At 68.0% G+C, this 57671-nt stretch carries 35 protein-coding genes (1 of these 35 only partly in view); 18 read left to right on the top strand and 17 right to left on the bottom strand.

Features of this window, described 5'->3' with window-relative positions:
• The first annotated feature begins 118 nt into the window (after positions 1 to 118).
• Genes GC106_RS35555 through GC106_RS35540 form a run of 4 tightly spaced genes read left to right on the top strand, consistent with a single transcriptional unit; the run spans position 119 to position 4226 of the window.
• Complete coding sequence (locus tag GC106_RS35555) at positions 119 to 1663, top strand: anchored repeat ABC transporter, substrate-binding protein (protein ID WP_312873145.1); 1545 nt, start codon at positions 119 to 121, stop codon at positions 1661 to 1663.
• A 17-nt stretch (positions 1664 to 1680) separates the two neighbouring features.
• Positions 1681 to 2604 (top strand): choice-of-anchor M domain-containing protein, encoded by a 924-nt coding sequence (locus GC106_RS35550; protein ID WP_217281385.1) that lies wholly within the window; start codon positions 1681 to 1683, stop codon positions 2602 to 2604.
• Positions 2601 to 3344: an anchored repeat-type ABC transporter ATP-binding subunit gene (locus GC106_RS35545; protein ID WP_173139660.1), complete on the top strand. Its 744-nt coding sequence runs from the start codon at positions 2601 to 2603 to the stop codon at positions 3342 to 3344. The genes GC106_RS35550 and GC106_RS35545 overlap by 4 nt, the downstream gene beginning before the upstream one ends.
• A 3-nt stretch (positions 3345 to 3347) precedes the next feature.
• The gene (locus GC106_RS35540; protein ID WP_173139658.1) at positions 3348 to 4226 is read left to right on the top strand and encodes an anchored repeat-type ABC transporter permease subunit; all 879 of its coding nucleotides are present in this window, start codon (positions 3348 to 3350) and stop codon (positions 4224 to 4226) included.
• Between the two features lie 15 nt (positions 4227 to 4241).
• Here the strand turns inward: GC106_RS35540 and GC106_RS35535 are convergent, their stop codons facing one another.
• From GC106_RS35535 to GC106_RS35525, 3 genes are all read right to left on the bottom strand, one after another.
• A complete protein-coding gene (locus tag GC106_RS35535; RefSeq protein WP_173139657.1) occupies positions 4242 to 5906 on the bottom strand; it encodes a choice-of-anchor M domain-containing protein in 1665 nt (554 codons plus the stop codon).
• Positions 5903 to 7366, bottom strand: a complete 1464-nt coding sequence (locus GC106_RS35530) for a choice-of-anchor M domain-containing protein (protein ID WP_173139655.1) — start codon at positions 7364 to 7366, stop codon at positions 5903 to 5905. Before GC106_RS35530 ends, GC106_RS35535 begins: the two co-directional genes overlap by 4 nt.
• A gap of 168 nt (positions 7367 to 7534) precedes the next feature.
• Positions 7535 to 8266 carry a TetR/AcrR family transcriptional regulator gene (locus GC106_RS35525; RefSeq protein ID WP_217281384.1) on the bottom strand — a complete coding sequence of 244 codons (732 nt, stop codon included), beginning with the start codon at positions 8264 to 8266 and terminating at the stop codon, positions 7535 to 7537.
• An 82-nt stretch (positions 8267 to 8348) separates the two neighbouring features.
• On the opposite strand from GC106_RS35525, the gene GC106_RS35520 reads away from it, so the two are divergent.
• Positions 8349 to 10103 (top strand): ABC transporter ATP-binding protein, encoded by a 1755-nt coding sequence (locus tag GC106_RS35520; RefSeq protein WP_217281383.1) that lies wholly within the window; start codon positions 8349 to 8351, stop codon positions 10101 to 10103.
• The gene (locus GC106_RS35515; protein WP_173139651.1) at positions 10103 to 11869 is read left to right on the top strand and encodes an ABC transporter ATP-binding protein; all 1767 of its coding nucleotides are present in this window, start codon (positions 10103 to 10105) and stop codon (positions 11867 to 11869) included. The genes GC106_RS35520 and GC106_RS35515 overlap by 1 nt, the downstream gene beginning before the upstream one ends.
• A 188-nt stretch (positions 11870 to 12057) precedes the next feature.
• On the opposite strand, the gene GC106_RS35510 is transcribed toward GC106_RS35515, so the two are convergent.
• From GC106_RS35510 to GC106_RS49515, 4 genes are all read right to left on the bottom strand, one after another.
• Positions 12058 to 12492, bottom strand: coding sequence for a helix-turn-helix domain-containing protein (locus tag GC106_RS35510; protein WP_173139649.1), 435 nt, complete (start codon positions 12490 to 12492; stop codon positions 12058 to 12060).
• 128 nt (positions 12493 to 12620) lie between these two features.
• Positions 12621 to 17453 carry a LamG-like jellyroll fold domain-containing protein gene (locus GC106_RS35505; RefSeq protein ID WP_173139647.1) on the bottom strand — a complete coding sequence of 1611 codons (4833 nt, stop codon included), beginning with the start codon at positions 17451 to 17453 and terminating at the stop codon, positions 12621 to 12623.
• Between the two features lie 28 nt (positions 17454 to 17481).
• Positions 17482 to 23517, bottom strand: a complete 6036-nt coding sequence (locus tag GC106_RS49520; protein WP_173139645.1) for an RHS repeat domain-containing protein — start codon at positions 23515 to 23517, stop codon at positions 17482 to 17484.
• Between the two features lie 94 nt (positions 23518 to 23611).
• A complete protein-coding gene (locus GC106_RS49515) occupies positions 23612 to 29521 on the bottom strand; it encodes an RHS repeat domain-containing protein (protein ID WP_173139643.1) in 5910 nt (1969 codons plus the stop codon).
• Between the two features lie 407 nt (positions 29522 to 29928).
• On the opposite strand from GC106_RS49515, the gene GC106_RS35490 reads away from it, so the two are divergent.
• The 3 genes from GC106_RS35490 to GC106_RS35480 all read left to right on the top strand — a co-directional run bounded on the left by GC106_RS35490 (position 29929) and on the right by GC106_RS35480 (position 34416).
• Positions 29929 to 33369, top strand: a complete 3441-nt coding sequence (locus GC106_RS35490) for a hypothetical protein (RefSeq protein WP_173139641.1) — start codon at positions 29929 to 29931, stop codon at positions 33367 to 33369.
• Positions 33370 to 33375: 6 nt separating this feature from the next.
• Complete coding sequence (locus GC106_RS35485) at positions 33376 to 33822, top strand: hypothetical protein (RefSeq protein ID WP_173139639.1); 447 nt, start codon at positions 33376 to 33378, stop codon at positions 33820 to 33822.
• A 303-nt stretch (positions 33823 to 34125) separates the two neighbouring features.
• Positions 34126 to 34416 carry a hypothetical protein gene (locus GC106_RS35480; protein ID WP_173139637.1) on the top strand — a complete coding sequence of 97 codons (291 nt, stop codon included), beginning with the start codon at positions 34126 to 34128 and terminating at the stop codon, positions 34414 to 34416.
• A 199-nt stretch (positions 34417 to 34615) separates the two neighbouring features.
• On the opposite strand, the gene GC106_RS48310 is transcribed toward GC106_RS35480, so the two are convergent.
• On the bottom strand, positions 34616 to 35224 hold the full coding sequence (locus tag GC106_RS48310; RefSeq protein WP_246367522.1) for a hypothetical protein: 609 nt from the start codon (positions 35222 to 35224) through the stop codon (positions 34616 to 34618).
• 422 nt (positions 35225 to 35646) lie between these two features.
• On the opposite strand from GC106_RS48310, the gene GC106_RS35470 reads away from it, so the two are divergent.
• Together GC106_RS35470 and GC106_RS35465 are read left to right on the top strand one after the other, a co-directional pair.
• Positions 35647 to 36672: a pentapeptide repeat-containing protein gene (locus GC106_RS35470; protein WP_173139635.1), complete on the top strand. Its 1026-nt coding sequence runs from the start codon at positions 35647 to 35649 to the stop codon at positions 36670 to 36672.
• Between the two features lie 251 nt (positions 36673 to 36923).
• Positions 36924 to 38603 carry a hypothetical protein gene (locus GC106_RS35465; protein WP_173139634.1) on the top strand — a complete coding sequence of 560 codons (1680 nt, stop codon included), beginning with the start codon at positions 36924 to 36926 and terminating at the stop codon, positions 38601 to 38603.
• On the opposite strand, the gene GC106_RS35460 is transcribed toward GC106_RS35465, so the two are convergent.
• From GC106_RS35460 to GC106_RS35450, 3 genes are all read right to left on the bottom strand, one after another.
• A complete protein-coding gene (locus GC106_RS35460) occupies positions 38581 to 40614 on the bottom strand; it encodes a tetratricopeptide repeat protein (protein ID WP_173139632.1) in 2034 nt (677 codons plus the stop codon). The two genes, GC106_RS35465 and GC106_RS35460, sit on opposite strands and share 23 nt — an antisense overlap.
• Before the next feature lie 139 nt (positions 40615 to 40753).
• A complete protein-coding gene (locus GC106_RS35455; protein WP_173139630.1) occupies positions 40754 to 41386 on the bottom strand; it encodes an MFS transporter in 633 nt (210 codons plus the stop codon).
• Between the two features lie 152 nt (positions 41387 to 41538).
• Complete coding sequence (locus GC106_RS35450; protein WP_376777800.1) at positions 41539 to 42003, bottom strand: rhodanese-like domain-containing protein; 465 nt, start codon at positions 42001 to 42003, stop codon at positions 41539 to 41541.
• 373 nt (positions 42004 to 42376) lie between these two features.
• Between GC106_RS35450 and GC106_RS35445 the strand changes: the two genes are divergently transcribed.
• From GC106_RS35445 to GC106_RS35435, 3 genes are all read left to right on the top strand, one after another.
• A complete protein-coding gene (locus GC106_RS35445; RefSeq protein ID WP_173139628.1) occupies positions 42377 to 43438 on the top strand; it encodes a helix-turn-helix domain-containing protein in 1062 nt (353 codons plus the stop codon).
• Entirely contained in the window at positions 43371 to 43808 is a 438-nt protein-coding gene (locus GC106_RS35440) for an SgcJ/EcaC family oxidoreductase (protein ID WP_173139626.1), read from the top strand. The genes GC106_RS35445 and GC106_RS35440 overlap by 68 nt, the downstream gene beginning before the upstream one ends.
• A 176-nt stretch (positions 43809 to 43984) precedes the next feature.
• Positions 43985 to 44416: a DUF3500 domain-containing protein gene (locus GC106_RS35435; protein WP_173139700.1), complete on the top strand. Its 432-nt coding sequence runs from the start codon at positions 43985 to 43987 to the stop codon at positions 44414 to 44416.
• A 101-nt stretch (positions 44417 to 44517) separates the two neighbouring features.
• On the opposite strand, the gene GC106_RS35430 is transcribed toward GC106_RS35435, so the two are convergent.
• Positions 44518 to 44763, bottom strand: a complete 246-nt coding sequence (locus tag GC106_RS35430) for a hypothetical protein (protein ID WP_173139618.1) — start codon at positions 44761 to 44763, stop codon at positions 44518 to 44520.
• 334 nt (positions 44764 to 45097) lie between these two features.
• On the opposite strand from GC106_RS35430, the gene GC106_RS35425 reads away from it, so the two are divergent.
• Both GC106_RS35425 and GC106_RS35420 read left to right on the top strand, forming a co-directional pair.
• A complete protein-coding gene (locus tag GC106_RS35425; RefSeq protein WP_173139617.1) occupies positions 45098 to 46873 on the top strand; it encodes a serine/threonine-protein kinase in 1776 nt (591 codons plus the stop codon).
• A gap of 9 nt (positions 46874 to 46882) precedes the next feature.
• The gene (locus GC106_RS35420) at positions 46883 to 48310 is read left to right on the top strand and encodes a serine/threonine-protein kinase (RefSeq protein WP_173139615.1); all 1428 of its coding nucleotides are present in this window, start codon (positions 46883 to 46885) and stop codon (positions 48308 to 48310) included.
• Between the two features lie 98 nt (positions 48311 to 48408).
• On the opposite strand, the gene GC106_RS35415 is transcribed toward GC106_RS35420, so the two are convergent.
• Together GC106_RS35415 and gad are read right to left on the bottom strand one after the other, a co-directional pair.
• Positions 48409 to 49623: a cytochrome P450 gene (locus GC106_RS35415; protein WP_173139613.1), complete on the bottom strand. Its 1215-nt coding sequence runs from the start codon at positions 49621 to 49623 to the stop codon at positions 48409 to 48411.
• A 5-nt stretch (positions 49624 to 49628) separates the two neighbouring features.
• Positions 49629 to 51002, bottom strand: coding sequence for a glutamate decarboxylase (gad, locus tag GC106_RS35410; RefSeq protein WP_173139611.1), 1374 nt, complete (start codon positions 51000 to 51002; stop codon positions 49629 to 49631).
• 1022 nt (positions 51003 to 52024) lie between these two features.
• Here gad and GC106_RS35405 point away from each other — a divergent pair.
• Positions 52025 to 52960 (top strand): hypothetical protein, encoded by a 936-nt coding sequence (locus tag GC106_RS35405; protein ID WP_173139609.1) that lies wholly within the window; start codon positions 52025 to 52027, stop codon positions 52958 to 52960.
• A 299-nt stretch (positions 52961 to 53259) separates the two neighbouring features.
• The gene (locus tag GC106_RS35400) at positions 53260 to 55215 is read left to right on the top strand and encodes a hypothetical protein (protein ID WP_173139607.1); all 1956 of its coding nucleotides are present in this window, start codon (positions 53260 to 53262) and stop codon (positions 55213 to 55215) included.
• Between the two features lie 367 nt (positions 55216 to 55582).
• Here GC106_RS35400 and GC106_RS35395 read toward each other — a convergent pair whose 3' ends face one another.
• The 3 genes in view from GC106_RS35395 to GC106_RS35385 are tightly spaced (each overlapping or abutting the next) and all read right to left on the bottom strand, a layout consistent with a single transcriptional unit that may run on beyond the window.
• The gene (locus tag GC106_RS35395; RefSeq protein ID WP_217281382.1) at positions 55583 to 56434 is read right to left on the bottom strand and encodes an ABC transporter permease; all 852 of its coding nucleotides are present in this window, start codon (positions 56432 to 56434) and stop codon (positions 55583 to 55585) included.
• A complete protein-coding gene (locus GC106_RS35390) occupies positions 56401 to 57165 on the bottom strand; it encodes an ABC transporter permease (protein ID WP_173139605.1) in 765 nt (254 codons plus the stop codon). Before GC106_RS35390 ends, GC106_RS35395 begins: the two co-directional genes overlap by 34 nt.
• On the bottom strand, positions 57166 to 57671 hold the 3' portion of the coding sequence (locus GC106_RS35385) for an ABC transporter ATP-binding protein (RefSeq protein WP_217281381.1). Its footprint extends 472 nt past the window's final position; 506 of the gene's 978 nt are visible here — the last part of the coding sequence; its start codon lies beyond the right edge, outside the window; the stop codon is at positions 57166 to 57168.

Genomic DNA, 57671 nt, shown 5'->3' with positions numbered 1-57671 from the left:
GGCTTCGGCGCCTCGTTGTGGACTCCACCTCCCCTATCGCATATGGTAATCATTGTCGCTTACGCGACGGGAAGGTCCTCACTGGCAGATAGGCAGCGACATCTTGTGCCGTACTCGCGTGTCCCTGATCGGCGGCCTTGTCACGATCGCTGTGCTGGCCGGGTGCTCGGCGCCGCCGGTGCTGAGTGCGCGGGACGGGCGGGTCCAGGTGGTGACCACCACCGGTTTGCTGCGTGACCTGGTCCAGAACGTGGGCGGGGACCGGGTCAACGTCACGTCACTGGTGCCTGACGGCGGTGATCCGCATTCCTACGAGCCAAGTCTTCGTGACGTGCGGAACGTGGTGTACGCGGACGTGGCGTTCAGCAACTACGTGATGCTGGAAGAGCACAACATCATCAAGACGCTGGACGCCAACCTCGACGAGGACGCCCGGAACGTCTCGCTGGCCGAGGACGCGGTCAAGTACGCGGCCGAGATCATCCCGCTGGTCGAGGACGTCTCGCTGGACACGGTGTGGCTGGGCCTGCGAGCCCGTGGGGACGGCGCGAAGTACGGCGCGAACCGGGCGTCCGACGTCTTGCTCAGCGCCACCAAGGTCACCGGGCCCGGTGCTGTGTTCGGCTATCTGACCGGTTCGTTCGGCGACACTGACATCTACTTCAACTCAAGCGACGGTTTCGATGCGGGCAACGGTTTCCGTGACGACACCGCGACACTGCCGGCCGACGCGCACACGCACATGTCGTGGGTGTTCACGAAGCCCGGCATCTACAAGCTGACCCTGGCCGCCCGGTTACAGGTCGACCAGCAGGCCAAGCCGGTCCCGCTCGGGGAGGCCACCTTCACCGTCGCCGTCGGAGTCCCGCCGTCCGAATCCGGAGTGGACGGCGCCGTCGTGCTGGACCGCGGGCACGCCGACCTCACCGTGGACCTGGACCGGGACGAGGTGTACGCGCTCTACGACCCGCAAGGCGGCGGAGAGTCCAGCCAGATCGTGGTCCCGGCCGGGAAGGTTGTGATCGACGTGCCGAACACGGCGCTGGACGAGGTGCCCGCGGGCGGCCAGTACTCGTTCCTCGGCCGCGCCGGCGACCGGATCTACCAGTTGCCGCAGGCCGTGCTCGGCAAACACGTGCACGGTGAGATCGACCCGCACCTGTGGCAGAACGTCCGCAACGCGATGTCCTATGTGGAGGTCATCCGTGACGCGCTGATCGAGCGCGATCCCGAAGGCGCCCGGACCTACCGTCGCAATGCCACCGCCTACCTCGCCGAGCTGGACGCGCTCGACCGGTACGTGCGCGACCGCATCGCGGGAATCCCCGACGCGCGACGCTATCTGGTGACCACCCACGACGCGTTCGGCTACCTGGCCGACGCCTACGGCGTGAAGATCGCCGGTTTTGTCACCCCGAACCCGGCCACCGAGCCCTCGCTCGCCGACCGCCGCAAACTCACCGACACGATCCGCAACCTGCGTGTGCCCGCGGTGTTCCTCGAACCGAACCTCGCCGCCCGGTCCTCGACGCTCACTGAGGTCGCCGAGGAACAAGGTGTCCGGGTCTGCTCGATCTACGGCGACACCTTCGACGGCGACGTGACCACCTACGTCCAGATGATGCGGTTCAACGCCGACTCACTGCGCGAATGCCTTGGCTGACAGGGAAAGAGAGCCCGATGAGACCGTTCCGCCCCATGCTGCTGCTCGGCGCCGCCACGGCCATGTTGCTGGCGCCCGCCGCCGCGACGGCACAGCCCGGTTCGCCGCCGAGTGGCAGCCCGAGCCAGCGGATCGACAGTGGCCAGGCGGTCACGACCGACCAGAAGGCACTGACGACCGGCCACGTCGACATCGGCCCGAAGATGGTCGACGGCAAGTGGACGTTGATGGTCCACGACGACAGCACTGATCCGTCGGTGTGGCGGCACCTCGACCGGACCGTGTTCCGGATCTCCGACAAAGCAGTGCTCCCGGTGCCGGACAACCCCGCCTACTCCTTCATCGGCGCGCCGGGCAAAAGCGTCCACGTGGTGCCGCAGGTGCAGAACCCCGATGTCGTCTGGGTGGGCTGGAACACCCAGGACCCTGAGGTGATGGACACCATCGACGGTGGCGTCACCCTCACTCTGACCGGTGTCGACGGCCCGGGTGAGCTGTTCGTCTACCTGCAGGCGGGCAACTTCGGTGCCGCCGACGTGCTATGGGACTCCACAAAGGACACTCGGCAGGACATCTGGGTGGAGGTGAACACCCACACCCACGCCAACTGGGTCTTCACCGAGCCGGGCGTCTACCTCGTCCGGGCCGAGGTGAAGGCCGAACTCGTCGACGGCCGCACGGTCACCGACACCCAGACGCTGCGCTTCGCCATCGGCGACGCCACCAGCACCGACGCCGCGTTGGCCGCCGCTGCCGCGGCACCGCCCGCTCCGAGCGCCCAGGCGGCCGCGGAAACCCCGCCCGCGGAAGGAACAGGTTCCGGCTCGCCGCTCCTCGTCGCGGTGATCGGTGCGGCGGCACTGGCCCTGGCAGCCGGGATCGTCGTCGTGGTCATGCGCGGCCGATCGGCCAAGAAGCGCGCCCTGGGGACCGAGAAGTGAGCGCGCTGGAAGTCGAGAACCTGTCGGTCGAACTGGGCGGCCGGCTGGTGCTCACCGGCGTGAACCTCAGCGTGGACAAGGGTGAACTGGTCGGGCTGGTCGGCCCGAACGGCGCAGGCAAGACCACGCTGCTGCGGACGTTGATGGGTCTGCTGCGACCGCGTGACGGCCGGGTGCTCGTGGGCGACCAGCCGGTGCGGCCGGGCCGGGCGGAGCTCGGTTACGTGCCACAACGCCACGAATTCGCCTGGGACTTCCCCATTTCCGTGGAGAACGTCGTGATGACCGGCCGCACCGGCAAACTCGGCCTGGTGCGCCGCCCGGGCGTCGCGGACTGGGAAGCGGTGGCCGAGGCGCTCGACCTGGTCCGCATGACAGACCTGCGTACCCGCCCGGTCGGCCAGCTGTCCGGCGGCCAGCGCCAGCGGGTGCTGGTCGCACGGGCCCTGGCGCTGCGGCCTCCGGTGCTGCTGCTGGACGAGCCGTTCACCGGGCTCGACATGCCCACCCAAGAACTGCTGTCCGAGTTGTTCCTGTCCCTGGCCAGAGAAGCGCGGGCGGTCCTGATGACCACCCACGACCTGCCCGGCGCGTTCTACACCTGCGACCGGCTCGCCCTGCTCAACCGCAGAGTCGTCGCCGTCGGCGCTCCGGACCAGCTGCGCGACGAGCAGATCTGGATGGACACGTTCGGCATCCACGAGCACAGCCCTCTGCTGAAGATCCTGAAAGCGACCTGAACCGTGTCCGTCGTCGACTTCCTCACCGACCTGTTCAACCCCGAGCTGGCTTTCCTGCCCAAAGCACTGCTCATCGCCGTCATGTCGTCGATCGTGTGCGGCGTGGTCGGTTGCTACGTGGTGTTGCGCGGCATGGCCTTCATCGGCGACGCCGTCGCCCACGCCGTGTTCCCCGGGCTGGCCGTCGCGTTCGTCGTGTCCGGCAACCTGATCCTCGGCGGCACGCTCGCCGGTGTGGCGACCGCGATCCTCGTGGCCGTGTTCGCCCAGAACCGGCGCCTGCGGGAGGACTCCATCATCGGCGTCTTCTTCGTCGCCGCGTTCGCGCTCGGCATCGTGATCATCTCGCAGGCACCCGGCTACGCCGGGTCGCTGCAGCAGTTCCTCTTCGGTTCCATCACCGGGATTCCCGACGAGGACCTCTACGTCGTCGGCGGCACCGGCGTGCTCATCCTGGGTATCGCGTTCCTGCTGCACAAGGAGTTCCTCGCGATCACCCTCGACCGGGAGATGGCCAGGGCGATGGGACTGCGGGTGTTCTGGCTCGACATCGTGCTGTACGTGCTCGTCACCCTCGCCGTGGTCATCTCCGTGCAGACCATCGGCAACATCCTCGTGCTCGCGCTGCTGATCACGCCCGCCGCGACCGCCCGGCTGCTGACCGACCGGCTCGGCGTGATGATGGCCCTCGCCCCGGTCCTCGGCGGGATCTCCGCGCTCGTCGGGCTCTACATCTCCTGGTCATGGGACCTGCCCGTCGGTGGGACGATCGTGCTTGTCCTGACCGCCGTGTTCCTCGCCGCGTGGGTGTTCAGCCCCCGGCACGGGTTGCTCGCCAGGCGTCTGCGCCGAGTGGCCGACGCCCCGGTCAGTGCGCACTGACCGGGGCTCCCCGGCTCACGGTGATTTCTTTGTCCGGCGGCGGAACAGGATCAGCAAGGCCACGCCGCCGATGAGCAGCAGGGCACCCAGGGGAATCAGCAGACCGAGACCGCCCACGCCGGTGTAGGCCAACGGCTTGGTGCTGCCCTGCGGGGCGGGTGTCTCACCAGGATTCTTCGGTGCGGGCCCCGGCTGAGTGGTGGAGGTGTCAGTCGTACCGCCACCACCGGCGCATCGACCGCCCAACGCGGCCGACGCGTCGACGTCTCCGACAGCGAAGGTGTAGGTGTCGGTGTCGGTCTGTGTCTCGCCAGAGGCGAGGGTGGCGGTCACGGTGAAGGTCAGCCGGTAGACACCTTCCGCGGTGAACGCCCAGTTCGCGTGGGCGTGCGTGCCGAGAGCGATCGAACGGGTGTCGGGCAGCCCGTCAGCGGCGTTGAACACCGCTGTGGGGCTCAGGCCGGTGAGGAAGACGGCGACGTTGCCCGGACCGTCCACTGTGGTCAGTCGCCAGGTCACGTCTCCCTGGACCGTGGCGGCGCTGAGTTCCTCGGTGTTCCACCCGGCCCAGACGATGCCCGGGATCTGGGTCTGCGGGATCATCCACACCGGACTGCCCGCCGTGCCAAGGAAGGCGTAGGCCGGATCGTTCGGGATCGTGTTCTTCGACTTCGGCACCGCGTGCAACACCACCGTGTCGGGTTCCCGCCACACCACCTTGTCCGGACCGGCCGTGCCGTCCTTGACCTGAGTGGTGAGCCGGCCGGCCAGCACGCGGGGTGCGATCGCGTCGACGTGTCCGTCGTGGAGCACCACGCATCCATCGGCCGGCCGGCTCGTCGTGGTGGTGGAATTGCCGCCACTCGTCGTGCTCGTGGTGGTGGTCCTCGTCGTGGACGTCGTCGATGTCGTCGTGCTTGTAGTGGTGGTCGGGGTGGTCGTGGTCGTTGGTGGTTGAGCACCCGTACCGGGTTCGACCGTCGACGGGTCGACGTCACCGATGGCGAACGTGTAGGTCTCGGTGTCCGCCAACGGTTGGCCGTCGGCCGCGGTGGCGGTGACCGTGAAGGTCAGCCGGTAGACGCCTTCGGCGTCGAACGTCCAGTTGGCGTGGGCGTGGGTGCCGAGAACGAGGCCATAGGACTGCGGCAGTGCCAGATGGGTGTCGAACACCCTGGGCAGCGGTTCGCCGAAACTGCCGCCCTGGAAGATCGTCATGGCACCGGGCGGAGCGGAGTCGCGCTTGTCGCCGCTGATCGCGTCCAGCGTCCAGCGCACCGACCCCGGGTCCACCTGGGACGCGGTGAGCGACTCGGTGTTCCAGCCGGCCCACACGATGCCCTGGATCTCGTCCTGCGGGATGATCCACAGATCGTCACCGGGGTCGCCGAGGAAGGCGTAGTTCGGGTCGTCGGGCACCTGAATCCGTGATTCGGGCTTGACGTGGGTGACCACCGTCCCCGGCTCACGCCACACCGGGGATTCCGGCTGGCTGCCGTCCTTGTACTGAAGTTGCAGCCGGCCGTCGACGATGCGTGGGGCGACGGCGTCGACGTGGCCGTGGTCGACGACCGCGGTGTCCTGCGCCGCCACCGTGGGAAGCGTGACCGCGAAGGGCAGGACGAGGCCCGCGGCCAGCAGCCCGAGCACGGCGGCGGTCCGTGGCTTGAGGTTTCTCATCGATTCTCCGACTTCCGACGCTTGCGGCCAAGAACCAGCGCCGCGCCACCGAGACCGAGCAGCGCGACACCTCCGGCCGTCATCGGCAGCACGCCGTTGACGCCGGTGTGGGCCAGACGCTGATCACGGCTCCCGCCACCAGCACTTCCCCCACCGGCACCGGAGGCGCCGCCACCGTTCCCACCCCCGCCGTTCCCGCTCCCACCGGGACTGACGTTGTTCGGGTCCACGTCGCCGACGGCGAAGGTGTAGACCTCTGTGTCGGTGACCGTCTGGCCGCCGGTGAGCTTGACGGTGGTGTCGAAGGTGAGCCGGTAGACGCCTTGCTTGGCGAAGCCCCAGTTGGCATGCGCGTGCGTGCCCAGCGCGATCGAATGACTGTCGGGCAGGCCGTCGACGCTGTTGAAGACCGCCGTGCTGGCACCGAACGAGCCCGTGGTGAAGATGCCGAACGGACCCGGACCGTCCACTTTGGTCAGACGCCAGGTGACGGGACCGGCGACCTGGTCGGCGCGCAGTTCCTCAGTGGACCAGCCCGTCCACAGGATTCCGGCCTGTTGCTGCTGGGGCAGCAGGAAGATCTCGTCACCCGGCTTGCCGAGGAAGGCCAGCGCGGAGTCGCCCGGCAGCTTCGCCTTGGCTGTCGGCTTGACGTGGAACACCACGTCACGGGGTTCACGCCAGTGCACCCGGCCGCCGGTCTGCCCGACCGTGACGCCGTCCTTGACCTGGATCTGCACCCTGCCGTCCAGCAGCCGGGGAGCCACCGCGTCCACGTGCCCCTCGGCGAGCACGACCTTTCCCGGGGTGACCGGCGGCGGCTGGGCCGCGGCCAGCGGCGCGGGCAGCGCCTTGGCCTCCGGAGCCGAAGCCACCCGTGGCTGGCTTGCCGAATCCGGTTGCACCGCTGGCGGCGTACTCGGCGGTGAACTGGACGGCGGGGCATCGGCTTGAGGCGCCCGCACCTCGACGGTGTAACGCTCCTCAGTGGTCACCGGCTCACCGGTGAGCAAGTTCGCCTCCACAGCGAAGGTCACGGTGTAGCGGCCGGGTAAGGGAAACGTCCATGTTGTCGTGCCGTTTTCACCAACCGGCAACCGTAGCGGGTCCGCGCGGAACTCGGCAGGCCCTTCCGCGGCGCGCAACCGCAGGCTGACCGAGTCGCCGAAAACCCGGCCCGGTTCGATGCCGCCGGTGTCCCACCCGATCTCGACACCCGCACCGCTCACGTCCGTGGTGTAGACCAGCGACTCGGGATCGCGCGGCGTCCCGTTCCCATCCTCGGCGCCCAATCGCATCGTTTCCCCGGCCAGCGAGATCGCCGCGACGTCAACCCGCCCCGCGTCGAGAGAGTGCTCAGGCCGGACCGGCGCGGTGTCGTCGGCCGTCGCGACTGGCGCCGCGGTGACGATCCCGGCCGCCACCGCGACCGCCGCGGCCGTCCGTGTTGGGTTGGTCAAGAACAAGGTTTTCCCCTCATCACGCGAAACGGCGGCCGTCGACCCTCGATCGGCTGAGCCGGACTCGATCCGAGGCAACCTTAATCCTGATGGTTATCATTTCCAATAGCGGCCGTCACATTCAGTGATACGCATGAATGCACGCGGTTACCTCACGCGGAGGACCGCTCAGCCGATGGTCTGCGCGAGCCCGGCGATAGTGGTGTCCACGACGAAGCGGTAGTACGCCTCACGCTGACGCTCGGCACCCGCAGCGTCCTGCGCGAACGGCGAGATCAGCGACTGGGTCAGCAGAGTGACGCCGGGACTGTCCGCGCCGACCTGACGGAACTCGCGCATCATCGCGGCGTGATCACGTGGGCCGTCGCCCTCGTGCTCCATGCGCTCGTCGCCGATCGCGATCGTCATCAGGGCGTTGTTGAACAACGCCGCGTAGGCGAAGGCGGTGGATTCCCCGAACCCGCCCCGCCGCAGCGTCTCGATCCCGGCGTCGATCACCGGGATCACGGCCGGGAACACCGGCCCGTGCATGAGCAGCCACTTCGCGGTCCCCGGGTACCTCACGAGCGGCGGGCGCACCGAGTACAGCAGCTCGCGGAACCAGTCCTGCCACGGCAGATCCGGCGACGGCGGGGTGAGGTCCGCGAGGGCCCGTTCCACGACGTGCCTGCAGAGCAGATCCTTGCCACCGACGTGGTGGTAGATGGCGGCAGGCGCCACGGCGAGCGCGCGCGCCAGATCGCGGATCGACCAGCCGAACAGGTGACCCTCCCCGGTGAGCCGCTGCGCTGTCGACACGACCTGATCGGGAGTCAGCCCGACGTGAAAGGGAGCACCAGGCGTCGAGGACATCGCGGCCGATCCTTCCACAGCGCCGGACAGCCCGTCGCCTTCAGTCACTTACCCCTGCCATTAGAACACTGTTCAATGTATGGTGACGACAACCATTGTCAATAACAAGGCAGGCGGAGGGTGGCCTGGTATGGCACACGCTGACGACGCGCTGTTCGGCAGCGTGCGGGGGCGCATCAGGGTGATCGCGGCGTTGAGCCTGCTCGGCGCGGTGACCGCGGTAGTGCCGTTCATCGCGATCGTCGAGCTGGCCAGGACGTTATGGCCCGCGCTGGACGGAGGCGTGGTCGACACCGCGCGGGCGTGGACGATCGTCGTGGTGGCGGTCGCCGCGCTGGTCGTGAGTTTCGCCGCGGCGGCCACATCGGGCGTGGTCAGCCACCTCGCGGACGCCGACATGCAACTGGACGTGCGCAGGCGCATCGTCCGGCAACTGCGGGCGCTGCCGCTGGGCTGGTTCGGTGCCCGGTCGTCCGGCGCGGTGAAGAAGGCGGCGGAGAACGACGTCTCCGCGCTGCACCACCTCGTCGCGCACGCGATCCAGGAGGTGATCACCGCGGTCGCCATGCCGGCGCTGGCGCTGGCCTACCTGTTCACGGTGGAGTGGCGGATGGCGCTGGCGTGCCTGCTGCCACTGGTGCTCACCGTCGTGCTGTATTCGGTCATGATGCGCGGCGGGCAGGAGAAGTACGCCGAGTACGACGCCTCGGTGGTGCGCCTCAACGCGGCGACGATCGAGTACGTGCACGGCATCGCCGTGGTCAAGAGCTTCGGGCAGGCCGGCCGCGGGCATCGCCGGTACCGGGAGGAGACCAGCGGCTTCGTCCGCTTCTATGACGGCTGGATGCGGGAGACCTCGGTCGCGGCGGCCCTGATCGAGTTGGTCACCTCACCCGTGATCGTGCTGGTCTACCTGTGCGCGGTGGGCGCGTGGCTCACCGGCGCGGGGGCGGTCGCGCCGGTGGACGTGCTGCCCGCCCTCCTGCTCGGCGTGGGGCTGACCGGACCGGTGCTGCAACTGGGCTTCACCTCGCAGTTCCTGCGCAACGCCTCGCGGGCCCGCGCATCACTGCTCGAGTTCTTCCGCCAGCCCGCCATGCCGCAGCCGGCGGACCCGGTCGAGCCCGCGGCCTCGGACGTCGCGCTGGCCGACGTGTCGTTCAGCTATGACGGAAACCGTGCGGCCCTCAGCGAGATCACGGCGGCATGCGCCCCCGGCACAGTGACCGCGCTGGTCGGCCCGTCCGGCTCCGGCAAGTCCACCCTCGCCCGGCTGGTCCCCCGCTTCCACGACGTCACCGGGGGCGCGGTGCGGCTCGGCGGCGCCGACGTGCGGGACATCGCCGCCGACCGGCTCTACGCCGAGATCGGGTTCGTCTTCCAGGACGCCCACCTGTTACGCACCACCGTCCGGGACAACATCCGCCTCACCCGGCCCGGCGCGGACGACGACGCCGTGACCCGCGCCGCCCGGGCCGCGCAGATCCACGACCGGATTCTGCGGCTCCCCCGCGGCTACGACTCGGTGATCGGCCAGGACGCGCACCTGTCCGGTGGTGAGGCGCAGCGGCTCACGATCGCCAGGGCACTGCTGACCGACGCGCCGATCCTGGTGCTGGACGAGGCCACCGCTTTCGCCGACCCGGACTCCGAAGCCGCGATCCAGACCGCGCTGTCGGCACTGGCGGCCGACCGGCTGCTGCTGGTGATCGCGCACCGGCTGCACACCATCACCGGCGCCGGCCAGATCCTTGTGCTCGCCGAGGGACGGATCGCCGAACGCGGCACCCACGCCGAACTGGCGGCCGCGGGCGGGCTCTACCAGTCGATGTGGGAGCGCTACGAGAAAGCCCGCGCCGCGACGACCCCGGGAGTGGTTTCCTGATGATCCGCAAGCTTCTCGCACTGGCGAACGACCAGGGACGCCGCAGGCTGCGCATGCTGATCGCCACGATCGTGGTCACGGCGGTCCTTCAGGGCTGCGCCTTCGTCGCGCTGGTGCCGTTCCTGACGGCACTGTTCACCGGTGACACCGGGCACGCGGGCACCTGGCTCGCCGTACTGGCCGTCATCGCCGTGCTGTACGCGATCGTGTTCTGGCTCGGCAGCAAGGTGGGGCAGGCCGCGGCAACGGACGTGCTCACCTCGCTGCTGGACCGGCTGGGCGACCGGCTCATCCAGCTCCCGCTCGGCTGGTTCGCCACCGACCGGTCCGGCGAGCTCGCCGACACCGCCACCCGTGGGATCGTGTTCGCGTCCACGGCGCCCTACTCGATCCTGCGCCCGATGCTCACCGCCTACCTCACCCCGGCGACCGTGCTCGTCGGCGCCGTGTTCATCGACTGGCGCATCGCGGTCACGATGACAGTGGCCGCCCCGGTCATCTGGCTGGTCCACCGGTGGTTGGCCGGCCGGATCGCGGTCGCCGACCGCGCGCACTCGGCGGCGGTCGCTGAGGCGTCCGCACGGCTCATCGAGTTCGCCCGCGCTCAGCCCGCACTGCGCGCCGCCCTCGACGACGAGCACAACTCCATCGCACGCCGCCTTGTCGACGACGCGTTGGCGACGCAACACAGCGCGAACCGGAAGGTGACCGTGACCGGCGGCGCCGGGATCGGCATGTTCGGCGGCGTCGTGCAGCTGACCGTCACCGCCGTGATCGTCGTCGGCACCTGGCTGGCCCTCGACGGAGCGCTGGCCGTCGCCAACCTGGTGGCGCTGCTGGTACTCGCGGTCCGGTTCACCGAGCCGGTCATCCATTCCGGTGCTCTCGGCGGCGGCATTGGCATGGCAAGCAACACCCTCGACCGCATCCAGGCCCTGCTGCACGAGCCCATGCTGCCCGAACCCGCCGTTCCCCGCGAGCCGGACGGCTGGGACGTCCGGTTCAGCGACGTGACGTTCGGCTACAACAGCGACCAGAGCCACGAACCAGTGCTGCGCGACCTCTCCTTCACCGCTCCCGCAGGGGCCATGACCGCGATCGTCGGGCCGTCCGGGTCGGGCAAGACCACGATCGTCCGGTTGATGGCCCGGTTCCACGATCCGGAGCACGGCACCGTGTCCATCGGCGGCGTCCCACTGCCCGAGCTGGGCAGCACCCGCGTCGCGGCAGCCGTGTCCCCTGTGTTCCAAGACGTCTATCTCTTCGACGGCACCATCCTCGACAACATCTGGCTCGGCGATCCGGCAGCCGACCGCGCCGCGGTCGTGCGCGCGGGTGAGCTGGCACGGGTCGACGAGATCTGTGAACGTCTCCCCGACGGCTGGGACACCCGCGTCGGCGAGGGCGGCACCAACCTCTCCGGCGGAGAACGCCAGCGCGTGTCCATCGCCCGAGCCTTGCTGAAGGACGCGCCGGTCGTACTGCTGGACGAGGCGACCACGGCCCTGGACATCGACAACGAAACCGCGATCCAGGAGGCCCTTGCCGTGATCCGGCGCGACCGCACCCTTGTGGTCGTCGCCCATCGCCTGCACACCATCTCCTCAGCCGACCACATCGTCATGCTCGACGGCCGCGGAGGCATCGCCGAGCAGGGCAGCCACGACGAACTGCTCGCCCACGGCCACGACTACGCCCGTTACTGGCACGAGCGAGTGCACGCCGCCGGCTGGCGCCTCACCGACTCCCCCGCCTCGACCGCATAACCCCGGTTCAGCGCACGACCTGATCAACACCGGCTATCCTCACCGTCCAAAGTAGACCAACATTGGCGGCGATTCGTGACCGCCACGTCCGCCAGTGAGATGAACTTCGGTCGTGCTGCACGGGTTGTGGACGCCGGGGTTGCCCGCCGGACACTCGACGGGCAACCCCGGTCGGGAGACGGAAGTCGTTACGGTTTCACCCGTTCCGCGGCATCACGGCCCAGCGCCAGAATCAGGCTGGCAGCCGCGATCACAGCGATGACACCGAGCAATGCCAGCACCACGGGCCACCGGCCGGTCAGTGCCGAGGACTCGGCAGTGACCCGCTCCGGGGCGGCCTGGACGTCGGCCACAGGCCGGACTTCGACCGTGGCCGGCTCCTCCTCCGGCACCGGCTCTCCCATCGCGAGCCGTTTGCGTGCCAGGACCCAGGCGGCCACGGTCTCCGGGCCGAACCCGCAGGCGCGCACCAGCGCTACGACGAACTCCTCCTTCGGCAAGGCGGTACGGTTCAGCACGGAAGCCAAGGTGCTCGGCGGCAGGACATCACCGGCGGCATTGGCCTTCCCGGACAGCTGTCGGTAGGACAATCCCGACCACAGCCGGACCTGTCTCAGCGCCATGACAAATTCGGCAACAGTCGTGACTCCGCCAGGTTGCGGCGGACACCCGTCGTTGTCAGTCATCTCGACCTCCCCAGCCCTGATCACACCCATGCTGAGGAGAGCCTTGGATGGCGTCGCCAGTTCCGCTATGCCCCGAACCGGAATATCTGTCCGGCAGCCGCCGCGTCACAGGCGAGTTGCTGCACCGGCGCCCACTCCAGCGTGGAGTTCGACGGGATGCCCAGGCACAGCTCGCTGTGCACCGGCCGGATCCGGAACCCGCGTGCCGGCACGTTCACCGGCACCAGCCGGAACAGCTGGCCCTTGCCATCGCCGCAGGCGTCGAGGTACGCGTTCGCGCCGATTCCCGCGCCACCGCCGACGATGCCCAGGCAGCCCGGGCCGCGCACCGGATGTTGTGCGGTGATCCGGTACTGGCCGTCGGCGACCTTCTCCAGCGCCAGCGGTGGAGTCTGGTTCGCGCACAGGCCCTGGACTATCCGTCCCTCCTCCACACGGAGCCGTTCGGTGAGGCACAGGTCCGAATGCACCGCGCGGATCTGGTACGGGCCGGGTACGGGCTGGTCCGGCACCGGAGGAGTCTGGCGCGGGTCGAACAGGAACACCTGGCCGGCGGACGCCGGATCACAGGTCAGTTGGTGGATTTGCGCCGAGTTCGCCGGACTGCCGAGACACAGCTCGCTGTGCACCGGCCGAATCCGGAACCCGCGCACCGGCGTGAGCACCGGTTCGAGCCGGAACAACTGCCCCCGGCCGGCCGCGCAGAAGTCGCTGTACACCGGTTGTCCGGCAACGGTCGAGCCGCCGACGATGCCCAGGCATCCAGGCCCGTGCACGGGGTGTTGCGGCGCGATCCGGTAGGTGTCGTCCCCGGCCACATCCAAGGTCATCGGCGGATACTGGATGCCGCAATCGACTTGGTGGATGTACCCGTCGTCAGCACCCGCGCGTTCCGACAGGCACAGGTTGGACTGCGCCGACCGGATCACGATCCCGCCCGGCACCGGCCCGGACGGCAGCGACGGAATCCCGCTGAGGGCCTGGATCTCCTCGGCGGACGCGGCGTGGTCCAGAATCCGTACCTCGTCGACGGCGCCCGGCCAGAAGTCCGACGACCACGTGTCCCATTTGCCGCGCCCCACCATCAGGGCGCGTCTCGCCTGCCACGTACTTCGATGCGCCAACGTGCCGGCAAGCTGGCCATCGACGTACAGCCGCATCGTCGCGGCCGCGGCGTCGTAGACACCAGCCAGGTGGGTCCAGACCCCGGTCCTGGCGGTCACGGTCGAGTCCAGGCGCGCGACCTGGCTCACGTGATCGGTGATCCTGGCGTCGATCTTGGGCATCAAGAACGTCCACCGGGTCTTGTCCTTGCTGAACCGCAACTGGAAACCGCTGTTGTACTCGCCGTCCTGGCTGACCGCGACACGGCTGTTGTCACCGGCGTAGTCGTCCAGCCGGACCCAGGCGGCCGCCGTGAACCCGGTGTCGGTGCGTGCCACCGGCTGGGACGCGAAGGCATGCCCTCCGTTGCCGTCCAACCGCAGGCCGTTGCCGGTTCTGCCGGTCGTCCTCGATGCGCCTGGCCACAGTTCGAGAGTGTGGCCGTTGTTCGTGGCATCCGCCGCGTGCGGGCCGGATTCCTCGTCGAACTTCCAGGTCGCCCCGGGTCCGAACGACGGCCCGTTCATCAGCCGGCGGATCTCCGACTCCGGCACCGCCCGGTCGAGGACCTGGACGTCGTCGACGACTCCCGGCCAGAACCCCCCGGGTACACCGTCGTACCTGGCCCGGCCGACGAGCAAGGCGCCTTCCACGTTCCGCGCGACCTGGAACGGCACCGCGGCGGCGGGCGAACCGTTGACATAGAGCCGGAGCTGGCGGGCCTCCGCGTCGTACACGCCGGTCAGATGGGTCCAGGCCTCGATCTGGGCCACCGGCCCGCTGTGGGCCACGCCTGCCGCGCCGTCGGCTCCGCCGTACGTCACGAACTCCCATCCCCGGGGATAATGGCTGTAGGTGAGCCGGAAGGCACTGCTGACGGGACCGTCCTGGCTCACGGCTGTGACGTAGTCCCCGCCCCTGTCGAGCCGGACCCACGCGGCCACCGAGAAACTGTTGTCGGTCCGGACCACCGGGCCTGCCGAGTAGGCGTGTCCCTTGACGCCGTCGAGACGCACCCCGTTGCCGTCGCGGCCTTGCGCGAAGGTGGCGCCATCGGCCAGCGCCATCGTGTGACTGCCGCCCGCGGAGTCCGTGGCCAGCCGGCCCGTTGCCTCGTCCAGCGACCAGCGTCCGCCGGGCCGGAAGCAGTCGCAGTCCATCAACTCCCGGATCTCCCGGATCGTCGTCGTCCGGGAATAGATCCTGACGTCGTCCAGATCTCCGGGCCAGTGCTGGGAAGCCGTGCCGTTCGCCATGCCGCGGCCGATCTGCGACCCGCCGGAAGCACTCCAGGTGCCGCGGTGTGCTGTCGTGCCCGCGAGCCGGCCGTTGACGTAGATCCGCAGTTGACCTGAAGCACCGTCGTATACGCCGGTCAGGTGAGTCCACACGCCCGGTTGTGCCATCGTGTCGGTCGTCGCGGCGGCTGACGAGGCATCGTCGGTATCGGAAGCGGCCATCGCGAACATCCAGCGGCCTTGCTCGTACCGCAGGTCGAAACCGCTCCGCCGCATACCGTCCTGGCTCACCGCAGAGAACCGTCCGTCGGTGCGGTCCAACCGGACCCAGGCCATCGCGGTGAAGCTGTCCTGGGTGTCGACCACCGGTCCCGCCGTGCCGAAACTCCCGTCCGCGGCGAAGCGGACGGCGCCGTTGCGCTCCCCTGTCCACGTCACGTTCCCGGTCGTGGTGGCGTCGTTGCCGTGCCAGGACTCGTCGAGCGCGAAGTCTCCCCCGCCGTCGCTGAACGGCCAGTAGCCGCACGGATCAGGCAGTGAGTTGACCAGGAAGTCATAGCGGCGGATCGGGCCTCTGTTGCCCGCCCGGTCCACGCTCTGGACCGCGAGCTGGTTCCGTGACTCCCGGACCGGCGTTATGTCCACTGTGGCGGAACCGCCGAGCGTCGCGGGCTCGACTCTGACCGAAGGATCGGTGTTCAGGCCGTACAGGAAGGCGGCGACGTCCGGGACACCGTTGGCGGTGAAGGTGAACCTGCCGGGCTGGTCGACCTGGCCGCCGAAGCCGTTCTCCGGATAGGTCACGGACGACACATCCGGCGCCTTTCCGGGAGCAACCGTGTCCACTGTGAACTGACACCTTGATGTGTACGCGCTGAAGTCGATGCTGTCCTCGCCGCGTACCTCCCAGGAATACGTGCTGCCATCGGCCAGTTGACCACCGGGGACAGGAACGCTGATCGTCCCCGGCACCCGGTAGATGCTGTTACTGCTGCCGACGAGCCCACCGCTGGAGTCCCACCACTGGAACGTGCCGCGCACCTCCTGCCCCACAGCACTGTCGGCGTCACTGAACCGGGCGGCCAGCTGCGGTGTGGTCGTCCTGACATAGGCGGGTGTGCCCGAACACTCCCTGCCTTCGACGGTCAGCCCCGTGGGCACATCGGGAACGGTGTTGTACTCCACTTCGAACACCGGGCCGGTCATGTGGTGCTCGGGAACCGGTTCGGACAGGAAGGCCTTCGCACCCCACGACCGGCCGTCCTCCGGAGCGAACAGTCCGATGGTGACATGTGCCCAGCGCGCGGCCGCCGCTTCCCGGACCAGCGACGTGACGTCCATGTCCATGTTGCCCTGCGGGCAACTGGTGGTCGCCCCGATGGTCACCTCCGCCACCTTCTTGACATGTGCCGGGGGATTGCGCCACGTGGTGCCCGGCCCGATCGTGCCGACGTGCCAGAGCTGCACCGGCTCGGAGTAGCAGCCCTGCCGCCACCAGATGAACGCCCGGAACGTGGCCTTGCGGATGTTCTTGCCGCCCATCGGTTCGGTGTTCATCTCGAAGTACGACCGATACCGCCGGTACAGGTCGCTTTCCATGTCACGGCCGACCCGCGCGAGGATCTTCTGGTCGTAGAACGCTTTGTCCGGCATGCTCTCCGACACGCGTGCCCAATGCAGCTTGGTCACGCTGAAATACGGGTCGATGTACACCGGAAAGCGGGTGTCCGGGCCCGCGAGCAGGCCCGTGTCCGGCGTCAGGCGCAAGCTGTCGGCGGTGACGTTCACAGCCATCTGACGGACCTGATCATGCCCGGCCGGGCCGTCCAGCCTGTCATGGCCAGGCGCGTTCGCCGTGGAATCCCACATGTAAGCGCGTGGGCTCGTGACCACAGGGCGGCCCTGTGCGTCCACAGCGGCGAGCGATCCATCGTTCTCGGCACGGACCGTCAGGCCGTTCGTCCCGAGTCCGAACTGGACCTGGGCGAGCGCGGGATTTCGGGCGGCCTGTGGCGTCTTGACCACCAGGACTTCGGAGAACCCCAGCGAGGTGGCCCGAACCACGAGGTCCACTTCGGGCAGCACGTCCCGATAGGTCGCCGTGTCCTTGTCGAGCACAGGCACGGGAAGCGGTGCGGGCCAGCTCAAAGCCATGCCGTGCCCACCATGGCCGATCCTGGCCAACGGCGCGGTCGCACCGCCTGGGGAAAACGCCAGATCGGCCACGGCAGCCCGCGGGGCGACAGCACCGTCCGGCCGGAACACCAAGGTGGGGTCCACGGGCACCCAGCCATCGCCCCGGCGGACACGGATCGGGCGGTGATGCGACTCCGCCGTCACCGTGCCGCTCGGGTTGGCCAGCACCCGAACGGTTTCGGTGCCCATCATGGACACCTCGACCGGCCTGCCGGTGCGCTTGGCCTCGGCCAAGGCCGTCCGTTCGGTGTGCGGGCCAAGCGGTGCCGGTGGGGCCGACATGGGCACTGCCAGGCCGCTCACCACGACCATGATCGCCAGAACGATCGTGGTCAGCCTGCTGTCGTGTCGCTTGCCCATGCCGGACCCACCATGCCCTCTCGGAGTGTCAGTACTTGCTCGACTTGGCCAGGACGTGCTTCGGCACCTTGCGCTTCGGCTTTGTCTTCTTCTTGGGCTTCGGCGGCTTGGACTTCTTGACGGTCTTCTTTTTGGCGACGGTCTTCTTCTTGGTGACGGGCTTCTTCGCGGCGCCCTTCTTCTGGGCCTGCAGGGCCCGCCAGTCGGTGTACGTCATGCCCTTCGGCGGCTTGTCCGACTTCGCCGTCGGTTTCTTGCCGCCCTTCCTGCGCTTGTCATCCTTGCTATTCTTGTGAGCCTTGGCGCCGATCAGTCCCAGTTCGACGTTGCGGAGCTTCTGCTCCTTGCCCTTGATCTGACCTTCTTTGCGGTTCTTGGTCTCCTTGGCCTTGTTGGTTTTCTTCTTGGCGTTGCCCTTGTTCGCGCTCTTGCCGTTGGAGCCGTTCTTGGCGGCGCGTGCGGCCCTGGTGCCCTTCTCCGTGTCGAAGGCCTTCTTCACGCCCTTACCGGCCTTCCACAGTTTCAGACCGGCGCCCGCGACTCCGACACCGACCAGCTCAAGCGCCGCGTCTCCCCACTTTCCCTTCTTCGCGTATCCGTAGGCGTCGACGGCGCTCATCACACCCGCGCCGACCATGCAGGCGGGCACCAGGAACATGGAACACACCGAGACACCGATCTTGGCCGCTTTCCATGCCTTGCTTCCCGGGCCGAGGTTCTTCTTCACCCAGTCCCAGATCAGTCCATCCGGGTCGCTGAAGGTGGCCGGGGCGTTGTTGCTGTACGCATAGCCGTGCATCTGCTGGGGATCGTCGTGGTCGATGATCGGGTCCACCGACAGGAAGCGGCCGGTCTGCGGGTCGTACTCCCGTGCGCCCAGATGAACCAGACCGATCGACAGGTCGATCGTGCCGCCGACGAATCCCTTCTCTCCCGGCCAGTTCCCGGGCTGGGCGCCGCGCGGACCACCGAACGGAAGGGAACGGCGCTCGTCGACTGCCAGACCCGCCGCGTCGATGGCGGCCTCGGCCGTGCCCTGGTGATCGGACGTCAACCAGTCCAGCGACTCGGTTCCGGCCGACACTGTCCGCACGGCCACAACGTCGTCGTTGTGCTCGTAGTACCTGGTGGCCGAGACCACAGTGCCGTTCTGGTCGGCTTTGACCTCCGTGTCGTCGAGGTACAGCGTGGTGCCGGTCGGGTCACGCCGCAACAACCGGTCCCCGTCCGGGTCGTACAGGAACGAAGTGACCTTGCTTCCCTCGGTCACTGTGGACAGATGTCCCTCGGCGTCCCAGCTCAGGTTCTGCTGCGTTCCGTTGAGCTTCCGAGAGGTCGTGTTGCCATCGGAGTCGTAGCCGAACTCGTCCGCTCGCGGTCCGCCGGGCCCGGTCGTGGACACCGACTTCAGCGTGTGCGGTTGTGGCGCACCGGCTGCCGGATAGGTGTAGGTACGGACCGTGTCGCCGTTCGCGGCGTGCTGGGTTTCGCTGGTGCGATTGCCCACCACGTCATAGGTGTACGAGTGCCAGTACGGCGCGGGACCACCCAGCACTGCCAGACTCGGCCCGGCCGCACAACCATCCGTAGCCGCCCAGGCCTCGGTCATGCGCCGCAGGTAGTCCGTGCGGAAACACTGGGTGTCCTCGACGCCGCCCACCGGCCGGTTGGCGATCTTCGTGACGTTGCCCGCCGGGTCGTAGTCCAGGTTCACGTCCGCGACCGCGGACTGAGTCGCGGTCTGCCGGTCGACGGCTGTCCTGGTCAGCCGTCGCGTCGCCCTGTCGTACGAGAACGTCTGGTAGATCTGCTTGCCGCTGACACCGAACGTGTACTGCTGTGGCTCCCCGAGCTGCGTGTAGCTGGACGCACCGACGTACTGCGTGAGACCGGTCATCCGCGTCGTCTGACCGAGCCCGTCGAAGGTGTATCTCAGTGTCTCCGCACGCAACCCGCCCACCGCGGGCAGAACGGCCGACTCGACCTGATCGGCCACGTTGTACCGGGACTCGGTGACATACCGGCCGGCGAGTCCTTTCTCCACGGCGGGAATGGTGATCGCGTTTCCGGTCGGCCGTCCGGCGTCGTCATAACCAAGGACGTCGCTGCGGTACGCCTCGCTGCCCACCCAGCGAATGGATGCCGCTGGCATGCCCTTTCCGTTGGGCAGCGTGTCGAACGTCCACTCAGCCAGCTTCGTGGTGCCCTCGTGCACCGCTGTCCGCCGGTCAAGGGCGTCATAGGTGAACGTGAGCCTCTTACCACGAGAGTCTGTTGCGGACAGTTCACGGTCGGCGTCGTCATAGGTGAACGTCGCCGTGCCCTTGTCCGGGTCGTCCACACGGATCTGCCTGCCACGCAGGTCGTAGTGGTGGCGCCAGACGTTACCGGCGGGATCGGTCACCGACTCGATGTGGCCGTCGCGGGTGTAGGTGTACTTCGTCGAGTCGTAGGCGCCGGTCGGCGTGTCCGCCTTGTGTTGACGCAACTCGACGACTCGATCATGCGCGTCGTAGATGGTGGTGGTGGCCGTGTCACCGGCCGGCGGGTCCTCCGCGACCCAGTTGCCGCCGTAAGTGGTTGTCGTGCGCCACTTCTCGTGACCGTCGGAGAACAGGATCTCCGCGGTTTCCCGGCCGGCGCCGTCGTACTCGAACACCGTCTGTCCTGGCACGTCCGCGTCACGCACCGCCAACAATGTCGTTCCCGGAGCGTCGCTGTTCCAGTACGCCTGGTTGGTCTTGGCGACGCGACCGTGCGAGTCGTGGATCGTGTCAGTCACGGTCCGGCCGCCGCCGGGCGCGGGCTCCTGGACCTGACGCTCCCTGAGGAAGCCGTCGTACAACGTGTGGCTGCTCAGGTAGGAACCGTTGCCCAGCAGTTTCCGCGTGATCAGCGCGGATGGGGCGTCCCGCCGGATCAGGTATTCGAACTGGCTGTTGGCGCTGGCGCCCGCGGCCTTGCTCCGGCCGGGTTCCCAGATCGCCGTCACCCTGCCCAGCGGGTCACGAGCGAGGTCGGTACGTCTGCCGTTGGCGTCGACGACAGCGACAGTCTCGCCGTTGGTCGGGTCGAGGTGGGTGATCGTGGTGTGACCCAACGGGTTGGTCGACGTCACCTGGGTGACTGGCCCGCCGGTCGCCGGGGTGTAGCTGGTGGTGGTCTTCCGGCCGAGCGAGTCCTCTTCGACGATCTCGCGTCCGTGTTCGTCGAACGTGTTGCGCTCGCTGGTCACGAACACCTGGCCGTTCGCGTCCGAGGAGGCGAGTTCCTCGGAGTGCGTCAGGTTCCCCACGGTGGGCGTCGCACCGAGCGTCGTGGCCCCGTCGTAGTAGAAACGCTGCTGGGCCAGAATGTCTTCGGGCTTGGCCGAGGTGTCGCAGTTCACCCCGACCTCCTGCACGTCGGAAGGCAGGTCCAGCAACCACTTGGTGAGGTTGCGGGCGTACGTGAACCGGATGCACGTGTCGTCGGCCGGGGTCGAGAGATCCCCGAGGTCGTCCACGTACTTGTGCTGACCGTACTCGTCGAAGCCGTGCCGCTCCTCGGTTTCCAGCGCACCGCCGCCTGCCAGCGCGACCCGTTCCCGGACACGTTTCACCTCGGTCACATACGACCGCAGCGGTCCGGACTCCCGGATGCGCGTCGCCGTCGGCCCGGTCGCCTCCACTTCGTGCAGAGTCGCCGAGATCTCCGCGCCGGTCACACCGTCGTACGTGACTGTCTCGAGTGCGAAGCCCTTGAACGGTTCGGAGTCCTCGACCGGCCCCAACCGGGAACTGACCATGACGTGGCGACGGTTGACACCGTCGGCCATCAGGTCTTCGTCCATCCCCCGCAGGAACAAGTGATCCGTGCGTGTCTGTTCGCCGGAGTTCGGATCACCGGTGCGGACCTGGACTTTCTGGAAACCGCGGTACTGGCCGTAGGTCTTGAACCGGGCAGGCGTCATCTCCGCGTCGTCACGGTGCCACGCCGCGCCGTCGAGGTAGTCGTACTGGGTCACCTCGGGTGGGTTTCCGCCGACCAGGTCGGTCTCCTTGACCTGGGTGACGACGAACTTGTTGAAGTAGTCCAGCCTCGGCTGAAGTTCTCCCTCGGGTGTCCAGTACGCCGGGTAGCACTTCTTGGTGTTGGTGTCCGGTGTGGGCAGTGCGTCGGCGGTGCATTCCTTCTCGGTGTAGGAGACCTCGATCAGGCCACCGGTCTCCGTGGCGACCCGGGACAGCCGCCACTTCGCCAACGGCTCCCTGTGGTCGTCCGAGTCGACGCGGTTGTGTCGCTGCACGCCGTCGAAGTTGATCTCGGGCATGGCGGCGGTGCCGCCGACGTGTCCGGTGTGGACGATCGACTCCAGCCACAGCGTCGCGCTGGTCCCGTCGCCGGTGTCCGGGAAGGTGTGCGTGAACGTCCACGAGTCCACATCACGGAAGCCGGCGCCGTCACGGACCTGTGCGGTGACCTTGGCCAGTCGCTTGGTGCCCCAGAAGGTCGGCGAGTGCTTGCCCGTACACGGGGCCGCGGAACACGCCTGATCCCACGGCACATCAGGCCAACTCGCCGGTTGGTCCGGAGCACAGGGGGCGCCGGGGATGCAGCGGTCGGCCGCAGTCAGCACGACCTTCGCGATCGGCGCGGTCAGCGATCCGTTGACCTCACGCTGCCCGTAGTCGATGTGATCCAAGTAGCTGGCCCGCGTGTACGGAGTCGCGGTCGTGCTGTTGTTCCGGCCGTAGTTGTTGCTCTCCTTGTTGTAGAAGAACGACATCGCATCGGAGTCGGCGTTCACGACGTATTCGAGGTTCCACCGGTAGGCCTGCTGACACCACGACGAGTCAAACGTGGCACCACGACACGGCTCGTTCACGTGATTGCCGTACACCGGCATCGTCGACGCCGAATTAGTCTGCGTATTGCCAGGAAGCTGGTTGCGACCGAACACGTAGCGAGTGCCGTCAGGCGACGTCAGCTGCCAGTACTCCCCGTCATTGTCACCGTTCGGGGCACCGGTCAGCAACTCGACCCGCCAGCCATCGTCTTCCTCGGCCCGCCACTTGCCCGGTACGGCGTCATCCTGAACGAGCTCGCCCGCCAAGCCAGGCAAGGAAACGTGCACACTCTGCACAAGCTTCCCGTTGAACGTGGCCCAGCACTGATCGCCGACCTTGTCGGTGTTGCTGCCGCCCGCGATGTCCTCGGCACACGGCTTGAACGACCGCTCGATGAACCCGGGGTGGTAGTCAAAACCTTCGCCCACCCACGACGCCTGGTTGTTCGTCGACGCCGTCCGGCCATCCACCGCACCTGAGACGTAGTTCAGGTCGACCTCCGGCGAAAGTCCCGGCACCGGCGGCGTGTCCATGGGGTACGACCAGGTGAAATCGCCCGACTGCAACCCGACCGACCACGTCGACGACGGCGCGAGCGACGTGGCCGTGAAGGTCCCGGCGCTGCCCGACGGCGCCGCCGCGATCGCGAACGTGGAACCGGCCTGCTCGATCTGGACGTCGGCGTTGATCCGGCCTGTCTTGAGGTTGTTCCTGGCCTGCACCGGCGTTGGCGCACATCCAGGGCAGTCGGCGAGCCGCACCAGCCGCAGGCGCGAGTCATAGTCGCCGCCGAAGGCATTCCGGAACCCGGAGTAGTCCACGTCGACGGCGACCGTTCCGGCGGATCGAACGCCATCCGTGCGCTTCACGGTGAACAGCACACCGGTCACACCGGCCTTGGAAGCGGCCTGGCGGTCCAGCACCTCGACGCGCACCGCCGACGGAGCTTTGCCGGCGTCCTTCGCAGGGGCCGAAACCCGGACCGGAAGATCACCGGCACGACTCGCGGTCGCCGCATCCGACAGCGCCACGTCCGCCGCTCCCGGTGCCGGCCACGCCGCGGTAGGCGCCGACCGGATCGCGCGTTCGGCTGCCGGATCGGCTGGGCGCGGCGCGAGTGCCACGGCCTCGCCTGGAACGGAACGCTCGCGCTGGAGAGCCGGTGGCCCGGCGAGCGCGGCAACAGCCGGGACCGGCGTCACGCCTGACGCCACCATGGCCGCGAGGACGCCCACCGCGAGAGTTCTGTGCCAGGGTCTGCTGCTTTGTCTTACGTGCCAAGCACTCAAGGTGTTCCTCCACAGTGGTGCATACGGCTCGAGCGGGACATCAGACGCGAATCCGGGCACCGGGCGCGAGAATCCGGCCAGGCGCGGGCGGGTACGGGTGCCGGTGGACGGGGCGGGTGAACGCGGGCTGCTGAGCTCCGGTGCCCGGCTGGGAGAACGTGCTCATCGTCATCGAAGTGCTCATCGACGGACCGGACGACTCCGGTTCGCTGTATCCCGGTGGCAGGGTCGGGCTCCAGCCCGGGTACGGCGGCGGTGGTGGGGTGTAGTCCGGCTCGTCCGGCGCCTCCTGCGCGAAGGTGTCGTCCTCGTATCCCCAGTCGTAGTCGAACTGGGTGTAGATCTCACCGCCGTCGGAGTAGTCGTACGCCTCGCCGCCGTACATGCCGGCCAGCATGTAGGCCAGCTTCTTGTCGGCGAGGCCACTGCTGGAACCGGACTTACCTGCCTTCTGGATAGCGGACGAGACCGACTTGAGCAGGGCCTTCGAGAACGGGTCCTTGGCGGGCTGGAACAAGCCGGCGAACATCTTGGCCTTCGGCTTGTCGTTGCCCTTGGCCTTGGCCTTGCCCTTGCCACTGTTGGCCTTGCCGCCGGCGATCGAGGATTTCGGTTTTTTCTTCTTCGCAGCGCTCTTGCTGCTGAGCGTCTTGGACACGGTCGCCTTGACCTTCTTGGCCGACTTGGTCTTGACCGCCTTGGTCTTGGTCTTCTTCGCCTTCAGTCCGTCGGCGTCCGAATAGGTCGCCGGGCTGTTGTTGCCGTAGGCGTAACCGTTGACCTGCTGGGGATCGTGGTGGTCGATGAGCGGGTCGACCGACAGGAACCGGCCGTTCGCCGGGTCGTACTCACGAGCGCCCAGGTGCACGAGCCCGGTCGAGGCGTCCGCCGTGCCACCGACGAAGCCGCGCTCATCCGGCCAGCTCGGCGTCGCGCCCCGGGGTTGGCCGAACGGCGTGAAACGGCGTTGCCCCACCGCGAGATCCGCCGACTCGACAGTCACCTCCGCGGTGCCGTGGTGGTCGGACACCAGCCAGTTCAGCTTCTCCGTTCCCGCCTTGCTCCGGACCGCGACGACCTCGTCGTTGTGGCTGTAGTAGCGGGTCGCCGAGACCACCACGCCTGACTGGTCGGCCTTCAGTTCCGTGTCTCCCAAGTACAGCGTGGTCCCGCTGGGGTCACGGCGGATCAACCGGTTGCCGTCCGCGTCGTAGAGGAAGGCCGTCGTCTGCGTGCCTTCGACCACTGTGGACAGATGTCCTTCGACGTCCCAGGTGTGCTTGCGCTGCACTCCGTTGACGGTGCGCTCGGTGAGGTTACCGGCCGGGTCATAGGTGTTGACCTCAGTACGGCCAGGTTCCGTAATCGAGCGGGCAGCGTGCGGCTGGGGCGTCGCGTACGTGTAGGTACGCGTGACGTCCACCCCGGACGAACGTCGCCGTTCCGCGGTGCGATTGCCGGTCGCGTCGTAGGTGTAGGAAAGCCAGTATGGCGCTGGCCCGCCCAGCACTGAGAGGCTCGGCGCTGCCGTGCATCCGTCCGTGGCCGTCCAGGCCTCGGTCGTACGCCGCAGGTGGTCCGTGCGGAAGCACTGGACATCATCGCCGTTCGCGATCTTCGTGATGTTGCCCGCGGGATCGTAGTCGAGCGTCGTGTCGGTGACGACCGGTTGTGTCGCGGTCTGCCGGTCGGTCTGCGTCCGGATCAGCCGTCGGGTCGCGGCGTCATAGGAGAAGGTGCGGTACACCTGTTTGCCGTTGACACCCAAGGTGAACTGCTGCGGTTCACCCAACGCGGTGTACGCGGATGTGCCGACATACTGCGTCAATCCGGTCAGCCGCGATGGCAGTCCCACGGCGTCGTACGTCGTGCGGAGAGTTTCCGCCCGCAGTCCGCCCGCCGCCGGCAACGCGGCGCTGACGACCTGGTCTGCGATGTTGTAGCCGAATGTGGTCTCGTACCGGCCGCCGAGCCCGCGTTCGGTCGACGGGATGGTGACGGCGGTTCCCGTCGGCCGGCCTGCCTCGTCGTATCCGAGGGTCTCGTTGCGGTACGCCTGTCCATCGTGCCAACGGATCGCGGCAACGGGCATGCCCTTGCCGCCTGGCAACGTGTCGAAGGTCCACTCGGCCAGCTTCGTGGTGCCCTCGTGCACCGCTGTCCGCCGGTCGAGGGCGTCATAGGCGAACGTGAGCGTCTTGCCCCTCGAATCGGTGATCGAGGTGATCCGGCCTTCAGCGTCGTAACCGGCCAGGTTCGTGCCCTTGTCCGGATCGTCCACCTGGATCTCCCTGCCGCGTGGATCGTAGTGGTACCGCCACACGTTGCCCGCGGGATCAGTCGCCGTGTCGAGCTGGCCGAGCTTCGTGTAGGTGTACTTGGTGGTGTCGTGGCCTCCGGTGAAATGCTGCCGGAGTTCGACGACCTGGCCGTGCGCGTCCAGGATTCTGGTGGTCGGAGTGTCACCGGCGGGCGGGGTCTCGCTGACCCAGTTGCCGCCGTAGGCCGTTGTGGTACGCCACTTCTCGGCACCGTGCGAGCTGAGGATCTCCGCGGTCTTCCGCCCGGCGCCGTCGTAGGCGAGGGAGACCTGGCCGGGAACGTCGGCGTCTCGCGCGGCGTGCAACGTGGTCGCCGGGGCGTCGCTGTTCCAGTATGGCTGGTTGGTCTTGGCGATCCGGCCGTGTGAGTCGTGGATGACGTCGCTGACGACCCGGCCACCGCCCGGCGCCGTGGCTTGCGTCTGGCGTTCACGCAGGAATCCGTCGTACAGGGTGTGTTTGGTGAGGTACGCGCCGCTGCCCAGCAGTTCCCGTGTGGTCACCGCACTCGGCCCGTCAGCCCGCACGAGGTACTCGTACTGCAGGTTGGCGCTGGCCCCAACGGACTTGGCACGTCCGGGTTTCCACACGGCGGTCAACCGCCCAAGCGGATCGTAGGCCAGGTCGGTACGCCGCCCGTTGGCGTCCACGGTAGACGTGTCAGCACCTCGTACGTCTACTGTGGACGTAGTGGCGTGACCCAACGGGTTGGTGACGACGATCTGCGTCAGTGGCCCGCCCGATGCCGGGGTGTATGCGGTAGTGACCTTGTCCCCGAGGGCGTTCACGGATTCGGTGACACGACCGTGGGCGTCGTACTTCGTCTCGCTGGTCTTGGTGAACTCCAGACCGGCAGAGCCCTTGACGCTCAGCTCCTCCGTCCGGGTCTCGTCACCGGCACTCGGCGGCGCCCCCAATGTGGTCGAGTTGTCGTAGTAACTGCGCTCCTCGGCGAGCAGATCGGCGGGATACGCGGCCGCCGCGCAGGACGCCGCCAGCTTCTCCACCCGGCTCACCGGGTCGACGATCCAGTCCTGTGTGTTACGGGCATAGCTGTACCGCGTGCACGTGTCGTCGGCCGGGGTCGACACGTCACCCAGATCGGTGGTGCGGATCGGCAGCCCGTACTCGTCGTACTCCTGCTGGACTTCGGTCTCCCTGGCTCCGCCCGCCGCCAGGGCCACGCGTTCCCGCACAGTCCGGATCTCGGTGACGTAGGAGCCCAGCGGGCCCGATTCCCGGTTGCGGCTGGCGTTGGGACCGATCGAGATGGGTTCCTGCAACGAACTGGACACCACGGTGTCACCGTCGTAGGTCACGGTCTCCCGGGCGAAGCCCTTCCACTGAGGACGGTCGTCCAGCTTCCCGCCCTTCGAGTCGACGATCTCCGCGTTGCGGCGCGTGACCCCATCGCTCATCAGGTCGTCGTCCATGCCGCGCATGAACAGGTGCTCGGTTCGCGTTTGCTTGCCTGCGTTCGGGTCACCGGTGCGCACGCGAACCTTCTGGAAACCGCGGTACTGGCCGTAGGTTTTGAACCGGGCAGGCGTCATCTCCGCGTCATCCCGATGCCATGCCGTGCCGTCGAGGTAGTCGTACTGGGTCACTTTCAGCGGGTTGCCGCCGACCAGGTCGGTCTCCTTGACCTGCGTGACCACGAACTTGTTGAAGTAGTCCAGCCTGGGCTCGAGCTCGCCTTGCGGCGTCCAGTAGGCGGGATAGCACTTCTCCGCGTTGCGGTCCGGAACGGGCAGCGCGGTGACGGCACATTCCTGCTGGGTGTACGAAACCTCGATCAGCCCTCCGGTCTCGGTGCCGATCGCGGCCACCCGCCACTTCGTCAGCGGTGGCCGGTGTTCGTCGGAATCCACGCGGTTGGCCCGTTCCACGCCGACGAACCGCACCTCGGGCACCTCGGCCGCGCCACCGACATGTCCTCTGTGGAGGATCGAGGCCAGCCACAGCGCCGGGCTGCCATCGTCACCGGCCTGGGGGAAGACGTGGTTGAACGTCCAGGAGTCCACGTCCTGACCGGACACCTGCGTGGTGACCTTGGCCAGCCGCTTGGTGCTCCAGAAGGTCGGCGAGTGCTTGTCCGTACAGGGAGTCGCGGAACACGCCTGATCCCACGGCACATCAGGCCAACTCGCCGGTTGGTCCGGAGCGCAAGTGGCGCCAGGGATGCAGCGATCGACCGCCGTGAACACCACGCGTGCGGACGGCGCGGTCAGCGATCCGTTGACCTCACGCTGCCCGTAGTCGATGTGATCCAAGTAGCTGGCACGCGTGTACGGAGTCGCGGTCGTGCTGTTGTTCCGGCCGTAGTTGTTGGTTTCCTTGTTGTAGAACATCGACATGGCGTCGCCGTGGCGGTCCACGACGTATTCGAGGTTCCACCGGTAGGCCTGCTGACACCACGATGAGTCAAACGTCGCACCACGGCACGGCTCGTTCGCGTGGTTGCCGTACACCGGCATCGTCGACGCCGAATTAGTCTGCACACCACCGGGAAGCTGGCTGCGACCGAACACATACCTTGTGCCGTCAGGCGACGTCAGCTGCCAGTACTCACCGTCGTTGTCACCGTTCGGGGCACCGGTCAGCAGCTCGACCCGCCAGCCATCGTCTTCCTCGGCCCGCCACTTGCCCGGCGACACATCGTCCTGAACAAGCTCACTCGCCAGGCCAGGCAACGAGACATGCACACTCTGCACAAGCTTGCCGTTGAACGTCGCCCAGCACTCGTCACCAGACTTGACCCCGTTGCTGCCACCCGCCATGTCCTCGGCACACGGCTTGAACGACCGCTCGATGAACCCGGGGTGGTAATCGAACCCCTCCCCCACCCACGACGCCTGGTTGTTCGTCGACGCCGTCCGGCCATCCACCGCACCCGAGGAGTAGCGCAGCTCGACGTCCGGCACCAGGCCAGGCATCGGCGGCATCGCCATGGGGTACGACCAGGTGAAGTCACCCGACTGCAACCCGACCGACCACGTCGCGGACGGCGCCAACGACGTGGCGGTGAAGTTGCCCGCGCTGCCCGATGACGCCGCGGTCACCGCGAACAGCGCGCCCTGCTGGCCGACCGGGACCTCCGCCGCGATCCGGCCGGCCTTGACGTCGTTGCCCGCCTGCAACGCGACCGGCGCGCATCCGGCGCAGTCAGCGATCCGCACCAGTCTCATGCGCGTCGCGTAATCACCGCCGAAGGCATGCCGGAAGCCGGAGTAGTCGACCTCGACACCGATCGGGCCCTCGTCACGTACGCCATCGGCTCGGGCGATCCGGAACATCAGGCCCGGCACGCCCGCCCGCCGCGACGCGGCCTGGTCGAGAACCTCCACCCGGACCCGCCCCGGCGTGCCCCGGCCGGCCGCCGCCGGACTGACCCGCACAGGCCCGTCGCCGGCGCCCCGCGCCGCGACTGGCACCTCATTCACCGCCGCCTTCGGCCACACCACCTCCGGCGTCGCGCGCACCGCGCGGTTCGCCGCCGGATCGGCGGGCAGTTTCCCGGGCGTCACCGCGCCTCCGGGAACCGAACGCTCCCGCTGCGCCCCCGGTGGTCCGGCCACCGCCACGCCGGCCGGGACGACCAGTGCCGCGACCACCGAGACAACAGCCACGAAAAGCACGACCACATGCCGATACCGAGCAGGTCCCACCCGTACCTCCCAAGCCGAGAGCGGAGTCCAGGAAGAGAAAAACCGTCAGCGGCCGGGACTGGCCATCGTCATGAACAGTCCCGAACAGTTCCGTACGCCCTCGTACGCACTTGGGGCCGTTTGTCGGCGTGGACGAGGGGCAATGGGGTGAATCCGTGACAACGCGGCCGGTTCCTGGCCGGGGTGACCGATCTGCCCGTTTGGGCGGCCATTGGAACCTATTGCGCGACAAGGGGAAGACCTAGGTTGGAAAGGTGGAGCTGAGGCGAGGGGCGGAGCACTCAGACCAGGTCGAGGACTGCGGGGCTCCAGCAAGAGGAACGCCGGACGGCCGGCCGGATCACGCCGCCGTCCTTCGCTTACAGACCATGGGCGGCAACCAGAGCGTCACCCGCCTGCTGACGGCGGACACCGCCGGGAACGGCCTGGCGGACCGCCTTCGCGCTCAGGTCGGCCGGGATTTGCCCGTCAGCGAGCCACACGACCACGACGAACGCCAAGCGGCGCGCAGCGGCGCGACGGTGGCGAGTGCACCAGCCGTCGCGGGAAGTTCGATTCGCGTGCAACGGGATCCCGGCACGACAGCGGTGGACGACCAGACGGACGTCTTCCCGCCGCCACGGGTCGCGACCTGGTCGACCGACCGGTTCGAGGTGTCGTTCGCCCGGACAGGGTCGCCGGGCAACTCGGAGTTCGAGATGACCGTGCGGTATGTCGGGCCGCACACGGTTTTTGTCTCACCGGTCACCAGGGCGACTGTGGGCATCGCCGATCGGCCGCTCGCGGTTCGGGTGCTCGATGTCGACGCGACCGGCCTCACCGTCGATCTGTACGGGGACCGGGCGAGGATCGTCCGGCTGCAGGATGAGGCGGAGCTGAGCCGGTTGCCCGGCGGCCCGGGCCGCACGCACTCCTTCTCGGCCATCCTCGATCAACAGACCCGCTCCATCAGCACGCTCACGATCTTCGATCCCGAGGCCAGTGCCGCCGACCTCACGGCGGCGCCGCAGCCGGAGAACCCGGGAGCCAATCCTGTCGTCGAGGGCGTGCGCATGGGCGCCGACGGCTGGCGGGTGCTGCTGGACGGCGACGGCGACCAGGACAAGGAATTGCAGCTCACCCTGTCGACGGCGGCCACGACGCTCACGGTGACGGCCGTGCAGCGTTCCTCCGGCGCCACGCGAACGGTCACGTTGCCGCTGCCCGCTGACGGGGGCTCCCTGCTGCCGCTGGTCAGGGAGGTCACCGACGGGCACGCCCCCACCCGTATCCAACTGTTCGCCTCATCGCCGGAACCGAGCCTGGTGCTCGCTCCCGGCACGCACGGCCCGAACGCCAGCACTTACCGGGTCAGCGTCGGCAACGGCGGCGCGGACCTGGTGTTCCCGGCCGAAACCGCACCCCGGCGGCAGATCGCTTCCGCCGGTGCGGCGCAGATCGCGGGCGGCATCCTGGCCACGGACGTGACCCTCGGCGCCTACCAGGACACCTTCAGGCTGTCATTCCGGCGGATGACCGATGGCAGGACGACCTTCGGGTTGTCCGCGGTCAACGACGGCACCGTGCGCGACACAGTCGGCGCCGAGCTGACCCTGTCCGGGCCCATCGTGTACTCGGTGATCAACACGGGCAGCACCAGCCTCGGCATCGACCTGAACAACGACGGCGTTGCCGACCTGCAGATCTTCGATCGCCTGACCACACCGCAGGACTACGACGGGGGCGGGCCGCCGGCCCAGTCGCGCAATCACCAGATCCGGGTGCTCGGTCCCGCCATCGGCGCCGAGCGCACGTTCGACTTCCATTACCGCTACGGCGGTCTGCAGGGCGTGAACCCGGCAACGGGTCCGGCGGGCGCCGAGGCCGCACGCAACGCCGAGGCCGTCTCCAGCCTGGCCGAGCAGGGCCGGGCCGGTGGCCTCGCCGACACGCTCGACCAGATCGAGATCGCGATGCTGAGCATGCGTCGCCGGGCGGTCGGCCGAGGCCTGCTGGCACAGGCGTTGTTCGACAAGAACCTCGCCTTGTGGCAGACGTTGGTTCGGGTGCGGGCGCAGGTGGCGGCAGGGGTGCCGGCGCCGCTACAGGCCCAGGCGGCCGCCGCGGTGGCCGAGTACGTCGCCGAGATCAGGAACGCCGAGACGCAGCCGACTACCGAGCAGCTCGTCGCCCTCACCGCGCTGACCACGGCGGTTCAGTCAGCCAACTGGCCGTCGGTGTTCTCGGCGTACGCGTCCGCCATGGCGGTCTCCGACGCCACGCTGCGCGACCGCTTGGAGCGGGCCGGCGGCGAAGGCGACCGGGATCTCCGGGAGGCCAAGCAGCTCAGCGATCTCAGCCGGGAGCTACGAGAGATCCCGCCGGGCTCGGTGATCCGGGTGCCCGCCACATATCACCCGGACGAGCAGTTCCGTACCGAGCAGGGCTTCGTGTCCATGGTTCCGCTGCAGCTGTACGCCTGGCAGGACGGCAGCGAGTGGAAGCTCAAGGACGTCACCAACCCGCAGCAGCCCTTCACCTACTCCCTGCCCATGCGGGTCTGCACGCCCCTGCCGCCACTGGCCCTGTTCAACGAGCTCGACGATCCCGACCACTTCCCCTCCGGCGTCATCAACGTGCAGGTTCCCGGTGGCGTGGCCGGGCGAGTGAGCGTCCGCGACCGGATGACGTGGAAAAAGTTCTTCACCTATCTGGGGTTGGGGCTCGCTGCCGTGGGTCTCACCCTGGCCGCGGTGGCGTCAGCGGGCGTGGGCGCGGCCGCGGTGCCTGCGGCGTGGGCGCTGGCCGGGTCGGCGCTGGCGGGTGCCACGGCGGCCGGAATCGACCTGGCCGAGCACATTCAGCACGACAATCTCGACACCCGCACAGCCGTCCTGGACATCGCGCAGATCGTCGCGGGCCTGGCCACCGCCGGGACGCTGGCCGCGGGACGGATCGTGATCGCCGCCGGGGCCGCTCCGGCGGCGAGCCGCTGGGCTGGGGCATGGGCGCAGGTGGCGATGCTCGCGCAGCGGGCCTACGTCCCGATGGCCGTGACAGCGGCGGCGGCCGACGTGGTCACCGTGGCAGTGATCAGCGTGGACATCCTGCGTCAACTCGACGAGATCGACCGGGGCACCGCGAGCCCGGAGGAGCGGACCCGGGCCAAGATGCTGCTGCTGGTCCAGGCGGCGACGATGGCCGGGCTGACCGCCTTGCAGCTCAAAGGAATCGGCCCGCTCGGCCGGGGGCAGACACTGGTCCTCGCGCCCGGGCCGGACGGCGTGCCGGTGGTCTCGCCCGCGCTGGCGCGCGGCACGCTGATCATCGACACCAACATCGCCATCGCGCTGCAGAAACGCGCGAACAACATTCCATTGCAGCCCGGCGAGCAGGCACTGCTGCGAAGGTTCGACGCGCTGGGCGCGACCGACGTGCGCATCGCCGATCCGACGATCGCCGAGGTGGCCGCCAAAGGGCCGGCGGCACAGGAGCGCGGTTTCGCCGTCGGTGTGGACCGTACCAGCGCCGAATACCAGGCTCTGCACGCCGAACTGGTCACCGCCAACGTCGGCGGCGGCAAGGGCGTGGTAGACCGGCAGATCGTGGCGGACGCGTTCTTCGGCGTCGGCGAAGCGGGCACAACCCCCACGCTGGCCACAGGTGATCCCAACGTGCTGAAGAAGCTCTACGCCATCAAGGTGGCGAAGGAGAATGTGAAGCCGCTCGTGCAGTACGGAGGCAAGTCGCTGTCAGAGATCTTCCCGGACGGGTTCGACGTCACCATCAACCGCCGCACGCTGCACGTGCTACCGCTGCCCATGAGGTAGGGACCCATGCCGTACTCCTATGACTACCTCGTAGCCACGCTGCACTGCGCACGGTGCGGCAATTCCGGCGAAGCCCGAGACATGACCACCCGGCTACGTGCCGAGCCCGAGTTGGCCTCCCTGCGGGAGGGCGACGCACTGCCTGTGGACACCGCCAACGCCCGGGAAAGCGGCTACCTGATGGTGCGCGAACCGCAGGCGGGTGAGCCGATCGCCTTGCTGCAGACGTGGACCTGCCCGCACTGCGGATACACGAACAACTGGGCACGGATCGTGGTCCGTGACGGAGTCATCGAGGCGATCCAGGAAACGCAGCTCGACCAGGCCGCCTTCGACTCCACGCAGTTCATCGAGGACGACGCGCGAGAAATCGCGGCCGTCCTGGCCGGTGTCCCGTCACTGGGCCTCGATGACGACCGGGTTGTCGCCATTCTGCACGAGAAGCTGCCGTAGCACGGCGTTCAGGTCGAGCCCGGGGATGGCTACGACGTACTGTCACGATCGGGGCGGTGCCCAGGCCAGGAACCAGGTGTCGACGACGTTCGCGGGTACAGGGAAGTGACCGCGGTGCGCTCGGAGCCGTTGCGATGTGGCACTGTATGCACGTAGTGTCCGTTTCATGACACGGTGCACTGTTCCATCGTCGTGCCGTTGACCTGCTCTTCCGACAGATGACCGCGGTGCGACCAAGGAAACATCAAACCTGCACTGCCCAGCAACGCCCAATCCACAATCTCGGCACGAGAGGTCACCTTCATGGGTATCTTCGACATCATCAAGGACAAGGTCTCCGAACTCATGTCCGGCGCCGGTGACAAGGTCACCGAGCTGACGGGTGCGGAACTCCCGGGCGCGGAAGCCACTGATCAACTGACACAGTCCGCCGGTGACTTCACGGACACCGCGGCCGCCGCGGGACAAGACCTGGCCGGCACGACACAGGGATTGAGCGACACCGTGACGGACGCGGCGAACGACCTGACTGGATCAGCATCTGAAGCGGCCGACAGCGCAATCAGTAACGCAGTCGACCCGCGCAACAGGTAGCAAGCGGGTACGCGAACAACCGTCCGCGTACGACGAGCCCCCACCGCTTCGACGGCGCCGATGTCGCGCCTCAACCGTTGCATACCAAGGATTCCGCCCGAACGTCCATTCGGGTCGGCGTCGCCTTTGGGCGGTCCCTCGCGCGATCGCCGCGCGCCGCGAGGTCCGGCTGGTTCACCGAGACTGAGCCGATCCGCGGTCAGAACTTGATGTTCATGTCGCCGACGTGCCAGGTCCCGTTGTGCTTCTTCACCTCCAGGCTGAAGCTGAACGATTCGACGTTGCCGGTCGCGCCGATGAGCGCGAGCTCGCGTAACGTGCGGCCGTCAACGCTGATGGCAGTGTCCGCCACCGTGACGGTATCGCCTTGGGGTGTCACGCCGGTCGCCGTGACCTTCGCCTGCGGCGGCAGCTTGACGCCGGGCTTGGCCCAGGCTTCGTGCAGCGACTCCAATGTCCGCTTCACTTCGGGACCGTTGCACAGAGTCTCGGCGTCCTGATCCGTGGTCATCGCGGGCGCACTCGCCAGACATGCCTCCTTGTAACGCTTCTGCAGAATCTGGGTGACCCAGGACTCGACCGCGGCAGCCGGGCTGTCCGCCGAAGCGTTGGCGCTGCTCGATTTGCTCGTGGCACTCGGCGAAGTCGCGGATGGGCTGGTGCCGTCGCTGGGTGCGGCGGTGCCCGTCCCCGCGACGGTGGAGCTGCACGCGGCCAAGCCGAACGCCATCGCGGGCACGAGGACGGCCAGGCTGACCGAGTCGAGCCACCGCCGGGTCGCCGTCGGAACAAGGCCCTTGTGTCGCATGGAAACTCCTTGGAATGAGCATGGATAGGCGCCCAACGTATCCATGCCGTCCCGTGGCAGGTGTGGCGGCATACCGGTCACGAATCCGGCGGATGTGCTCTGTCGGCCGCTCTGGACTCCGTTCGCGACCGGGTTTTCCCGGGTCACGGTCTTCACCGGACGGAATCAGCCGGGTGAGGGCCGCCGAAGTGAGTCAGCGCGTGGCTGAAACTCGCCACGTTCATCAACGGGCCATGGCCTGCACTCATTCGGTGGTTGACCAGGCTCAACCTGCTGATGCCGACCGAACAACGCGGCCAGGCGGTGCGTACGTCAGGTGCGCACCGGCAACCTCTCCTATTCGACCCGCGGCGACATTCCACGTGTCCCTTCGACGGTCACCCCACCGCTCCCGTGGTTGCGTGACGTAGTGAGATGACAGCATGAGAGCACGATGGGTCGGAATTGCGATTGCCGCAGTCGCCACAATCGTCTGCGTCATAACCACGCTGTGGTTCCTGCTCGGCCCGCTGGCCAGTTGGATCACCGGTTCCGGAATCCAGGCGATGGACCCCAAGGACCAGCTCGCCGCTCTGCACAACACCCGCGGCCTGCTTCTGCAGGCAGTCGCCGGTATCGCCGTGGCCGGTGGGTTGCTGTTCACCGCACGCAACTACCGGCTCGCCCGGGAGAGCCAGGTCACCGACCGGTTCTCGAAGGCGAACGGGCACCTGGAGTCCGAGGACGAGACGGTTCGGGCGGGTGGCATTCGTGCGTTGGACCGCATCCTTGCCGACTCGCCGCGGGACCACGATCGTGTCCTGGAGACAGTGGTCGGCTTCCTCCGGCACCGTACGAGCGCGTCTCCCGACGGCTCCGCGCCTCCGCGACTGCCGGACGATGTAAGCGCGGCGATCACCACCGTGCGGCTGCGTCCGCGACGGCGAGAGCGCGAACGACTTGACCTGGCCGGCGCACGCCTCCCGGGCGCCAACCTCACCGGTGCCGCTCTCGCTGGCGGTGACCTGAGAGATGCCGACCTCAGCAAAGCTCAGCTGACCAGAACCAGACTCACCGGCTGCGACCTGACCAACGCTCGGTTGACCGACACCAACCTCGCCCAGGCCGACCTGACCGGCGCGGCACTGCACGGCGCGACCCTCACCGGAGCGGACCTGTCCGGCGCGAAACTCGTCAAGGCGAACCTGCGCAGGGCCAAGCTGGACCGCGCCTGTCTGGCGAACGCCGACCTGTCCGGCGCGGACATGCGAATGGCGAGCCTGGTCGGGGCACGCCTGCACGGCGCCCGGTTCGACGACGCCGATCTGACCGAAACCGACGTCCGAGGTGCCGACCTGAGCGAGGTACGTGGGCTGACCAGCGCCCAACTCGCCGTCACGCTCAGCGACGACCGAACCCGGCTGCCAGCCGGTGTGGATCGTCCCACAGATCCGAACGGGACGCGTTGACCCGTGACGCTGCAGGTAGCCTGCTGCCAGCAACCCACGAGACCTGAGGAGAGCGTGATCCCCTTGACCCTCTCACGCTACCCAGAGTCGCCTGGACAGCCCTTGGGCGGTATAATAATACCGCCCGGAAGCCCGGAAGCCCGGAAGCCCGGAAGCCCGGAAGCCCGGAAGCCCGGAAGCCCGGAAGCCCAGAAGCCCAGAAGCCCAGAAGCCGTTAGGCGGCTTTCTCCGCTTCGCGGCACCATCAAAGCGTGTCCGACGTCCGCGTGGTGGTCATGACCGGTGATCAGGATTCCTGGTTCCCCTCCGGCGAACACGAGGATGAGTGGGGAACCTTCGCCTGTGAGCGCACGGTTCTGGCCATCGCCCGGACGGTGACCTCGACCGGCCGGTTACTGGAGGCAGTGCGTCTCTTCCGCGGGGACTTCCGGGTCAACGTGATCTTCACGGTCAACGACACCTCCCCGTTCAGCACCGGCGCCCGAGCCCTGCTGCGCGCGGCCGGTGTGCGGCGGATAGTGCCCTGGGAGAAGGTCCGGCATGTGCCGCACCACCTGGCGATCGCGGCCAGTGAGAACATCGACTTCACCGTGAGCCCGGCGCCGACGGTGGTGCTGCCGCACGGCCTGGGGTTCAACAAGTACATCCCCGTGCCCGGCTCGCACGAGGTCCGCCTGGCCGGTTTGCCACCGGCTGGAGCACTTCGTACCCGTCGCGTCCGAGTTGTCCTGACGCACCCTGATCAGGTCGATCAGTTGCGCGCCGTCGCACCGGAGGTCGCGGGCCACACAGTGGTCACGGGGGACCCGACGTACGATCAGCTCATCGCCAGCCGTCCGCTCGCCGAGCGCTACCGCCGTGCTCTCGGGACCGGCGACCGGCGGCTCGTTCTGCTCAGCTCCACGTGGCACCACGGCTCCCAACTGGGCGCCTGGCGGACACTTCCCGAGGAGCTGACGCGTGCGCTGCCCACGGACGAGTATCAGGTCGCCGCCGTGCTGCACCCGAACATCTGGGACTGGTACGGCGAATTGCAGGTACGGACCTGGCTGGCGGCCGCCTTGGACGCGGGACTGGTGTTGCTCCAGCCGACGAGAGGCTGGCAGGCGGCTCTGCTGGCCGCGGATCAGGTGATCGGTGACCACGGATCGATCACCTTGTACGCCGCGGCGCTCGGCAAGCCTGTTCAGCTCGCCGCGTTCGGCGACGACGAAGTCGTGCCCGGCACGCCGATCGAAGCCCTGGGTGACACCGCACCCCATCTGACTCCCGGCACTGACCTGCGGAGCCAGGTGGACGGCGTCTTCCACTCGCATGACCCACAACGGTTCGAACCGTTGAGAAACAACACGTTCGCCTTTGTCGGCACGGCGACCACCTTGCTCCGCGATGCCCTCTATCGGGAGATGGATCTCTCGCCGCCACCGGAACCTCCGATGGTCGCCCGGATCGCGGATCCCCGGTTCGAGCGACGGCCGGTGACCGCCTTCGACACGTTCACGCAGTTCACCGATCCGGCCACGCTGAGGCTCACCCGGCATCCGCGGGCCGCCCGGCCGGCGGACGTTCCCATGACGGGCGGTCATCGCCATCTGGCCGTGGACGAGGACGAAAGCGATCTTCACCTGCCGGCGAACGCGTCTGTCCTCACCAGACGCATGCTGTTGGCGGACGCGATGACGTGGCCGGAACGGGCATTGCGTGAATATCCGGGTGCGCGTGTCGCCGCCGCCTCCACTGTGGACGGTTGCATCGCGCGCCTTCGAGACGGCCGCGGTGCCGAAGTCCGCACTACCACTGCGGGCGTCGACCCGATGTTGCTCGCATCGACGGTATACGCCTGTGTGCTCGCCCGCCGCCCGCTGGAGGGTCACCTCACGATGCGCGCTGGCAACACAACCGCCGAGCTCACGTTGCGGGTCGTCCCGTGAGCCGGGCCAGCCGGTCGCGCAACTGCTCGACCTGTGGGCTGCCTGCTGCCGTGTGGATGTCCAGCGCACGCCGAACGGCCTGAACTCGTTCGTCCGGCGGCACGAGATCCGCCAACGCGAGAGAAGCCTCCGCTTCGTAGTGGTGATAGCCACCGGCCGACAAGATCGAAATGGCTGTCCGCAATGACGCCACGGCCTCGGTTGACTGCCCAAGACGCGCCTGGGCCCGGCCGACAGCGATGTGAACGCGGCCGATCATGCGATCTTCGCCGAGCCGCTCGATCGCCTCCAGCGCTTGCCGCAACCAGACCAGGGCATCCTCGGACTGCCCGGCAGCGTCCAGGGAGCACCCGAGGAAGTACGTCACGAAGGCGACGCCTCGCACGTCATGTGCTCGGTCGAACATCGCCAGTGCCTGCCGGTAGGCGTCGATCGCGGCTCCGTAGTTCCCTTCGTGGTCGTGCAACCGGCCGTACAGTTCCCAGATCGACGCCACCAGTCGCGGGTTACGGACGCGCTCGGCGAGGGGAAGGGCGTAATCCAGCACGGTCCGGGCCCGCTCGACGTCGCCTTTGCCGAGATACGCGCGGGACAGGAAACTGGTCAGCCGGGCATCGGCACCAGGCCGCTCGCAGCGACGGGCGGCCTTCGCACCCAGCTCACTCGACTCGATCCAGTCCGCCAGGTAGCGGCGATTGACATACAGGGCGGTGGCCGCCTCGGCCAGCTGCCACACCTCCTGGTCCCAGTGGTGTTTCCACGCCACCCGAACCGAAGCGATGAGATTGGCCCGTTCGGCATCCAGCCACGCCAACGCCCGCGCCTTGCCACCGGGTCCGTCGAACGGATCGTGGTAACCGCTCAACACCTCGGTGTGGTCGGTGAGGCGCAATCGGCCCTGCCCCATCACGGCACGGTCGGCGAACGCCGCTCGTCGCAGGTAGAACCGCACCATTCGGCGGACGGCGTCGGCCAAGTCCGCCTCGGACTCGTCGGCACGAGCCCGCTGTTCGGCGTCCCGCCGGATCAACCCCAGCATCCGGAACCGGCCCGGCTGCTCCTCGATCAGCAGGTTGGCCGAGCCCAGCCGTTCGATCAACTCCTCAGCGGCACCGACCGGACCATCGATCGCCTCGGCCACGAGCTCCACCGTGACGTCCACGCCGGGAGCGTGCCCCAGCAACCGGTACAACCGCGCCGCATCGTGCGGAAGGCGACGATATGCCACGGTGAACACGGGTGAGACCATGTGCTTCCCCCGCATGGCGAACGCTGCCAGGCCACGCCGTTCGTCCGCGATCTCGTCGGCCAGCTCCGCGGCGGCCAACTTGGGACGCTCCTTCAACCGGGCACCGGCCACGCGCAGCGCGATCGGCAAACCCTCACACAGCCCGACAATCCGGGCAACGGCTTCCGGTTCAGCGGCGACTCGCTCGTTGCCGCAGACCTCAGCGAGCAGCCGCACGCCGGCTTCCTCGTCCAACGGATCGAGCGACAGAAACTCCGCGTCGTCCAAGGCCAGCTCGGTCAGCCGCTCGTTGCTCGTCACCAGCACCACACTGCCCACCGAATTGGGCACCAACGGCGAGACCTGCGCCGGCTCAGTCACATCGTCAAGCACCACCAGCACAGGCCGGCCCGCCGTCCGCGTCCGCAGCAGTTTCGCCCGCTCGGCCAGCGTCGCCGGAATCATCCCATCGGCCACGCCCAAGGAACGAAGACACTGCGCGGCAGCCTCATCAACCGCTGCGGCACCCGAACCGGTCTGGAACAGCGCGTAATCGACGTAGAGATGGCCTCCGGGGAACGAGTCACCCACTCGCTCGACCAACTGGCGCACCATCGCGCTCTTGCCGACGCCCGGAGGGCCGCTGACCACGCCGATCGTCCCGGCACGTCCCGCTCCCGCGACGACCCAGCCACCGGCCAGGGAAAGGTCGGCCTCCCGGTTGACATACCGCGCCGGCGCGGCCGGTACTTCCCGCGGAACCTCCCCAAACCGCTGGCCCATATACGCTCCCACCCCGATGAAGCCCGCCTGCTCCGCCGCCCGGTGATCGAGAGGGATCACGTTACGCGAACCCCACGCGGTCGGCTGTAACCGCCTCCATCCAACCAGTAAGCAGAGGAACCGTCCGATGTCACGCCGGTCAACTGCGTGCGGCGGTCGACCTCGTGGCGATGACGGCCGGGACGATGCTCAGCGCGAGGATGCCGCCTGCCAGGGCGAGGACGGGGGAGCCGACGGTGCCGACGATGACGCCGGAGGCGAGTCCGCCGGTGGCTTCCGCGATGGCGATGGAGACGTCGATCAGGCCTTGGGTCTTGGCTCGGGTGGCCAGGGGGACGGTGTCGGTGATGATGGCGGTGCCGGAAACGAGGCCGAAGTTCCAGCCCAGGCCGAGCAGTGCGAGGGCCAGGGCGAGCAGGGCGATGGAGTCGCCGGGTGCGGTGGCGGCGATGATCCCGGCGGCGAGCAGGGTAATGCCGGAGGCGGCGGCGAGCGTGAGACGGCCGTAGCGGTCGACGAGCCAGCCGGTCAGTGGCGACGGCAGGTACATCGCGCCGATGTGGATGCCGGAGCCGGTGGTGAACAGGGCGCTGGGCAGCCCGGCGAGGTTGGTGGAGCCGAGCATGTCCTGGGCGAGCAGGGCGCCGACCGTGACACCGGCGGCCAGTCCGGCGCCGCTGAGGATCTGGGAGCCGACCAGGATGGCCAGGACCCGGCGCGGGGCTCGGGACTGTGGAGAAGAGTCGGTCTCGGCGTGGGCGGTGCTCGGCACGGAGTGTTCCTTTGTCGGGAGGGTCGCGGCGGACCGCGTGCCGGTTCGGCCGTCACCCGCTCGGGCGATGGCCGAACCGGGTGTCGGTGGGGATCAGGGGTGTCGTAGTCCCGGCGGAGACCTCACCGGTGTGGGCGCCGGGACACCGCCGCTCATCTGGGGTTTTCCGCGCTCTGGGTAAGGTCGGCCGCGTCAACGGGCATCTCGGCCAGCCGCCACTCCAGCATGCCGTCGTCCAGGCGGATGGCACGACGGCCGCGGTCAGTGAGCAGCCGCACCGCGTCGTGGGCCAGCACGCAGTACTCGCCTCGGCAGTAGACGACGATCTCGATGTCCTCGGGCAGCTCGTTGATCCGGTCGGCCAACTCCGCAACCGGGATGCACACCGCGCCAGGGATGTGCCCGGCCAGGTACTCCGCCATCGGTCGCACGTCGAGCACCACCACCTCCCCGGCGCGCACGCGGACGTCCAACTGCTCGCGGGTGATCTCCGCCGCGTCGCTGGAACCGAGGTAGGCGGCGCGGGCGGCGGGCACGGCGGCCTGGTGGTTCTCAGCGACCTTACGCAGCAGCGCGAACAGCCGGGCCACGTCGTCACCGGCGAGTCGGTAGTGCACGCGCACGCCCTCGCGGCGGGTGTGACGAACCCGGCCTGTTTGAGCACCTGAAGGTGCGCCGACGCGGTGGTCAGGTTCAACCCGGCGGCCTTGGCCAAGGCGTCGACGGTGCGCTCGCCCTCCGCGAGCAGATCGAGCAGCTCCAGACGTTTTCCGCCGGCCAGTGCCTTCCCGCTGGGTGAGGCTCCGACAGCCGGTCCACCAGCCGCTTGCGCCTGCCGCGGGCCGCCCGCCCGCGCTGGTCTACCTTTGGGAGGCCCGCCGCTGACACGGAGGGCACGTGTGTTCCCGGAGGACCATTGAAGCTGGTCGGGGTGCCGGTGATCTTCCAGCGCGTGACGGTTCTCCGGATCGGAGTGTGTGCGGAGGTCGCATGAGCGGGCTTGATGCTTTCGAGGAGACGCTCACGGCGAGCGGCCTGCCGCCTCTGCTCAGTCGTCGGCACTCCGGTGACGATCTTCGCGGCTTCCGCGCCGGGGTCGTGACCCGCGACCTGGGACCTTTGCGGCTGGCCGAGCTGGTCACCCCGGAGGGCGAGTGTTTCCGGGATGCGCGGTCGGCCCGCGCCGTCGACAGCGAGTTGTGGCAGGTCGACGTGGTGACGCGAGGACACGTGCGGGCCGAGCAGGACGGCAGCATGGCCATGCTCGGACCGGGCGACCTGGTGTTGCTCGATCCGGCGCGGCCGGTGCGGTTCGCCAGTACGGCGACCCGGAGCGTGACCATGCTGGTGCCGCGGCGGTTGCTGCGGCTGCGGCCGCGCGACGCCGCCCGGCTGACCGGAGTGCGCATCGGCGGTGACCGCGGCCCCGGTGCCCTGGTGTCGTCGCTGGCGCGGGACATGGCGCGGTCGATGACCGGGTTCCGTGCCGATGAGGCGGCCAGGTCGGCGGCCGCGGTGGTCGAGCTGGTCGCGGTGGCGCTGTCGGCTCAGCTGGGTGATTCGCGTCCGGCTCCCGACGAGGCGCTGCGTGACCGGATCGTCGGCTTCATCGAGGCGCGGCTGTCCGACCGGGATCTCACCCCGGCGAAGGTGGCCGCAGCGCACCACATGTCCGTACGCCGCCTGCACAAGCTCTTCGAGGACGAGCCGATGACGGTCGCGGGCCTGATCCGGCGACGCCGCCTGGAGCGGTGCCACGCGGACCTGGCCGGGACCGACCGGACGGTCGCCGCCGTCGCCGCTCGCTGGGGATTCGCCGATCCGGCACATTTCAGCAGGCTGTTCAGGGCCACGTACGGGTACAACGCCACTGCGCTCACGTCCAACAACCATGCGCGGATGTCCAACGACCGTGCGCGGACGATCAAGGCGTCCGCCGGTCACCCCGGCCAGCATGGGGCTGACAGCGTGGAAAGGACAACGCATGGAACAGTCAGTCGAGGCGATGAGCGCCATCCCGGCTCGGATGAACGAGGCCTGGAACCGCGGTGACGCCACCGCCTTCTTCGCCGACTTCGCGGAGGATGCCGTGTTCGCGGACTGGGAGGGCACCATCCACAGGGGACGCGAGCAGATGATCGCGACCCACCAGCCGATCTTCGACACGGTGGTGAAGGGTTCCCGGCTGGTCCACGGCGAAGTGCTCTTCGCCCGGATCGTCCAGCCGGGTTGTGGTGTGGTGCACCACCGGATGGGCATGGTGATGCCGGGCGAGGAGGAGCCACTGCCGACCCGCTACTCCATGCAACTGCACGTGATGGCCTGGCAGAACGACCGCTGGGAGGTCACGGCACTACAGAACTCGCGCGTGCTTTCGTTGGACAACGCGATGGCCCTGGATTCCCTGGCCGCAACCAAGTAGCGAGGCACAGCGCGGGTGTCGTCGCCAACGGCAGCGACCGGTACGTGGTCATGCTGCCCACCACCTCCCCTCGTGAGTGTCTATCGGTGTTCTAACCCTGATAAACACTCACGAGGGGGTGACGTCGCGATCCGTGGAGTCAGGTCGATTCGCGCGGTCGTAGGCCTCCTGCGACGCTGACACCTGGCCGAGGTGAGCGATCGACCATTCCTGGAGCGTATCGCATCATCCCCTACGCGGGGCTACCGGCCAACGGACTCTCCGGCAGGCAACAAGAGTCGCTGCTGCGCTTGGTGAAGACCTACGCACAGCGACTCCCGGACGGTCCCGCCGCCGCGTTCATGGACAGCATCGAGCGGCATCTCGACGACACGCACATCGCCTGGATCGGCGGGAGCGGCGACAACGACGCCTTCTACTACCGCGTCCACAGCCCCGTCGTCCTGATCGAGTACGACTGCCACCAAGGCGTCTTCCTCGACAACGACGAGCCCGAACCGTTCCACGTCCACACCATCGTGCGCACCCCCAACGGCGGCGACTACGGACGCGACCTGCTGCGCCAGCACCTCGCCCGCCACCATCCACAGCAACACGCCGGACGTTGACCACCACTCGCCCGACCCGGACCGAGCCGAGCGCTCCCATGCTCCCAGGGCCCGGGAATCACATGACTTGTGATTCCCGGGCCCTGCACTTGAAGGCCGCGTCAGGCCGCGTGGACGCTCATCGACCGCCTCGTGTCGCCGGAGCTCAACCGGCAGTCACACCAGAGGATGCTCATCGACCACCTCGTCTCGCCCCAGCCCAGCCAGCAGTCAAAGTCAAGAGCACCAGGAATGTGCTGGGAACTCGCGGGATTGACGATGGCGCTGCCGCGTGCCTCGCAGCTGGCCGCCGAGTAGAACCAGTTCTCGTAGTAGACCTCCCAGCCCGGAACCGGCTGGGCCGCCACCTGTGGCGCTGCTACTGAGGACTCAGCGGCGGCAGCTTGTGTCGCCGTTACAGCACCGAAGCCGAGGAGCGCGGCACACATTGCCCCACTGACAGCGAATCTCGAGAACTTCATGACAAACTCCCTTCTTGCTTGTCCTGGCATAGCTGTTGTCGACCGCTCGAACGTACGGCCGGAAAGCGGGGACCGGTCCCCCGCCGCCGAGGCGCGGGCGCCTGTCGCGTAGCCAGAGGGAGTCCTCGATGGCCCGTCATCCCGAACACCGGCAACCTGCTTCCACCAGCGATTCAAGATTTTCCCCAGATCGTCCGTGTTCACTCGAGGAGTGGTGCGGATGGACGACCTGAGCCCTGGCTCGCCCCGGCAGATCGGCGGTTACCGGCTGCTCGCGACGCTCGGCGAAGGCGGGATGGGACGGGTTCACCTAGCGCTGGCACCGGACGGACGGCTGGCCGCGGTCAAACAGGTGCATTCCCGGTTCAAGCGGGACGAGGCGTTCCGCGCACGGTTCCGCCGGGAGGTCGCCGCCTCCCGGCGCGTGCCGGGCGCCTACACCGCGGCAGTCCTCGATGCCGGTCCGGACGCGGAAATTCCTTGGCTGGCCTCGGTCTTCATCGCCGGACCGTCGTTGCGGGAAGCGGTGGAGCTGGCCGGGCCGTTGCCTCTCGAGGCGGTCGGCCGGCTCGCCGTGGGGCTGGCGTCGGCACTGACCGAGATCCATCAGGCCGGGTTGGTGCACCGGGATCTCAAGCCGGGCAACGTGATCCTCGCCGAAGACGGGCCACGGGTGATCGACTTCGGGATCGCCCGAGCGATGGACGGCACGACCGAGCTGACCCACGCCGGCGCGGTGCTCGGCTCCTCGGCGTTCATGTCCCCGGAACAGGCCGAGGGCCGGCAGGCCGGTCCGGCCAGCGATGTCTTCGCACTGGGCGCGCTGCTGGTGACGGCCGCCACCGGGCAGGGCCCGTTCCCGGGCAAGTCGGCTGCGCAGGTCCTGTACAACGTCGTCCACCACCAGCCTGATCTGCGGATGCTGCCGCCCGAACTGCGGCGTGTGGTGGAGATGTGCCTGGCCAAGGATCCGGCCGAGCGTCCGACAGCCGAACAACTCCTGCGGGAACTGCCACCGGTGTATCCCGATCCGCAGCCGTGGCCCGCACCGGTGCACGCCGCGATCGCGCAGCAACAAGCCATGGCCCGCAACGCTCTGGCCACGAAACCGGCGCGACGGCGCGGTCTTGGCATCGGGTTGGCGGTCGGCGTAGTGGCATTGCTCGCCGTTGGCGCGATCATGGTGGACGACAACCCCGGCACAGCCACCCCATCTCTCACCGAAACGGCCAGTTCACCGCCGGATCCGCTGACGGTCGACAAACTGAGGGCGGTCAATCCCTGCGCACTTCTCGACGGCGTGCCGGTGCCCGGAAGCGCGCCGCTCAGGCCCAACCCACCGTCGGATTTCGACTCGTGCGAGTTCCGGACCAATGCCGACATGGTCGTCCTGGCGATCGGGGCGACGACCTCGACCGGCGGGACGCCGGAACTCTTCGACGGACTGCCTGGCTTCGTCGACACCGGCACCAGTGGTTGCGAGGCGCGCGTCCCGCTGCTGAGCCGGCCGGGCTGGGCCGTTCTGGTCCGCGCGCAGACCGGTCGATGGGACACGCTGTGTGAGCGCGCGAAAACCGTACTGACTGAGGCGATCAAGCGAATCCGCGAGGGCCGCGCGCAATGGGATCAGGCTGGATCGCTTGCCGCACTGAATCCCTGCGAGGTGATCGGCAAGGCGCTGGCCGAGCGTGTGCTCGGTTCGGCCGTCCAGGTTGTCCAGAGGAGCCTGCGCGTGTGCGAGTGGGAGACGGCGACCACCAGCCTGTCGCTCCAGTTCATGAGGACTCCGGCACTTCCCGGAGAACCGGTGCGGGTGGCCGGAATCACCATGTACCAGCGCAAGCCGGACGAAGGCGGCTGTGATCTCCACTGGGTCCATCGCCAGGCGACCGCCGGGCTTGCCGAGGCCGTGAACATCACCTACGGCGGCAAGGACGGAGATCCGTGTTCCCAGGCAAGACAGTTCGCCGAGGCCGTCGTTCCGGTGCTGGGCTAGGACATGGGCATGCAGCGGCTGCAATCGGATGATCCGGCGCGGATCGGGCCATATCGCCTGGTGGCTTCGCTCGGGCAAGGCGGTATGGGCCGGGTGTTCCTCGGCGCGGCGCCCGACGGGCGGCTTGTCGCCGTGAAGCAGATCCACGCCGAACTGGCTCGTGACAGTGATTTCCGCGCTCGTTTCCGTCAGGAGGTGTCGGTTTCCCGTGGGGTGTCGGGGGCGTACACCGCCGCGGTCGTCGGCGCCGATCCGGAGGCGGACGAGCCTTGGCTCGCTTCGGTCTTCGTCCCCGGCCCGTCGCTCCGGCAGGTCGTCGACGAGACCGGGCCGCTGCCCGAGTACGCCGTTCTGCGGCTCGCCGCGGGGCTTGCCTCGGCGTTGCGGGACATCCACCGGGCCCGGCTGATCCACCGCGATCTCAAGCCCGGCAACGTGTTGCTGACGGCCGACGGTCCACGGGTGATCGACTTCGGCATCGCCAGGGCACTGGACGGCGACATGGCGCTGACGAGCACCGGGTCCATTGTGGGCTCGCCCGCCTTCATGTCGCCGGAGCAGGCCGAGGGCCGTCCACTCGGGTCGGCCAGTGACATCTTCTCCTTCGGGGCGTTGCTCGTGACGGCCGTCGCGGGACATGGGCCCTTCAGCGGCGACTCCACCCCGCAAACGCTTTACAACGTCGTGCACGCGCCACCGAATCTGGCGCTGGTGCCACCGGGTATCCGTCAACTGGCCGAGCCCTGCCTGGCCAAAGACCCGCGGCAGCGCCCCACCGCGGCCCAGATCCTGAGCCGGCTCGACGCGTCGGCCGCCGTTCCTTGGCCTGCGCCGGTCCATCACCTCATCGCGCGACAGCAGGAACAGGTCCAGACCGCACTCCGCTGGCCCGCTCACACTCCTGTCCGGTCTCATGCGGCCGGACCTCGTCGGCGCACGGCGATCCGAACGATGACCGTGGCCGGTGTCCTGGCTCTCGCCGCCCTCACCGCGATTCTGCTCTGGGGCAGGGCGAACGAACCCGCCCAGCCGCTGACTGTGCAGGAAGCGGTCACAATGGACACACTGCGCCGCGTGAATCCGTGCGCCTTGCTCGCCGACGCCACGGTTCCGCCGGCCGGGAGACTCCGGATCACGGTCCCGGAGCACGCGAAACCCGAGGACACCAACGGATGCCTGGCGAGGGCCGATGGCGATCTCCTGATCTTCATCGCCGAGGGTGCCGAGGTGAAAGTGTCCACGAACACCGTCAAGTCCGACCACGGGATTCTGATCGATCCCACGCCCGTCAGCTGCTCAGCCGCGATCCCGATCACCGACCAGCCGACGCTGTCGCTCAGCGCCCAAACCCTCACGCCATCCGAGAAGTCTTGTGAGGTGGCGAAAGCCGTGCTGCTCGAGGCCATCGCCCGAATCCGTACCAGCGAATCACGCTAGGCCGGCAGCCCGCAGAACGAAACCCGTTGGTGGCGCCATCTCCGCGCCAAGCGGCGGCAGCCACGACATCTTCCCGGAGCGCCCGAACCGTCAGGCCTCTACTTGCGTGCTGGCAGTGCCGAGACGCCTGGCCATGAATGCCTGCTCGGTGTCGCGTCCCACACGGCGGCAAGCGGTCCTGGCAGCCGTAGCTTCCAGCCGTGTGGTTCCGGCTGCCAGCCCGGCGCCGGCCGCACGCCCGGTATCCGTTCGAACAACACGTCCAGCGCGGTTCGTGCCAGGGCGGTGACCAGTGGGTGTGCTGGGCAATGGTGCGGCCCGGCGCCGAACCCGAGGTGTGTGCGGACGTCGCGATGCAGGTCGAACCGGTCGGGTTCGGTGAACACCGTCTCGTCGCGGTTGGCGGAGGCGATGGCCGCGGCGATCATGCTGCCCGCCGGGAGTTCACGCCCGCCCAACGTTGCTGTCCGCGTGGTGCGTCTGCCCAGCACGCCGACCGGAGCACTCCACCGCAGCGCCTCGTACACCGCCGCGCCGAGCAGCCCCCGGTCGGCGCGAACGGTGGCGAGCTGGTCGGGCGCCGACCACAGGGCCACCAGTGTCCAGCCTGCCAGCCAGCCGGGTTCGATCACGCTCAGCGCGAGGTGCTTCACCACTGGCACCACGTCCGCGTCCGGTCGTGCGTCACCACGCGGTCGGTGGGCGTGCAGCAGGTGGGAGATCACGGATCTGTCCGGCTCTGTCCGCAACCGGCGGACCACCTCGGTCACGGCCGCGTCGTCGGCCAGCGATCCCGCCGCGGACCTGTCCACGGCGGGATCGCGACCGAAGTTGTTGGCCACCTGCGTCAACAGGTTTCCCCACTGCCGCAGGGTGTCCGCACCGGCACCGGGGTCGAGCCCGAGCAGGGTGGTCATGGCGATCGCCGCGACCGGCTCGAAGTAGTCCGCGGCCAGGTCGGCTCGCCCCGACGTGACCACCTCGTCGGCGATCCTGGACGCGACCGGCCGGGCGACTGTGTCCACGAAGTCGTTCACCCGGTGGGCGTCGAAGTCGTGCCGGAACGCCTCCCGCACGTCCTGATGGGACTCACCTTCGCGCAACAGCAAGGGCGTGCCGCCGCACAGATCGAGCAGCGGCGAGCCCGGCTGGTCGGTGGTGAATCGCTGCACATCCGTCAGGACCGTGCGGACGTCGTGCCAGCCGGTGACCAACCACTGGCGGATCTCCGGAATCCAGGTGACCGGTTCCCGCCCGCGCAGCCGGGCGTAAACCGGGTAGGGGTCGCTCTCCAGTTCCGCGACCGTGACCATGGACCTCAGTCCTTGAACGTGGGCACGGTCGTCGCCTCAGGCAGGGGGAACGGGTGGCTCGCAAGCCGTTCGGTGTGTTTGGCCATGCTCTCGAGGAACCTCGCCGCGAGGTCGAGCGTGAACCCCTGTCGGCACACCACGCGGATCACGTCCACGTGCTCCAGGTTCGGCGGCAGGCTGTACGCGGGCACGTGCCAGCCGTCGCCCTTGAGTGCCTCGGACAGGTGGTACACCGTGAACCCCAGCCCTTCCGGGTCACGCAGCCGGAACGCCACCACCGGCAAGTCCTCGCCGTCGCTGATGACCTCGTAGGACCCGAAGGCCTGGATGCCCTTCGCGACGTGCCGCGCGACTTCCTGGCACCGCTGCGCGACCAGCTGGTAGCCGGCCATCCCGTTGCGCAGGAACTGGTAGTACTGCGCGATGACACCGGACGCGGGCCGCGAGAAGTTCAGCGTGAACGTGGGATGGTGGCCGCCGAGCACGTTGCAGTCGAAGATCAGGGACTCGGGCAGGTACTCCGGGTCCCGCCACAGGCACCAGCCCGAGCCGGGGTAGACAAGGCCGAACTTGTGCCCGGACGCGTTGATCGACACCACCCGGGGCAGTGCGAAGTCCCAGGCGAAGTCCACGTCGAGGAACGGCGCGACGAACCCGCCGCTCGCGGCGTCCACGTGCAGCGGCACGTCCACGCCCCGGGTCGCGGCGACGTCGTCGAGTGCGGCCGCGATCTCCGCGACCGGGTCGTAACGCCCGTCCTGCGTGCTGCCCAGCACTGCCACGACGCCAATGGTGTTCTCGTCCACCGCTTCCGCGGTCAGTGCCGGGTCCAGGACGGTGCGGCCCTCGGCCAACGGCACCATCCGAGCCTCCACGTCCCAGAAATTGCAGAACTTCGGCCAGCAGACGTGCACGTGGGTCCCGAAGACCATGTTGGGCCTGCCGGTGCCGCCCCGCTCGCGCCAGCGGCGCAGCATGGCCAAACCGGACAGCATGGCGGCCTCCGAACTGCCGCTGGTGGAGCAGCCGATGAACCGGCCGTCGTCGTCGTGCCACAGGTCCGCCAGCGCGTTGATGCACTCCTGCTCGATCTGGGAACTCGCCGGATACTCCTCGCGGTTCATCAGGTTGATCGACGCGGTCTCGGCGTAGATCCGCTCCAGCTCCGGCTCGGCCGCCGTCGTGCAGAACGTGGCCAGGTTGAGCGCCGCCCGGCCGTCGAGCAACAACCGGGACTGCACGATGCCGGCCGCGACACCCGCGGGCATCGGGTTCTCCGGCAGCCGTCCCTTGGGAACGACGTCCTCGTCGATCCGCTGGGCGAACACGGGAGCGATCTGCAAATCGTGCTCATCGGTGATCACGCGCTGCAAACTCATGGCCAACTCCGGATCTACGAGGCCTTCGATGGATGGTTCGAACTTCCGCGACGGTTCGGCGGCGGTACCGGCGGATCTGCGTCACGGGTCACGTCCGCTGGAGAGCCGGGTTCCTGAATGGACTCATCGATCCGCGTGACCAGGGGCCGAACACGTGGCGGTGAACTCCCGCTTGTCGTGATGATCCCCTGGGGCGCAGTCAATGCGTCCGCGCAGTCGCCAGGAGTCCGGTGCTCGTGCCAGTCATCTTGTCCTTTCAGGGTTCCGCTGTTTTGCGCGCCAGGACGAACGCCGCCTTCGTCCGGCCAGTGCAACGCACCGGAACAACCGAAGTGCCGGATCCGGGACAGCGGTTGCCGGGAGTACCGACGCGGAACGGACCGCTCGAATCCTGTCCGACTGCTTCGCACCAGGAGCCTGACATGGACTCCCTTGTGGCGCCAGGGGGTTTCCCCGGTCCGGGAACCGCAATCACTCGTACTGATGAAGGTGGCTCACCGACGGTAAGGACAATGGAGCTGAGCCATACCGAGAAGGGTGGCCATACGTCCTCGGCCGCAGGGTGCCACCGCGGGATGGCGACCGACTGCGACGACGCTCCACCCGGGAATCCCGAGTGAGCGATCTATGCTGCTCGGTCCGGTAGGGACGCTGCTTCGGACCGGCTTCCACGCGCTCGGATGTGCATTATCGTCCTCGGGCGGCTCGTGAAGCCCATACACCGCCAGTGACCGATCCACTGTTCCGGGGCCACACGAGCCGCGGCCGTCCCTGCCGCCAGGTGCGCCGACCCGCAGTGCTGGGAATCGTGCAGGGAAGGCGGGCGGCGCAGTCACAATCCGCCGTTTCCTTGTCAGACGTTCACGAAGCCAACAACCGCAATAGCCCACATGACGTAGCGAGCCGGCGTCCGTCCGCCCCGCCGTTTCATGAATGCGCCTCAGAAACGTGAACGATGGTGCGACAAGTCACTGACGTGGTACGTTCCGAGCATTGCGGTAGCATACTTTCTTGGGGGTCAGATGCGTAGCATGATGGCCGTTTGTGCGGCGTTCTCGTTATTGATGGCGGGGGCCGTTCCCGTGCAGGCCCAGACTCAGGATCTGTGCACGTGGACGCCGTCGTATCTGCCGCTGCCAGCGGGTGTGACAGGCGGCGCGGTGTGGGCGGCAGGGTCGAACGGCTACCTGGCCGGTCAGGCGACCAACGGAATGTTGCTGCTCTGGCATAACGGCGAACTCGTCGATGTGGATGCTCCAGTCAGCACCTCCATCGATGTCTCCGGCGTCAACGGCAGTGGCGAAATCGTTGGCTGGGACGGGCGTTCGCGCACGGCGTTCGTGTACCGTGACGGTTCGTTCCAGACGCTTCCCAGCCCTCCTGGGAGCGACGCGTCTGCCAGCGCCATCAACGATGCGGGCGACATCGTCGGTATCGCCTACGGCTTCCCGGTGCCCTACCGCAGCGTCGTATGGAAGCGGAACCAGCCCGGCACCTACCAGATCATCGCCGACGACGTGGCAGTCGGCATCGACAATGCGGGCCACGTGGTGACAGAGAAAGGGTTGGTGTGGTCGCCGGACGGGACCACCAGCCGGCTCGCCGGTTCGCCCAACCTCCAAGTCCAGCTGTTCCAACACGGTCACGCTCTCGGCCACACGTTCGGCGACTACACCGGCATGCACAAGTGGGACACCATGGGAAGCCTGGTATACCGATACGAGGCTCAAAACCGCCCCACTCCTCGAGGCATCAACTCCCGCGGGCAGCTCGTTGCCTGGTACACCCCGACAGGCGGCACCGCGGGGACACTGGGCGTGTGGCGCGAGGCCACCTTCGTCGGCAATGTCCCTGCCGGTGAACGGGTTTACGCGGTGATGGAGACCGGCGAACTCGCCGGGCAGCGCAGGTCAGCAGACGACCGAACCTGGGTACCAGCCACCTGGACATGCTCCTGACCACACCAGCTCAGGACAAGCGAAGGATCGGCTGCCGCCGTCGGTCGGATGCTATCCCGCCGGTGGGACGGCGACTACGACACGGCCGCCTTGTGGGGGCCACCAAAGGCTGTACCGCGTCCTGGCCTCCAGTATTGATCAAATGATCCAGAACAGCTTTCTTGAGCGGATGGTCAGCACTCGACTCAATAGCCGGTCGCATAGTCGAAGACCGGTTAGCGCATCCGATAAGTGTCCAGGGACGTGCCGCTGTCGAGGCGCCGTGTACCGAACCGCATCTCTGGTGCACCATGCCGGGTGTGGTAGCTACTGGCGCGGACCCGGCCGCGCGTCCTGGCGTGCTGACCGATCTCACCGAGACTGAGCGGGCGTTGATCGACGCCGCCCGCCGTGGCCGGCAACGGGTATGCAGCCGCCTTGAAGTGGACGAACTACGAACGTCAACCAGTCCAGACCATCTGGTACGCGCCAGGTTGCTGCGGGAACTGCTGCTGGGCTGGCACGGAGACCTGGACCCTCGAGGGGTCCGCCTTACTGGGGCACGGGTCACCGGCGAATTCGACGCCAACCATGTCAAAGCCGACGTCGGCCTTGTACTTCACCGCTGCGTGATCGACCAGTCCGCACAATTCCGCCGTGCACGCCTGCCCTGGCTGACGCTGACCGGCTGCAACCTGTCCGTACTAGACGCGCAAGGTCTGCGGGTCGAGGGCGACCTGATCTTGACAGAGGGATTCGCCGCGACCGGCACAGGTGAACACGGCGCCGTCCGACTGCTCGACGCGCACATCACCGGCTCACTCGACCTCAGCACGGCCCGCTTGACCAACGACACCGGACCCGCCCTGAACGCGGACAGGCTCCAGGTCGACGGCGGCCTGTTCCTGCAGGAAGGGTTCACAGCCGTCGGCACAGGCGAATTCGGCGCCGTCCGAATGCTCGGCGCCCACATCACGGGCCAACTAAGCCTCAGCACGGCCCGGTTGACCAACGGCACCGGACCCGCCCTGTACGCGGACGGGCTCCGGGTCGACGGTGACCTGTTCTTGCGCAACGGGCTCACCGCGACCGGCGCAGGGGAACTCGGCGCCGTCCGATTGCTCGGCGCCGCAATCAGTGGAAACGCTGAATTCGATGGCGCACAGCTGAGCAACGTCACCGGACCCGCCCTGGGCGCGGACAGGCTCCGGGTCGACGGTGACCTATTCTTGCGGGAAGGGTTCACCGCGACCGGGGAAGGCGAGCACAGCGCCGTCCGACTGCCCGGCGCCCACATCACCGGCTCACTCGACCTCAGCACGGCCCGCTTGACCAACGACACCGGACCGGCCCTGGGCGCGGACAGGCTCCGGGTCGACGGCAGCCTGTTCTTGCGGGAAGGGTTCACCGCGACCGGGGAAGGCGAGCACAGCGCCGTCCGACTGCTCGGCGCCCACATCACCGGCCGACTCGACCTCAGCACGGCCCAATTGAGCAACAAGACCGGACCTACGCTGAACGTGGCTAATGCGCGCTGTTCGTTGCTGGTTCTGCCCGCCAGCGTCATGTGTCCGTCCGGCCGACGGGAGGTGAGCCGAACGTGCCCGGACTCCGACCGTGTGATCGGCCTGAACGGGTTCACCTACACCGATCTGGCTGAGGTGTCGTGGGGTCAGTGGCTACACCTGCTGCGTCACCACACCTCCGACTACCGGCCACAGCCCTACCAGCAATTGGCCGCGGTACGTACCGCCGCCGGACACGACCGCGACAGCCGCCAGATTCTCATCGTCCAACAACAAGATCACCGTGTTCGGGGTGATCTTGGCGGCCCGCTCCGCCGCACGCTGCACGCAACCTGGGGCGCACTGGGCGGGTATGGCTACCGCACCGGCCGCATCGCCCTCGCCCTTCTAGCCGTCCTGGCCCTTGCGGGAGCACTGGGCGTGTGGGCCGGTAACACCCCCACCACCAACGGTCAGCACGCCGCCCAACGCCCGCCCCAACCAAGCACTCAGCCCACGCAACCAGTGAGCCCGCCCGCGACCACTACATCCGCGCCTGCGCAGTGCTCCTTGGTCGAACAAATCGGACTTGGCATCGACCGCGGCCTGCCCCTCGCCTCCACCGGCGTGCGAACCCGCTGCGACCTGGACACCACCAGCACCGCAGGCCAATGGTTCACCGCCACCATCTGGCTCCTGCAAGCCACCCTCTGGGCCCTGGCCACGCTCGCCATCGCCGGCTACACCAACCTCGTCCGCAAAGTCCGCTAACGACCGGCGGGGCGGAGGGACAAGGCTGGTTGGAGCCGCACGGTTTCCGGGTCGGAGACGGTGAACCAAGTTGCGGCGGAGTTCGGCCACCAGGCCACCACGGTGCGTATCTCTGTCGCGGCCACCGCCGCGCCGATGCAGGCTCTCGGGCCGGAGGGCGAAGGGGAAGTAGGCGCCGCGTCGAATCTTCGTCCCGCTTCCGAGCCAACGGCATCGCTCGAACTCGTCGGCGTTGCCAACGGGCCGCCTCGCTGTTGATCACCGTGGCGGGACACGCACGCTTGCGGGTCCGCGGCCGCCTGTCCACTGTGGTCTTCGCACCGGTCACGTCGCGATCGGCGAACATGGACATGAGAACTCCGGCGTGCTACCGCCGCAGCCGACGGCGCATCCGACGGGCCGCCACCGCCGTCGCCGCCACCATCAGCACAAGGAGGTAGAGCAGGTTCACCAGCGAGGTGGAGTCGAGCGGGCCGAGTGTCATCGCTCGGGTCAGTTCCACACCGTGGTAGAGCGGCGTCAGTTCGACCAGGATTCGGGCCGGTTCCGGGAACACCGACAGCGGCACGAACGTCCCCGAGAAGACGAACAACGCGAACTGCACGACACCGGAGTATTCGAAGTCCGACCAGTCACGCATGAAGGTGGACATCGCTAGTCCCACCGCGCTGAACGCCAGGCAGATCAGCAGCGCTGCCGGGAACGCGGCAAGTGCCGCCCATGGCGTGACCAAGCCCATCATGATCATCACCAGCAGGAAGGCCCCGCTGTACAGCGCGCCCCTGATCGTTGCCCACATCAGTTCGCCGAACGCGACTTCCGCCGGTGTCACCGGAGTGTTGAGCACCGAGTCGTAGTGTTTCAGGTAGCGCAGTTTCGCGAAGAAGTTGATGGTGGCCTCGGCCAGCGCGCCGTTCATCGCCGACGTGGCCAGCAGAGCCGGCGCGATGAAAGCCTGGTATGAAATGGAACGGCCGTCTTCGAGCGGTATGGCACCGACCAACGACCCCACACCCCAACCGACCGCGAGCAGGTACAGCAGCGGCTCCGCGAAACCGGACAGCACAAGCCAGAAATACGAACCAGCGCTACGGATCAGCGTCAGGTCACGTGCGGTCACCGCGCCCACGTGGGCTGGACGCACGACGTCTCCGGCCACGACACGACCGAGCATCACCGCGACCATCAGCTCCCCAACCGTTTGCGGAATCTCGACCACGCCAGCCAGAATCCACCGGCCGCCCACGCGACGAGTACCGCGACATGGACGAACGCGGGCCAGGTGGTGGTCATCGCAAGCGTTGTCGCGCGGCACAATTCCACGCCGTTCCACAGCGGCAGCACATAAGCGACCGGACGAACGAAAGCTGGCAACTGCTCGACCGGGAAGAACACGCCGGAGAAGAGCATCATCGGCAGCACCCCGATTCTGCTGATCACCGCCATGGCGTTCGCACTGTTCACACTGGCCGCCAGGGCGAACATCGGCGCCGCGGACGCCACGCCCACCAAGGCCACGACCACCGGCGTCACCACCGCGAGGACGGACCCGACCGTGCCGAAAGCGAGCATCACCACCAGAAAGGCGATGGCCGCCACCATCACACGGATTGCGATGTATCCCAGCCTGCCGAGGATCATGTCACCGACGCGCAACGGCGCCGCGGCCATGCTGTCGTAGACCTTCTGCCACTTGAAATTGGTCAGCACCGGAAAACCACCTTCGCCGACCGCGATCTGCAGACCGGCGAAGGCGATCAGACCCGGTGCGATGTACTGCAGGTACGGCACCGGAAGCGCGCCACCGCGGTCCACAAAGGAACCGACCGCCAGTCCCATACCGATGAAGAACAGGATCGGCATCGCCAGCGAACTGGCCACGGTGCTGAGCCACACTCGCCGGTAGCCCGCCAAGTGGTATTCCAGAACCGCGACCGAGGGATGCGCCATTCATGCCTCCACCAGCGTGCGGCCCGTCAGGTGCAGGAACACGTCCTCCAGACCACTGCGCCGCACCAGAACTCCCGACGGCCGCAGACCACGCTCGTACACGGTGGGAACGATCGCGTCGCCGTCATCCGTGTAGAGCAACAGCCGGTCAGGCAGAACCTCGACGTGGCTGCCGATGCCGACCAGTTTGTCCGCACAGGACTCGTGGTCTTCGGCGGCAAAGCGGAGTTCGACCACTTCCTTGGTGCAGTGGGCGTCGATCAACGCACGGGGCGCGTCCTGCGCGACGATCCGGCCACCGTCCATGATGACCAGACGGTCGCAGAGCTGCTCCGCTTCCTCCATGTAGTGAGTGGTCAGCACGAGCGTGATGCCGCGTTGCTTGAGCTGGAACAGCCGTTCCCACACCAGGTGCCGGGCCTGGGGGTCCAAGCCGGTGGTCGGCTCGTCCAGCAGCACGATCTCCGGATCGTTGATCAGCGCACGGGCGATCGTCAGCCGGCGTT

Source organism: Kibdelosporangium persicum (assembly GCF_013280595.1).
In the GTDB taxonomy this organism is placed as follows: Bacteria; Actinomycetota; Actinomycetes; order Mycobacteriales; family Pseudonocardiaceae; genus Kibdelosporangium; species Kibdelosporangium persicum.
This window is presented reverse-complemented; position numbering and strand designations above follow the sequence as displayed.

Coding starts and splice junctions, on each gene's coding strand:
- GC106_RS35550 (WP_217281385.1), top strand. CDS start 1,681: ATGAGACCGTTCCGCCCCATGCTGCTGCTCGGCGCCGCCACGGCCATG.
- GC106_RS35535 (WP_173139657.1), bottom strand. CDS start 5,906: ATGAGAAACCTCAAGCCACGGACCGCCGCCGTGCTCGGGCTGCTGGCC.
- GC106_RS35520 (WP_217281383.1), top strand. CDS start 8,349: ATGGCACACGCTGACGACGCGCTGTTCGGCAGCGTGCGGGGGCGCATC.
- GC106_RS35515 (WP_173139651.1), top strand. CDS start 10,103: ATGATCCGCAAGCTTCTCGCACTGGCGAACGACCAGGGACGCCGCAGG.
- GC106_RS35510 (WP_173139649.1), bottom strand. CDS start 12,492: ATGGCGCTGAGACAGGTCCGGCTGTGGTCGGGATTGTCCTACCGACAG.
- GC106_RS35505 (WP_173139647.1), bottom strand. CDS start 17,453: ATGGGCAAGCGACACGACAGCAGGCTGACCACGATCGTTCTGGCGATC.
- GC106_RS35490 (WP_173139641.1), top strand. CDS start 29,929: ATGGGCGGCAACCAGAGCGTCACCCGCCTGCTGACGGCGGACACCGCC.
- GC106_RS35485 (WP_173139639.1), top strand. CDS start 33,376: ATGCCGTACTCCTATGACTACCTCGTAGCCACGCTGCACTGCGCACGG.
- GC106_RS35480 (WP_173139637.1), top strand. CDS start 34,126: ATGGGTATCTTCGACATCATCAAGGACAAGGTCTCCGAACTCATGTCC.
- GC106_RS48310 (WP_246367522.1), bottom strand. CDS start 35,224: ATGCGACACAAGGGCCTTGTTCCGACGGCGACCCGGCGGTGGCTCGAC.
- GC106_RS35470 (WP_173139635.1), top strand. CDS start 35,647: ATGAGAGCACGATGGGTCGGAATTGCGATTGCCGCAGTCGCCACAATC.
- GC106_RS35460 (WP_173139632.1), bottom strand. CDS start 40,614: ATGGGCCAGCGGTTTGGGGAGGTTCCGCGGGAAGTACCGGCCGCGCCG.
- GC106_RS35445 (WP_173139628.1), top strand. CDS start 42,377: ATGAGCGGGCTTGATGCTTTCGAGGAGACGCTCACGGCGAGCGGCCTG.
- GC106_RS35440 (WP_173139626.1), top strand. CDS start 43,371: ATGGAACAGTCAGTCGAGGCGATGAGCGCCATCCCGGCTCGGATGAAC.
- GC106_RS35425 (WP_173139617.1), top strand. CDS start 45,098: ATGGACGACCTGAGCCCTGGCTCGCCCCGGCAGATCGGCGGTTACCGG.
- GC106_RS35420 (WP_173139615.1), top strand. CDS start 46,883: ATGCAGCGGCTGCAATCGGATGATCCGGCGCGGATCGGGCCATATCGC.
- GC106_RS35415 (WP_173139613.1), bottom strand. CDS start 49,623: ATGGTCACGGTCGCGGAACTGGAGAGCGACCCCTACCCGGTTTACGCC.
- gad (WP_173139611.1), bottom strand. CDS start 51,002: ATGAGTTTGCAGCGCGTGATCACCGATGAGCACGATTTGCAGATCGCT.
- GC106_RS35405 (WP_173139609.1), top strand. CDS start 52,025: ATGCGTAGCATGATGGCCGTTTGTGCGGCGTTCTCGTTATTGATGGCG.
- GC106_RS35390 (WP_173139605.1), bottom strand. CDS start 57,165: ATGGCGCATCCCTCGGTCGCGGTTCTGGAATACCACTTGGCGGGCTAC.